This window comes from Paenibacillus sp. 1A_MP2, assembly GCF_052244825.1.
GTDB lineage: Bacteria > Bacillota > Bacilli > Paenibacillales > Paenibacillaceae > Paenibacillus > Paenibacillus vandeheii.
Map to the genome: position 1 here is coordinate 6,918,224 of NZ_JBQQCS010000001.1, position 40,451 is coordinate 6,958,674.

At 46.9% G+C, this 40,451-nt stretch carries 43 protein-coding genes and 4 pseudogenes; 15 read left to right on the forward strand and 32 right to left on the reverse strand.

What is annotated here, in order from left to right; all coding sequences use genetic code 11:
• Positions 1–327 precede the first annotated feature (327 nt).
• From rocF to ACTWJ7_RS34065, 3 genes and pseudogenes are all read right to left on the reverse strand, one after another.
• Entirely contained in the window at positions 328–1,296 is a 969-nt protein-coding gene (gene rocF / locus ACTWJ7_RS34055) for an arginase (protein ID WP_301880914.1), read from the reverse strand.
• Positions 1,297–1,347: 51 nt separating this feature from the next.
• A pseudogene (locus ACTWJ7_RS34060) lies at positions 1,348–2,540 on the reverse strand (ornithine--oxo-acid transaminase).
• 109 nt (positions 2,541–2,649) lie between these two features.
• Positions 2,650–2,895, reverse strand: coding sequence for a hypothetical protein (locus ACTWJ7_RS34065; protein ID WP_079345065.1), 246 nt, complete (start codon positions 2,893–2,895; stop codon positions 2,650–2,652).
• A gap of 199 nt (positions 2,896–3,094) precedes the next feature.
• Here ACTWJ7_RS34065 and ACTWJ7_RS34070 point away from each other — a divergent pair, with 199 nt between their 5' ends.
• Entirely contained in the window at positions 3,095–3,739 is a 645-nt protein-coding gene (locus ACTWJ7_RS34070) for a GntR family transcriptional regulator (RefSeq protein ID WP_079345067.1), read from the forward strand.
• Between the two features lie 172 nt (positions 3,740–3,911).
• Here ACTWJ7_RS34070 and ACTWJ7_RS34075 read toward each other — a convergent pair whose 3' ends face one another.
• Positions 3,912–4,652, reverse strand: coding sequence for a class I SAM-dependent methyltransferase (locus tag ACTWJ7_RS34075; RefSeq protein WP_301880916.1), 741 nt, complete (start codon positions 4,650–4,652; stop codon positions 3,912–3,914).
• A gap of 163 nt (positions 4,653–4,815) precedes the next feature.
• Between ACTWJ7_RS34075 and ACTWJ7_RS34080 the strand changes: the two genes are divergently transcribed.
• The gene (locus ACTWJ7_RS34080) at positions 4,816–5,172 is read left to right on the forward strand and encodes a hypothetical protein (protein WP_079345071.1); all 357 of its coding nucleotides are present in this window, start codon (positions 4,816–4,818) and stop codon (positions 5,170–5,172) included.
• A gap of 308 nt (positions 5,173–5,480) precedes the next feature.
• Entirely contained in the window at positions 5,481–6,689 is a 1,209-nt protein-coding gene (locus ACTWJ7_RS34085) for an MFS transporter (protein ID WP_301880917.1), read from the forward strand.
• 172 nt (positions 6,690–6,861) lie between these two features.
• Here ACTWJ7_RS34085 and ACTWJ7_RS34090 read toward each other — a convergent pair whose 3' ends face one another.
• From ACTWJ7_RS34090 to ACTWJ7_RS34105, 4 genes are all read right to left on the reverse strand, one after another.
• Positions 6,862–7,089: a cold-shock protein gene (locus tag ACTWJ7_RS34090; RefSeq protein ID WP_024633773.1), complete on the reverse strand. Its 228-nt coding sequence runs from the start codon at positions 7,087–7,089 to the stop codon at positions 6,862–6,864.
• Between the two features lie 197 nt (positions 7,090–7,286).
• The gene (locus ACTWJ7_RS34095) at positions 7,287–7,487 is read right to left on the reverse strand and encodes a cold-shock protein (protein ID WP_024633772.1); all 201 of its coding nucleotides are present in this window, start codon (positions 7,485–7,487) and stop codon (positions 7,287–7,289) included.
• Positions 7,488–7,875: 388 nt separating this feature from the next.
• A complete protein-coding gene (locus ACTWJ7_RS34100; protein ID WP_024633771.1) occupies positions 7,876–8,112 on the reverse strand; it encodes a DUF6953 family protein in 237 nt (78 codons plus the stop codon).
• 142 nt (positions 8,113–8,254) lie between these two features.
• A complete protein-coding gene (locus ACTWJ7_RS34105) occupies positions 8,255–9,040 on the reverse strand; it encodes a CPBP family intramembrane glutamic endopeptidase (RefSeq protein WP_079345075.1) in 786 nt (261 codons plus the stop codon).
• Between the two features lie 297 nt (positions 9,041–9,337).
• Between ACTWJ7_RS34105 and ACTWJ7_RS34110 the strand changes: the two genes are divergently transcribed.
• On the forward strand, positions 9,338–10,009 hold the full coding sequence (locus ACTWJ7_RS34110) for a phosphatase PAP2 family protein (RefSeq protein WP_079345077.1): 672 nt from the start codon (positions 9,338–9,340) through the stop codon (positions 10,007–10,009).
• A gap of 143 nt (positions 10,010–10,152) precedes the next feature.
• On the opposite strand, the gene ACTWJ7_RS34115 is transcribed toward ACTWJ7_RS34110, so the two are convergent.
• Positions 10,153–10,932 (reverse strand): helix-turn-helix domain-containing protein, encoded by a 780-nt coding sequence (locus tag ACTWJ7_RS34115; protein ID WP_301880922.1) that lies wholly within the window; start codon positions 10,930–10,932, stop codon positions 10,153–10,155.
• Positions 10,933–11,044: 112 nt separating this feature from the next.
• On the opposite strand from ACTWJ7_RS34115, the gene pyk reads away from it, so the two are divergent.
• Positions 11,045–12,460: a pyruvate kinase gene (pyk, locus tag ACTWJ7_RS34120; protein ID WP_285080808.1), complete on the forward strand. Its 1,416-nt coding sequence runs from the start codon at positions 11,045–11,047 to the stop codon at positions 12,458–12,460.
• A 125-nt stretch (positions 12,461–12,585) separates the two neighbouring features.
• Here pyk and ACTWJ7_RS34125 read toward each other — a convergent pair.
• Positions 12,586–13,033: pseudogene (locus ACTWJ7_RS34125) on the reverse strand (SRPBCC family protein).
• 334 nt (positions 13,034–13,367) lie between these two features.
• Here ACTWJ7_RS34125 and ACTWJ7_RS34130 point away from each other — a divergent pair.
• The 7 genes from ACTWJ7_RS34130 to ACTWJ7_RS34160 all read left to right on the forward strand — a co-directional run bounded on the left by ACTWJ7_RS34130 (position 13,368) and on the right by ACTWJ7_RS34160 (position 17,469).
• Entirely contained in the window at positions 13,368–14,105 is a 738-nt protein-coding gene (locus tag ACTWJ7_RS34130) for a WecB/TagA/CpsF family glycosyltransferase (RefSeq protein ID WP_301880923.1), read from the forward strand.
• 24 nt (positions 14,106–14,129) lie between these two features.
• Entirely contained in the window at positions 14,130–14,672 is a 543-nt protein-coding gene (locus ACTWJ7_RS34135; protein WP_285080812.1) for an AAA family ATPase, read from the forward strand.
• Complete coding sequence (locus tag ACTWJ7_RS34140; RefSeq protein ID WP_443146308.1) at positions 14,672–15,217, forward strand: DUF6597 domain-containing transcriptional factor; 546 nt, start codon at positions 14,672–14,674, stop codon at positions 15,215–15,217. The genes ACTWJ7_RS34135 and ACTWJ7_RS34140 overlap by 1 nt, the downstream gene beginning before the upstream one ends.
• Positions 15,211–15,480, forward strand: a complete 270-nt coding sequence (locus tag ACTWJ7_RS34145) for a helix-turn-helix domain-containing protein (RefSeq protein ID WP_443146309.1) — start codon at positions 15,211–15,213, stop codon at positions 15,478–15,480. Before ACTWJ7_RS34140 ends, ACTWJ7_RS34145 begins: the two co-directional genes overlap by 7 nt.
• A 114-nt stretch (positions 15,481–15,594) precedes the next feature.
• Entirely contained in the window at positions 15,595–15,960 is a 366-nt protein-coding gene (locus ACTWJ7_RS34150) for a DUF1304 domain-containing protein (protein WP_443146310.1), read from the forward strand.
• 118 nt (positions 15,961–16,078) lie between these two features.
• On the forward strand, positions 16,079–16,879 hold the full coding sequence (locus ACTWJ7_RS34155; protein WP_079345091.1) for a DUF4261 domain-containing protein: 801 nt from the start codon (positions 16,079–16,081) through the stop codon (positions 16,877–16,879).
• 230 nt (positions 16,880–17,109) lie between these two features.
• Positions 17,110–17,469 (forward strand): STAS/SEC14 domain-containing protein, encoded by a 360-nt coding sequence (locus ACTWJ7_RS34160; protein ID WP_079345093.1) that lies wholly within the window; start codon positions 17,110–17,112, stop codon positions 17,467–17,469.
• 146 nt (positions 17,470–17,615) lie between these two features.
• Here ACTWJ7_RS34160 and ACTWJ7_RS34165 read toward each other — a convergent pair whose 3' ends face one another.
• The 3 genes from ACTWJ7_RS34165 to ACTWJ7_RS34175 are packed head-to-tail and all read right to left on the reverse strand — an operon-like array spanning position 17,616 to position 18,606.
• On the reverse strand, positions 17,616–17,897 hold the full coding sequence (locus ACTWJ7_RS34165; RefSeq protein WP_443146311.1) for a GNAT family N-acetyltransferase: 282 nt from the start codon (positions 17,895–17,897) through the stop codon (positions 17,616–17,618).
• Entirely contained in the window at positions 17,894–18,109 is a 216-nt protein-coding gene (locus ACTWJ7_RS34170; protein WP_443146312.1) for a hypothetical protein, read from the reverse strand. Before ACTWJ7_RS34170 ends, ACTWJ7_RS34165 begins: the two co-directional genes overlap by 4 nt.
• Complete coding sequence (locus ACTWJ7_RS34175; protein WP_301880927.1) at positions 18,106–18,606, reverse strand: hypothetical protein; 501 nt, start codon at positions 18,604–18,606, stop codon at positions 18,106–18,108. The genes ACTWJ7_RS34170 and ACTWJ7_RS34175 overlap by 4 nt, the downstream gene beginning before the upstream one ends.
• 279 nt (positions 18,607–18,885) lie before the next feature.
• On the opposite strand from ACTWJ7_RS34175, the gene ACTWJ7_RS34180 reads away from it, so the two are divergent.
• Positions 18,886–20,865 (forward strand): methyl-accepting chemotaxis protein, encoded by a 1,980-nt coding sequence (locus tag ACTWJ7_RS34180; protein WP_301880928.1) that lies wholly within the window; start codon positions 18,886–18,888, stop codon positions 20,863–20,865.
• A gap of 146 nt (positions 20,866–21,011) precedes the next feature.
• On the opposite strand, the pseudogene ACTWJ7_RS34185 reads toward ACTWJ7_RS34180, so the two are convergent.
• From ACTWJ7_RS34185 to iolD, 7 genes and pseudogenes are all read right to left on the reverse strand, one after another.
• Positions 21,012–22,021: pseudogene (locus tag ACTWJ7_RS34185) on the reverse strand (LacI family DNA-binding transcriptional regulator).
• 209 nt (positions 22,022–22,230) lie between these two features.
• Positions 22,231–23,040, reverse strand: a complete 810-nt coding sequence (gene iolB, locus ACTWJ7_RS34190; protein ID WP_301880930.1) for a 5-deoxy-glucuronate isomerase — start codon at positions 23,038–23,040, stop codon at positions 22,231–22,233.
• Positions 23,041–23,125: 85 nt separating this feature from the next.
• On the reverse strand, positions 23,126–24,178 hold the full coding sequence (gene iolG / locus ACTWJ7_RS34195) for an inositol 2-dehydrogenase (protein WP_301880931.1): 1,053 nt from the start codon (positions 24,176–24,178) through the stop codon (positions 23,126–23,128).
• Between the two features lie 78 nt (positions 24,179–24,256).
• Positions 24,257–25,731 (reverse strand): annotated as a pseudogene (locus ACTWJ7_RS34200) (CoA-acylating methylmalonate-semialdehyde dehydrogenase).
• 72 nt (positions 25,732–25,803) lie between these two features.
• Positions 25,804–26,814: a 5-dehydro-2-deoxygluconokinase gene (gene iolC, locus ACTWJ7_RS34205; protein WP_301880933.1), complete on the reverse strand. Its 1,011-nt coding sequence runs from the start codon at positions 26,812–26,814 to the stop codon at positions 25,804–25,806.
• Between the two features lie 181 nt (positions 26,815–26,995).
• Complete coding sequence (gene iolE, locus ACTWJ7_RS34210) at positions 26,996–27,898, reverse strand: myo-inosose-2 dehydratase (protein ID WP_301880934.1); 903 nt, start codon at positions 27,896–27,898, stop codon at positions 26,996–26,998.
• A gap of 219 nt (positions 27,899–28,117) precedes the next feature.
• Positions 28,118–29,983: a 3D-(3,5/4)-trihydroxycyclohexane-1,2-dione acylhydrolase (decyclizing) gene (iolD, locus tag ACTWJ7_RS34215; protein WP_301880935.1), complete on the reverse strand. Its 1,866-nt coding sequence runs from the start codon at positions 29,981–29,983 to the stop codon at positions 28,118–28,120.
• Between the two features lie 617 nt (positions 29,984–30,600).
• On the opposite strand from iolD, the gene ACTWJ7_RS34220 reads away from it, so the two are divergent.
• A complete protein-coding gene (locus ACTWJ7_RS34220; RefSeq protein WP_301880936.1) occupies positions 30,601–30,825 on the forward strand; it encodes a type II toxin-antitoxin system HicA family toxin in 225 nt (74 codons plus the stop codon).
• An 84-nt stretch (positions 30,826–30,909) separates the two neighbouring features.
• Positions 30,910–31,236, forward strand: coding sequence for a type II toxin-antitoxin system HicB family antitoxin (locus ACTWJ7_RS34225; protein ID WP_301880937.1), 327 nt, complete (start codon positions 30,910–30,912; stop codon positions 31,234–31,236).
• 81 nt (positions 31,237–31,317) lie between these two features.
• On the opposite strand, the gene ACTWJ7_RS34230 is transcribed toward ACTWJ7_RS34225, so the two are convergent.
• The 12 genes from ACTWJ7_RS34230 to ACTWJ7_RS34285 form a co-directional block, all read right to left on the reverse strand.
• Complete coding sequence (locus ACTWJ7_RS34230; protein WP_443146313.1) at positions 31,318–31,959, reverse strand: N-acetylmuramoyl-L-alanine amidase; 642 nt, start codon at positions 31,957–31,959, stop codon at positions 31,318–31,320.
• Positions 31,960–32,040: 81 nt separating this feature from the next.
• Positions 32,041–32,313: a phage holin family protein gene (locus ACTWJ7_RS34235; protein ID WP_443146314.1), complete on the reverse strand. Its 273-nt coding sequence runs from the start codon at positions 32,311–32,313 to the stop codon at positions 32,041–32,043.
• A gap of 1 nt (position 32,314) precedes the next feature.
• On the reverse strand, positions 32,315–32,710 hold the full coding sequence (locus ACTWJ7_RS34240) for a hypothetical protein (protein WP_301880940.1): 396 nt from the start codon (positions 32,708–32,710) through the stop codon (positions 32,315–32,317).
• A gap of 91 nt (positions 32,711–32,801) precedes the next feature.
• Entirely contained in the window at positions 32,802–32,942 is a 141-nt protein-coding gene (locus ACTWJ7_RS34245) for a hypothetical protein (RefSeq protein ID WP_443146315.1), read from the reverse strand.
• Between the two features lie 61 nt (positions 32,943–33,003).
• The gene (locus ACTWJ7_RS34250; RefSeq protein ID WP_443146316.1) at positions 33,004–33,273 is read right to left on the reverse strand and encodes a hypothetical protein; all 270 of its coding nucleotides are present in this window, start codon (positions 33,271–33,273) and stop codon (positions 33,004–33,006) included.
• Positions 33,274–33,278: 5 nt separating this feature from the next.
• Complete coding sequence (locus ACTWJ7_RS34255) at positions 33,279–35,597, reverse strand: tail fiber protein (RefSeq protein ID WP_443146317.1); 2,319 nt, start codon at positions 35,595–35,597, stop codon at positions 33,279–33,281.
• On the reverse strand, positions 35,551–35,769 hold the full coding sequence (locus tag ACTWJ7_RS34260; protein ID WP_301880045.1) for a hypothetical protein: 219 nt from the start codon (positions 35,767–35,769) through the stop codon (positions 35,551–35,553). The genes ACTWJ7_RS34255 and ACTWJ7_RS34260 overlap by 47 nt, the downstream gene beginning before the upstream one ends.
• The gene (locus tag ACTWJ7_RS34265) at positions 35,759–35,920 is read right to left on the reverse strand and encodes a hypothetical protein (RefSeq protein WP_443146318.1); all 162 of its coding nucleotides are present in this window, start codon (positions 35,918–35,920) and stop codon (positions 35,759–35,761) included. Before ACTWJ7_RS34265 ends, ACTWJ7_RS34260 begins: the two co-directional genes overlap by 11 nt.
• Positions 35,921–35,985: 65 nt before the next feature.
• Positions 35,986–36,558, reverse strand: a complete 573-nt coding sequence (locus ACTWJ7_RS34270) for a stalk domain-containing protein (protein ID WP_443146319.1) — start codon at positions 36,556–36,558, stop codon at positions 35,986–35,988.
• A gap of 41 nt (positions 36,559–36,599) precedes the next feature.
• Positions 36,600–38,642: a hypothetical protein gene (locus tag ACTWJ7_RS34275; RefSeq protein WP_443146320.1), complete on the reverse strand. Its 2,043-nt coding sequence runs from the start codon at positions 38,640–38,642 to the stop codon at positions 36,600–36,602.
• Between the two features lie 4 nt (positions 38,643–38,646).
• On the reverse strand, positions 38,647–39,006 hold the full coding sequence (locus tag ACTWJ7_RS34280) for a DUF6711 family protein (RefSeq protein ID WP_285074761.1): 360 nt from the start codon (positions 39,004–39,006) through the stop codon (positions 38,647–38,649).
• A 12-nt stretch (positions 39,007–39,018) separates the two neighbouring features.
• On the reverse strand, positions 39,019–40,451 hold a 1,433-nt coding region (locus ACTWJ7_RS34285; RefSeq protein WP_443146321.1), incomplete at its 5' end, for a phage tail protein.

Below are 40,451 nucleotides of genomic sequence, written 5' to 3' on the forward strand. Positions count from 1 at the left end.
TCATTTTCGATAGATAACCCATAACTCTTTCTTCTATATATAGAGGCTCATCGTATAAATACCCAACGCTCCTCATGGGAATAGAAAGTCGCACCTAACCAATAGCCAAACATTACTCTATAAAGCCAACTACACCTTCATCTGTTCAATAAATCAGAAGCGCACCTAATAACAATAGCCAGGGAAGTCACCATACCTATCCTCAATCAGATGAAGATTGGTTGGACGAAACTGACCCTGGCTCTTATATATCCTCAACTTGAATATGATTGAACCTTACCTTCTATATATGCATGAATCCATCCTCACACGTAGTAGCTATCGTCCCTATAAGATCCGTTTACCCAGCATTGAAGCAATCAACTCTACTCCGAGGCGGGCCGTATGTCTGTTCTGATCAAACAGCGGGTTAACCTCCACCAGATCCATGGACGTGACTCGTTTAATGGAAGCAAGCAGTTCCAGTGCAAAATGTGCTTCACGGTAATTTAACCCTCCTGGTACCGGAGTACCCACACCCGGAGCCTCACGCGGATCAAGACAATCCATATCAAAGCTAATATGAATACCATCCGTCCCTTCCCCGACTACAGCGAGCGCTTGTTCAACAACCTGTTGTATCCCTATCCGGTCAATATCGTGCATCGTAAAACTTTTAATGCCAAGGGCCCGAATCTGTTCCTTTTCATATACATCCAGATCACGCAAGCCAATATAGACCAAATTGGAAGGATCAACGAACGGCCCCGCACCCGGAATATGAGACAAGTTAAATGCAGAATGCCCCAAAGCCGCAGCTACACTCATCCCGTGCATATTACCAGATAAACTACGCTCTTCTGTGTTCAAATCTGCATGGGCATCAAACCAGATCACACCCAGTTTGGAATAATGTGCTGACAACCCGGCGAGAGAACCTATGGCCACACTGTGATCCCCACCCAGAACAAGTGGAAAAGCACCTCCTGCTATCGCACCAGACACTTCATCGCATACTCTCTCGCTCACCTGGATTACCTCAGATAAATATTTCACACGGTTGCGTTCAATGGGAGTAACCGACTCTGAGGGACAATCTACACGGATCTCTTTTGATACATTCAACCCAAGGCTTGCAATTTCACGTTTCAATCCTGCTGTAATTAGTTCATCCGGACCTAACTCAGCACCGCCTCGTGCCCCACCTAATCCAAAAGGAACCTTTATGATGGCAACGTCATGATGACGCAAAAGTAATTGACTTGTTTCATTAGAAGCATTCAGCGTTCCTGCAGATTCCATATCATTGTTTCCCATGTAGGTCAGCTCCTTCGCCGCTTATATGAAGTAATGAAAGAAAGGTTTGATTCAGTCACCCAGCACCTGAGCAATTCGTTCCAGTGCCCAGTCGATCTCAGCCTCCGTGATGGTTAGTGGTGGCGCAAAGCGGATCGTTGTCTCATGGGTTTCTTTACAGAGCAGTCCAACAGACATTAATTTCTCACAATATGGACGTGCAGGTACATGCAGATCAACACCGATGAACAACCCTCTACCTCGAATCTCACGCACAGCCGAACTACGAATTCCCTTAAGCTGTTTCATAAAATAGTTTCCAAGAAGCTCTGATCGCTCTGCAAGCTTCTCATCTTCCAGAACTTCCAGCGCTGCGACAGCCACGGCACAAGCGAGTGGGTTACCCCCAAATGTGGAGCCATGAGAACCCGGTTCAAATAAATCCAGTATTTCTGCATTAGCAGCAATAGCTGAGATGGGCATTACTCCCCCGCCCAGTGCCTTCCCCATAATCCAGATATCCGGCTCAATCCCCTCCCGATCAGAGGCAAAACGGCGTCCGGTTCTTCCGAATCCAGTCTGAATCTCATCCGCCACGGTTAGCACCTGATGGTGTTTGCATAACGTAAAGGCTTCAGCAAGATATCCTGCAGGCGGAATGACAATGCCAGCTTCCCCTGAATGGGTTCCACAAGAAAAGCAGCCGTGAATGGTGTGATCGCCAGCTTCAGCGCTTCAATGTCGCCGTAAGGAATGATCTTAAATCCGGGTGTAAACGGTCCAAAGTCTTTTTTATACTCTTCTGAAGATGAGAAAGAGGTGACGGTCAGTGTTCTTCCATGAAAGTTCCCTGAGCACACGATGATTTCAGCTTGGTTTTCCGGTACACCTTTGCAGCGATATGCCCATCTTCGTACTGCTTTCACGGCTGTTTCGACCGCTTCAGCACCCGTGTTCATGGCCAGAATTTTGGGTTTACCCGTAAATTGCGAGAGCTTCTGATAAAAAAGTGATGCCGCACTGCTGTGAAATGCCCGTGATGTTAATGTTACCCGATCCGCCTGATCCTTCAGGGCCTGAATGATTGCTGGATGTCTGTGCCCATGATTCAATGCCGAATATGCACTTAACATATCCATATAACGGCGACCTTCCGGGTCTTCGACCCATACTCCCTCCGCCTGCTCAATGACGATAGGGAGCGGATGATAATTAGGTGCAGCGTAACGTTCCGACCAATCCATTAACATTTTTGAATCTGACATATACTCCCAGCACCTCTCTTTGATTATATTGTATACAAAATACAATATCAATGTATGCTTCGCCACGACCATTTACGACTCCTGCTTACTTTTTCCGCTATTGCCTAATTTAATAGTCCTTATTCTCGTTAACGGGATATTGAAAGCCTGTGTTCCAGCCCAGGTAAGCAGGTTGGCCCAATGTAAATGTGATTAAAAAATAGAGGGCAGCAGCAGCAAGGAGCGGGGCAAGCGGTTGAAAGGTAATCCCTTGAACGGCTCTGGCTGTATAGATAATCTCAGCAATTCCGATCATGGAAGCAAGTGAGGAATCTTTAATGATAATAATGAATTCATTGCTTATAGCCGGAAGCATGTTACGAAAGGTCTCGTTTTCCATAAAAAGTAATTTGTGCAACATGGAGATAACACTATTTTAGATCATTAAGTTTGCTTGCCCAACTCCCCCCTCGGTGTTAAGATGATAAAAACTTGAAACTCCCGAACGGCGCACCATTACAGGGCTTACACCCTCACACATTCAATCATCACTATATAAAGAAGGGGGATTCGGTATGGAGGCACCCAAATACCGGTCCTTGAAAGATCACGTTTACGATTACATTGCGCAGAAAATTCAGGATGGGACATTGCTCCCCAATCAGAAGATTAATGAAGCGGAGATTTGCAAAAAGCTCGACATAAGCCGCACGCCTACCCGGGAAGCCTTATTCCAGCTCGCTTCTGACAATCTTCTGCAATATATCCCACGCAGGGGATTTATCGTTACTCCTTTTGATGCTGGCAAAAAACTCGAGTTCTCCCAGGCCATTGGAGCGCTTGAGGCACTTGCTGCTACGCTTGCAGCAGACCACCTCAAACCGTCAGAGCTTCTGGAGATGGAAGCCCTTGTTGCACGAATGGATGAAGATATTACCCAGCTTGATCTGGCTGCATACAGTAAGAATCAATATCAATTCCATAACCTGTACATCCAGCGCTGCGGCAACGCGACTGTCATCGAGATGTTAAACACCTTAAAAAACAGCTTTATTCGTCAGTCGTATGTTAGCGACAACAAGCCGAGGTTATCTGGTGTGCTTAATGAAGTAAATGAAGAACATCGCCAAATCTTAAGCGCTTTTCGAGCCAAGGATAAACCACAACTGGAAGCCCTGCTGAAGCACCACTGGCGCATTATCGACAACGATATGTTGTAATGGGTTGACCCAGGTCTTGAGTGAACGTACCTCCACACTCATTGGATAAATTTAGAGTCCGAGAACAAAAAAAGCAATCCACTTTGGAGTGGGTTGCTTTTTTAGATGCAGATTTGGCACCAACCAACTTTGCTAATCCATCATGGAGTACTCTCTCCGCTAACAGACGATCCTACCCTTTCTGTTTACTTCCGTTATCCATTGGTGTCTTTGCTTCAAAAACCGCATAACCCAGCCTTTTGCCATATCTCGCAAGCAAACGATCATTCGTGCGACCCATACGCTGCACATGCTCATCCTCAAACAAGCTCATATCCATCTCCCGATGAGGATCATGATCCACGCCCCACTTTCCCATCGAACGAGATTGTTCCTTGACCAAGACTTCAGTGAATCCACTCTGTCTGAGACGTTTCTTCCATGTGGTCATGGTTGCCAATGTCCTGATTCCATAAAATTGTTTCAGCCTACGACTCATTACCTCAGTTTTCCTTCCGGATAACACCATCTCCCGGTCAATAAAGAGACCACCTGGTTTCAATACTCTCTTATATTCCGCAAGGGTACTCCGCCACTGAGTGAAAATGGTGACCGATTCTACAAATACCACATCAAAATAATGATCCGGAAAAGGCAATGATTTCACATCCGCCTGAATAAAACGAATATCCAAGCGCTCCCGCCTTGCGCGACGCACCGCTTTCTCCAACATCTGCCGATTAAGATCAACGGCTGTTACCCGATAACCGTTTCGTGCCAAATAACAAGCCGTCCTCCCTGTACCACATCCCACCTCAAGCACCTTGCTATGCGCAGGCAGAGACAGCATATCCAACAGCTGCATCGTTGCTGTAAACCCTCCTGGATGGGCACTCCCTTCTCCAAGCCGGGCCAGCAAATCATGATAATCCATGACATCCCCTCCCTTTCACTCCCTCCAGTGTATGAAAAGAACTAAAAAACGGCTCCTCCCCATCTAATATCCGGGTACTCGTCCATACCAATCGGTCTTCTTTTTACTATGATATACAAACCGTTGATTTCAAGCGGCAACCGCACTAATGAGGAGGATTTACATGTACAGAATTAATCCAGTATGTGAAGAGACGGTTTCTCCGCACGTTGGCCGTTCCGTTTGTCTCGTTATGAAAGACGGTAAGCATATGTATGGTACGCTTAGCCAATGTCGTGATGGCAAAATCTATTTGGACGGATGCTTCGAGGGACCACGGCTGTGTTCAGTCAAATCCAAAGAGCAGCTTGTAAAAAGCAGCAAAAAAAACGCAGTTGCAACAAAGAAAGTTAAATCTTCAGCCTATGGTCCTTATGGCTATGGAAGATACGGTGGGGGTTACGGAGGTTACGGCTATGGAGCAGGGATTGACCTCGCTCTGGTAGCAACACTGTTTCTGCTACCGTTCCTGTTCATCTAAGCTTTTCGCCCGGTTTACGATTTTGTCAGAAATGAATGTACCAAAGACCAAAGAACCTTCTCGCTTTAAGGCGATTAGGTTCTTTTTTTTAAAAGTAAATCTAATCGGCGTAGGGGCTATTCGTATATTTTATCAATAAATTAATTTGATATTTAACATTGAAATGTTAATTTTATTCCATATAATTGTAAAAAAAGAAATATATTGACGAGTTTTAGGTGTTATGAGATATTTCAGGAAACATGAACAGAATCATAATATGCAGGTGTGTAATACATAACTAAAAAAATTTTTATTGGGAGGAAGCTATGATTGAAAGCAAAAAATTTGTATCAGGAATAGCTATTATTACTGCGATTTGTCTTCTTGGAAATGCAATGCTTTATGTTGTACTACCGATATATTGGAGAGACTTTGGACTTAGCAGTTTATGGGAAGCAGGTGTTTTACTTTCAATAAACAGGCTCTTAAGGCTTCCCCTAAATCCATTAGTTAACTGGTTTTATAATCGCTTTGACAAAAAAACAGGGGTTATTGTCGCAATAATACTAGCGTTTATTTCTACACTGTCTTACGGATTTTTAAAGGGATTTATTTGGCTGTTAATTATGAGATGTGTCTGGGGAGCTGCTTGGACTTTATTGCGGATTGGCGGTTTGTTAACCGTCGTAGAGTTGTCGACCGATAAAAACCGGGGTGAATTGATGGGGACATATAATAGTCTATGGGGGCTTGGCCATTTAGGCGGAGCTTTGCTAGGCGGATTATTGACCGAGTTAGTCGGTCTCAAATTTGTCACGATAACATTCGGGATAATAGCTCTTCTTTGCATACCGCTCGCTTACCATATCATTCCACATGGAATATCCCGACCGATTAAAAAGGAAATACCTACTAAATTGATTCATCTGCTTTTCGAGAAAAAAAACAGGCCTTTGTTTCTCAGTGGCTTTCTTATACATATGATTTACTTCGGGATTATTGCATTCACCCTTAGCAGGATTATTGAGTTCCATATACCACATAATATAAGTGTATTAGGGTTACTTATAGGCGCAGCGTCTATATCTGGTATCATTCAAGCCCTGAAGTCGGGTTGGGAACCTTTTGTATCCCCAAAAGTAGGTAAATTAACAGACACAAAAGGAATTAGAAGTCCTTTATTAGCGATGGCATTGATTTCAACCGCTTTTACCTTGGTACTTATATCAATTCCTTCCACTATTTTTTTAGCCATCCTCATACTTCTGGTTATGCAATTCATGTCAACCATAGCCACCACTTTATGTGACACATTAGCAGCAGACAAGACGGCTAAAGAAAACCAGAATAAAACCGAAATTATGACGGGTTATACGATTGTGACTGATCTCGGGGTTGCAATAGGACCTTTATTGGCTTCTCTTTTTGAACAGAGCCTCACACCTCTATATGTCGGAACAGCAGTTCTACTTATCGGTTTAGGGATAAGTGTCTTAAAATCCACCTCAACAGAAGCTACCGATCCGTCTCGATAAAATCATGTTATTTTCCTGGATACCATCCACTCCACCACTAAGTGTACGCGCATATAAAAAAGGCATTCGCCAAAACGAATGCCGGGAACTTCATATTTAATACCCTTACCTTTGTACAAGATGTCAGGTTGAACTTAAAAAAAAACACCTCGTTAGAGGCGGGTAAGCTATGTTAAATCCGATTTCCTTTAGGCATCGTTTTCAGATTGCTATTCGAATTTTCAAGCAATGGCAGCATCCTGGTCGTGCTAACCATCTCAGAAGCACATATCGGACAAGTAGGCACGCTATCAAACGCAAAATTGTCCCGCATCCATCCTTTGCACGTATCACTCGTACATTCCCAGATTGCCGCATCCGCTTGTGGAATCTCTTCCAACGGTTTTTTGCGATTATACATGACTTCTACCCCCTTTGTTATGGAAAAACATCTAATCCGACGTTATTTCACAGAAGCCACTACTTAGCGGAAGTTTCGTCCCGTACGGACTTCTGTCTCGACAACTATTGGGCCGACTTTCATTATAACTACATAACTGCTCATAAAAAAGAAGCTGCCTTTACCATTATAACATGTTAAAGGCAGCTATGCTTTAATTACAGTTTTACAACTTCTTCTGCTTGAGGACCACGGTTTCCTTGTACAATTTTAAATTGCACGCGTTGACCTTCGTCCAGCGTTTTGAAGCCTTCGCCTGTAATAGCGCTGAAGTGTACGAATACATCTTCTCCGCCTTCAACTTCGATGAAACCGAAGCCTTTATCAGCGTTGAACCATTTTACTGTTCCGTTTTGCATGTGAATTACACCTCCAAATAAAGATTAACATGTTCCTTTGTTCTTTGCAGCAAGCAAATAAAAATTCACACATTGAAAAAGGTACCAGTCATAACCTATAAGTGATCGCCCTTTACAATATGTGAATTAGGTTTTCCACTCTCTACAACTTGTTTTTATTATAACTCCGTTTCCACCAAAAAGCAAATCTTTGTATTTTCTTTTCAAACAGCTTTGGAAATACATGTTATTCGCACGCGCTGGAACAGGGTTTGTCGCTTGCCCTACGCTCATTGCGGTCTTATGAAAGGATATGCAGATCCGAAACAACTTATACATTTTCTTTAAAATATTTTGACATGCATATCCAATACAGCCATGAAACATGAACGAATCACAGGATAACACACTAGGTCCATGCCCACATAAAGGCATCACGATCCCATGCAATCTGCCCACCATGTAGCTTGCGGAACGCTTTCTTCACTTCTTTTGATAAAGAGGCATTTCCATTCTCATTCACAAATACAAATTCTTCTCCAAAATTGGACTTTACATATTGAATTGCAGCTTCCTGATGAAGCGTACCGGTAAACTTAATCTCCTGCACCATCCATTCAGCCACTGCCTGTGCTGTCTTTTCCACAATATCACCTATTTATCTATCCATTGTACGGATACGGGCTTCCGATTATGAACAAGCCTGTCATACCGCCAGACTGAAGTATACCACGGATCCCAGGGCTGGCGGTAATCAGAGTTATGCAGCAGATGATGCCAGGCCCTTTTTAATGAACCACCGAACTCCCCGATGTATTACTCTCTGAAGAAGAGGACTTCGTTCGAACGCTAAATGTTAACCATACGCAATAAGCAACCAACACAACCAATATGAAGAGATCATAGGAAAGTGTTCCGCTATCTTGCCGGTCATTGCCTAGAAATTGAATCAAATTATGTATGAAATGAAACAGGATAAGCGGTACGATATTACCGTTTTTCAACATTAACAGTGCGAGCGCTGCTCCAAGCAGTAATGCATAGATCAGCTGCAGAATGGTATCTGCCATACTCTGGCCGGATAATGCATTCATGATATGAGTGATGGAAAATAAAACACTTGAAGTGACAACTGCCGCAATCGCACTCTTACGAAGTAATGTTTTGAAAATAAGTCCACGATAAATAGTTTCCTCTACAAAGGCGACAAGCAAGGTGAAAAAGATAAAAAACGCGACCTTGGACAGGGTTAATTCCGTAAATCCTTTCAACGCAAGTGTACCCAGTACAAGGAGTAGCGGAATATAATACTTTGCATGACTGGCCGGAATGGTCCTTAAAGAGCGAAATCCGGTGTCTCCCCACTTGCGTCGCAAAGTGAGATAAATAACGAGCACGAAAGCAATGGGAGTAAACGACATCAGTACTGGTGATGTATAGTCCAGCTGCTTCAAGGTTGCAATCGCTCCTGCTGTGAAAACCGCCAGTAAAAGGAGCAGTTCAATGATCACTACCGTCAGCACAGGTCTACGCACGGAAAAGGATTTGTTTTGCCTGGATTGCGAGTTTTTCATAGATTGTACCCGCCTCGTTTCGTTTTTATTGGTTGTCATATGAACTCATAGCGCAAGTTAGTTGTATCATATCTATTGTATAATCGGGTAGCCTTTTCTGGATAAAACTATAAAAGTAACAAAAAGAGAATTCCTCTTACAGCTTTTACCTTACAATCAGGTATGGCTCAAGTACTAATCTGTCCATTATAGTAGTAATGGAATGAATCGTTGCAGGGGTACGTCACATTTGCAACGTCATATATATGGAGCGTAAGATGCACGCTGCGAAAAGAAGAACGAAATCAGGGGGATACTATGAAGGCTTTATTTATGCGCTGGGGACATTTGCTGGCAATTTTATGTATACCGCTTCAAGGCTCCATTTATGTTTTGTTGGGCAGCAACACCGGAAGTGATGTCTTCTACAACTATGCCTGGATTGATACACAGATTCCTTTTATCAAAGAATTTATTTATCCCTATGTCAGTTGGATGCCGATTCTGTATCTTGGATTTCTCTATTTGGGTCTGACGAACAAATCGCTATTCTGGCGTGTGCTAATAACCTATAACGTAGGAGTGATCGCAGCCAACGTCGTTTTTGCGGTCTTCCCTACTTACGTACCACGACCGGAAGTTATCGGAACAGGTCTGAGCAGTGCACTTGTAAAATTTATTTATACCAATGATGCTCCATTCAACTGTTTTCCGAGCATCCACTGTCTCACAAGTTATCTGCTCTTCATTATCATTAATCGTCACTTGAACTTCAAACCACTGGCGCGAATCTCCTGGTCGGTATGGTTGTGGCTAATTATTGCTTCGACGGTATTTGTGAAACAGCATTCACTGCTGGATGTTGCAGGTGGAATTCTCTTTGCGGAAGCAGCGTACTGGGCTGTGCATGTATTTGCGGTTCGCACAGGTTTGGCAAGCAAAAAAACAAAGCAGCCGCTCACGGCTACAAATACAAGCAGCAACGCTTAGTATACGATTTGTATTGCAAAGGCAGGAGTCATTCAACTGTCATGAAACCAAAAAGAGGGCCTCGGCCCTCTTTTTTTTGCGTGAATTATGTTGATGCTTATAATGGAAGAACTTTTCAAGTAGCGACCGTGGCCCCCTGTCTTTCATATGATGGGTGGCCGTTCATGGAGCAAATCAGATGGAGGGCTTCCCATTAAACGCTTGAATATTCGGTAAAAATAAGACAGATCACGGTAACCGAGAAATTCTGCAATTTCCTGAATGGAGAGCTGTGACTCGGTAAGCAAATATACGGCTCTTTTCATCCGTTGATCATGAACATATTGGCTGATCGTCTGATTCGTCATGCTTTTAAATAACCCGGCTGCGTAATTCGGGGTTTTACCAATCTCGTCCCCCAGCTCTTCTTTCGTAACTTTCTCCCGGTAATGCCGCTCAATGTACCGCTTCATCCGCTCCGCATGAACATGCCTCTCCGGTGGAATAACCCCGCGGTCCAGTTCCCTGTTTATATAAATAAGCACTTCCATCAATAAGGCTTGGCTCATCATGACATAATAAGACGGACGCTCCTGCCATTGTTGTTGGATGGCTTTCATGCGTTCATGAATCAGTTCATAACATCCGGGCTTATGTCGCAAGGCCTCCCTCCGTTCCAGCGCGGGCAAACCTTGTGCATGATCCCCCTGTAATTGAACAACAATTTGCGTATGGGTTACGGTTGGAATGCTTTTGCCGTAATACGGAATGCCAGCGGGAATGAGCAATAGCTCACCCTTCTCCATGATCTGCTTTTCTCCGTTCACCCAATATACACATTTCCCATAAGTAACCAAGCTTAACCGCCAAGTCGCCTGTGACTGCACCGCTTCTTCGTACCAACCGACACCATTAATGTGTCGTACTTCTAATGGAGTGACCATAACACACCTCATTATTGGACTATATTCTAATCATTGTACTATAGTTCATACCCTGATTCGACAGAAAACGCTACAATACACATATAAGCAAACATATGAGGAGGAAAATAGCATGTTGAAAACAAAAATTATTTGTACTATGGGACCTGCTTGTGACTCAATCGAATTGTTAAAAGTAATGATTCAGGAAGGGATGACTGTTGCCCGTCTGAACATGGCTCACGGTGAGCTGGAAGATCACGTTGCACGGATTAACAATATCCGCAAAGCGGCTTCCGAATTGAATACGTACGTACCGATCATGATGGATATCAAAGGACCGGAAGTTCGTATTGGCAAACTGAAAGAAGCATCCTGTCATCTTCAAGCGGGTAAAGAGCTTATCCTCACTACCGAAGAAATTCTTGGTGACGCTGAGCGTATCTCGGTAAACTATCCGGAATTGAACCTCGTTGTAAAACCTGGAGATCGCATTCTCATCGATGATGGTTTGGTGGATCTGACTGTACTGTCCGTGGAAGGTTCGGATATTCACTGTAAAATCATCAGCGGCGGCATTCTGAAACCACGCAAAGGGGTTAACTTGCCAGGAATTAAAACGACTTTGCCAGGTGTAACGGAACGTGACGTTATGCACATCGGATTCGGGATCGAAAACGATATCGAAATTATCGCAGCTTCCTTTGTTCGTAAAGGCGATGACATTCGTGAAATTCGCAGCATTCTGAAAGAACGCGGTGTAGAACACGTACAAATCATCTCCAAAATCGAAAACCAGGAAGGTATGACCAACCTGAACGATATCATTGAAGCATCTGACGGTATCATGGTAGCACGTGGAGATCTCGGGGTCGAAGTACCGATCGAAGACGTACCGATGATGCAAAAAGAAATGATTGATAAATGTAACCGTGCGGGTAAACCGGTAATCGTAGCCACACACATGCTGGAATCCATGCAAGTAAATCCGCGTCCAACCCGGTCCGAAGTTAGTGACGTAGCTAACGCTGTCCTTCAAGGTGCAGACGTCGTTATGTTGTCCGGTGAATCCGCAGCTGGTAAATATCCGGTACAATCCGTACGCACGATGGCTGCAGTTGCCCGCCGTGCTGAAACGATGATTGATTATAAAGAACAATTCAACCAGAAGTCTGCTCAACAAGTAGCTGATATTACCGAAGTTATCAGTCAGGGAGCGGTTAGCTCTTCCCTCGTCCTGAATGCCAAAGCGATCATCACTTCTACCGAGAGTGGATTTACCGCTCGTATGATCTCCAAATATCGTCCAAAAGCACCGATCATCGCGGTAACACAGCATCAAGAAGTACTGGCGAAAATCTGCCTGCTTTCCGGTGTCATTCCGGTTATGGGCGACAAAGTAACAACAACCGATGAAATGTTCGAGTCCGCTACACGTAATGCCATCAAAACCGGTTATATTGAAAAAGGGGACATCATCGTATTGTCCGCTGGTGTACCGATTGGTCAATCCGGTAACACCAACTTGATCAAAGTTCAACAAGTATAATTCAACGGATACAAATACTTGTATAGTTCTAAATACAAAAATCCACCGAGAGCAGAAATGCGTCTCGGTGGATTTTTTGGTTCCAGAGTGCCATACCCAATTGTAATGTACCCGATGCCTAACCCTTACCAGCCAAAATTCAGCGTTTTACCCGTCTCTACCCATGTCTTAATACTGCTCAATATCATCCACCAGCTACTCTGTGCGTTCGCAAAGGATGGATGGTTGTCCGTAAATTGATCATTGATCAATGTTAACTTCGTACATTCCCCAACCGTTTCCAGTTGGAACACTACTCTGGATTGAAGATCCGCGTGATTGGCGTGGTAGGAAGGTCCGGGATGTTCAAGGTAGCTTAGTACGGATAAAGGTTCGAACTCCAGAATATCCCCGTACACATGCACCGTCTCTGCACCGTCATTTCCAGGCCCTACATAGGCAAATGGCTGACCCGGTTGAAAATTGGAACGAAGTTCACTCCAAAAAGCTGCTCCGTGTACCGTCCGGCGAGATCAGAGCATTCCACACATCTTCCTGTCCGGCATTAATATAGAACTCATATTTCAATTCCATGAACTCACTCCCTTTATGTGTTAATTATTGAAGATACAAATGACATTTGCTTGCAACACTATCCTACGTTATACCCCAAACCATGTATTGTAAAAACGCGACATCAGCAAAAATAAAAGATAAAGAAAACCAAATTCGACATTCACACCGTCCAATTTATGTACTGCAACCACAAGGAGAGACTAGGGAAGGTTTTCTTGTGCAATTGCCCTATCCTGAAATCCAACCAATATAGTGCTTTGTTAGGAGATCAGATATACTAAGCTGGAATGAAATAACAGGAAATGTATACAAGTTACGAACGGAAAGTTAGCATCCAGAAAGGAACGGAGATATGAACCAAACAACAAATATTATGGGAATCCCTTTTCCCAATCTAACTATGGATCAGACGGTTACAATTCTTGGTGATGTAGTCGATCAGAGACCATCCGAACTGTTCCATGTCATTACAGGAAATCCGGAAATCGTCATGTCTTGTCAGAAAGATCAGGCACTTCGTTCTGTCGTGGATCAGGCAGGCATTGTTACCGCTGACGGTGCGGGCATTGTGATGGTATCCCGCATTCGGGGCGGACAATTGGCCGAACGTGTAACGGGTTGTGATCTGCTTTTTCGTTTATTGGAGGAAGGAAGCCAGAAGAATTGGTCCTTTTATATGCTTGGGGCAGAAGAAAGTGTCAGTAAGCGGGCTGTGGAGGCTATAGCGCAAAACTATCCAGGAGTCGTTGTTCGTGGTAGGCAGCATGGATTTTTCACAACGGACGAGGAGAAAAGCATTGTAAAAGAGATTCACGAGGCACAACCTGATTTTCTTATCGTGGCCCTAGGAGCACCCAATGCTGAACACTGGATCAACAAATATCGCCATCAACTAAATGCTCGTGTAGCCATCGGAGTTGGTGGAAGCCTGGATATCCTCGCCGGCAAAACCAAACGTGCACCTGCGATATGGCAGAAGCTTAACTTGGAATGGCTTTATCGACTGCTCAGCCAGCCTTCCAGATGGCGCAGACAACTCATTTTGCCACGTTTCGCTGTTCGGGCACTGCTGTTCAGGGAGCAAAGGTAAATAACAAAGGAGACTGGTTAAGGAATGATCGGAGATAAATCCATGATCAAACTCAGGCCAAACAAAATACATATTATCGGCTCAGTCGGCAGTGGTAAATCTACACTGGCTCGCCATTTATCCGCAAGTCTAGACCTTCCTTATCATGAGCTTGATAATATGGTCTGGCACCGTGTACCTCAAGGACAAGATATTCGCAATAGCCCGGAGACACGGGACACCCTCTTGCAAAAAGCAGTGCATTCCAATCAGTGGATTATCGAAGGAGTACACTATAAATGGGTGGCAAGAAGCTTCGAGCAGGCTGATCTTATCGTCTATTTGAATACACCCGTGTGGAAAAGGAATGTACGCATTCTCAAACGTTTCACAGTACAGAAGCTTGGACTGGAACAAGGAAATTACCGACAGACTTTCACCATGCTTTGGCGGATGTATAAATGGAGCTATCAGCATGACCGCAAGGAAAAAGCGCTAATCATGACGTTTTTGCAGCCTCACCAATATAAATTGTGCATTGTTCGCGACGAAGCAGAATTAATGAGATACCTGGAGGAATTGACCTAATGAAACGTGCGGATCATATTGCCAGACCCAGCATGGGTCTTCTGAACCTGGATGAAGGTGACAAAAGTTATCGACTGACACGCTACGCGACTTCTGATGCGCTGAGTTCATTGGTGAAGCATTTCTGGATCGTCTCCTGGGATCTTACCGGGCATGATCCTTATCCTCAGCAAGTGGTTCCAAATCCCTGTGTCAATCTGGTGGTAGAGCGGGGAAATACCTTTTTCTTCGGTCCATCTGGTCAGAAATTCTCTTATCTCGTCCGTGGAAAAGGAAGTGTGTTTGGGGTGAAGTTTAAACCGGGCGGCTTCTATCCATTCATTCGCACTCCCGTTTCCACACTGTATGGAACCCCCTTGATGTCTCTGGTGTGCTTGATGTGGATGCTCCAGAGCTCGAACAATGTCTGCTCGGGGACGGAAGTGATGCGGACAAAGTCAGTTATATGGATCAGCTTCTCTGTAAACACCTCCCTCCTCCTGATGATCAAGCCGTGCTGGTCAGCCAGATTGTACTGCAGATTGAGCAACAACGGGATATGTTGAGAGTCGATGATTTATCTGCCTCCTGGAATGTGCACACAAGAAAGCTCCAGCGCCTGTTCAATCAGTATGTAGGCATTAGCCCCAAAATGGTGATCAAGCTCTACCGCCTGCAAAATGCTGCCGAGCTGATGGAGCGGGGTGTGGATTGTGATCTGGTTAAGCTGTCCCAAGACCTTGGATATCATGATCAGTCGCACTTTATTAAAGATTTCAAGTCCATTATCGGCAGCACACCTGAGGATTACGTCCATTCCAGAAAATGATTTATTACTGTTTAGCACAATTAATTTGTGTAAAATTAAATTTCCACTATCCGTTCAGATTACAAACATTTATACTGAGTAAGACTAGTAAACAAATGACATATAGGAAGCAAGGTGTTTCGTTTGATTAGTATTATTTTTGTTGCTCTTGTAGCCATCGAACATTTGTACATCATGGTAATGGAGATGTTTCTGTGGACTCGTCCACGCACAATGAAAACGTTCGGCCTTACCCCTGAACTAGCGGAATCTACCAAATCCTTGGCAGCCAATCAAGGTCTTTACAATGGATTTTTAGCCGCAGGCTTGATCTGGGGACTCGTTTATCCGGATGGAACCGTCGGACAGCACATCCAGATCTTCTTCCTGGCATGTGTCATCATCGCCGCCATATACGGAGCCGTGACCGCTACGCGATCCATCATCATCAAACAAGGGCTACCTGCGATTATTGCAATGCTTCTGGTTCTTTTCCTCTGATCCTCTGCTGACCATACCATGCTGGGATTCATTACAAGCTCCAATGTGGTAAGGTAAGGATATATAGGCATTGGATTATGCCTGATCACTGTGATTGGCTTGGAAAGGAGAACGTTGCATGGGACTGTTTGACAAGCTTCGGCGTCGCAAAAAGGAACATGTGCCCGCAGGCGGACCAGTAAATACTGCGCCCTATAGCGAAACCATCGTTGGATTTGTTTTGCTGGAGCACGAAGAATGTAATTTCGATCACTTCATTAACACGATGAAAAGCGAGTGGAATATTGAGATTGATGAGCGTCCGGAGGAAGGCAACCTTTTTTTCGAAGTGGATGGAATGCAAGTGGTGTGCGCATATATCAACGCTCCTATTCCTGACCGCGAAGTAGAGGAAAATGCCAAATTAAATGTGTTGTGGCGGGAAGCGGTACAAGTCACTTCACGACATCAATCCCAGATTATTGTCTCTGTTCTGAATGCAACCGACGCAATTCAGGCACATATTCTGTTCACCCAAACGGCGAACGCCTTACTTCAGCTTGATCACGCGCTGGCTATATATATGGCACCACTTGTGGTGGAAGCAGGTCAGTACGTGGAAATCAGTCGTGGACTTAAGGAGCATGAGCTGCCCGTCTCCCTCTGGATTTTCATCGGATTATTTCAGAGCCCTGAAGGTGCATCGGCCTATACTTATGGGTTACGCAACTTTGGGAAAGAGGAGATGGAAATCACTCAATCCGCAAAACCGTTAAGTGAAGTATTTGAAATGATGTACATGACAGCGACTTATGTTGTTGAAAACGATGTAACCCTGCATAGCGGCGAGACGCTTGGCTTCTCTGCAGAACAAAAGCTGCCCATCCACCGTTCGGAAGGAATAGCTACAGAAGGCAGCAGCTTGAAGATTGGTTTTTAAACATCGTTAAAAGCCGTCCAGATCTCTTGTGACTGGGCGGCTTTCTTATGCTTGATGTCCGTTTATAACTCATCAACACACGGTTCCCTGAAATTGTAACTGCTAGGAGTACATAGTTCATAAGTATTAGAATATATTGAATTTTGTTTTCATATCTGCAAATTCCGGGTATAATTAATAGGCCAATAGACTTATACACTACATAATATATATCGCAAAGGAGTTGCCAAATGTCTGTAAAACGATTGGATTCATCTAAACCTATTATTGAAATAGTTTGGGAAGGGATGGTCTCTCCTGAACAGGTGGAAGAAACAAATAACGAGATAAAAAAAATAGCAGATCAATTGGGTAACTCGTTTGATCTGCTGGTGGACATGCGCAATATGAAGGCATTTCCTCAGGATACAAAAGAGAAAATGGTGGAGCACCAGAAACTGCTGGCACAGTGGGGCATGAAGCGTGCGAGTGTAGCAGTAGGCGGGGCGATTGCCAAAATGCAACTGAACCGGATTTCCAAAGAATCGCAGCATCAGACCGAATTCCAGTGGGAAACGATTGATGAAGCTTTGGCATTTTTATTGAACTAATTAAAAAGGGCTGTTATGTGAGCACAAAGGAACTATGGTGCGAGGAACATGAAGTCATATCTTAAGGCGCTTCCCAGATAATGAGGGAACGCCTTTTTGTATTTTTAAACTCTTCATATGAATACTTCATCATGTTTGCGAAAAGGTCATGGATTCATCGCACATACCATCGTTACAGACGTGCCACTCATGCCTTGTTCGACGAATCCGAAACGCCGATAAAGCCGAATGGCTTCATTATCCGGGTCAACACTGAGCGAAACGGCGTCAATTCCCCGCTTCCGAGCCTCTTCTAATGCTGCCTGAATAAGACGGGTGCCTATTCCTTTACCACGCGCAGTCTCAATCACAGCCATTCCCATCTCGGGTGTAGCCGCATTTACATAACCGTACCCCGCATTCTGCTCCGTAAAAAATCGCAACGTCACCGAGCCCATACGCTTTCCCTGAGAATCCAAGGCGATAAAGCCGAAATCCCCCTCTCTCCCCAGCCTTCAACGTACTTGGACATGCCGGGGCTATGTATGATCTCAGGTTTAAAAGGCTCTTCGCCCTCCCGCTTGAACATCGATGCATACAACATCTCCCATAGAAAAGGGATATCCTGCTCCTCAATGGGACGCAATTGATACTCTGTCATTCCTTCCCCTCCTTCAAATTGGTAAAGAGGCGTTCCATTTCATTCAGATTAAATTCATTGGTAATTTCATAATTTTCAAGCTTGTCTCTCGTTTTGTATCCGCTATAGATAGAGACAGCATGTTCGTTATAAAACGTAATTCCAAAGTTTTCAGTAAATCGATCTTCTTTCTTAGTCAGAAGCTGCCAGTCATAGTAATATGGGGATCGCTCGGTGATATCTATTTCCTTTACTCTTCTTAATTCGATATCCTTCGCAAGCTTCAACATATTTCTAATCTCTTGGGGATCTTTAATAGTCATTTCTTCTTCATTGTATGGATCGGTGGTCGGTATTTTTTTAATAACTAGAATCTCCAGTGTATCCAGCATACTCATATGATCCGTGACCTCTGCACGAAAAGTGGTGTACTGCCTCGACATGTACATCGGTATCGCAATAGCTGCAATCACAATGACAATGACTGCACCAAGAATGGTTATGGTTCTTTTTTTCATTGAAATCCCCTCTCGTTGTTGGGTATATCAGGAAATTAGCAATTGCATTTCAAGTATACCATCTCATCATCCAAATATTGTTCTTCACCATTAAAATAATCCATTAAATACATGCATTTTATATAGAAAATACCTCTTTATAACCAGTCATTTTAAATTTTATGAGATGCTAACTAAAGTGATAAATATCGATATTATGATTTTGAAAAAAATGTCGATATACTACATAAGCTTTCAGCTTTGCCTATACTGGCAGGGGACATCAAAGGGGGAGATTGGATGAAACTTAAACCGAAATTAATGATGATGTTTCTGGCTGCTGTACTGATTACAGCGATTCCACTGGCAACACTAGGCTTATACCAAACAGAGAAACAAGCCACTCGCAATGTCGATTCCAAATTAACTGGATTAATGTCCTCGGCGGCCAACCAATTGGATGGATGGATCAGCAGCAATGCCAAAGTTGTGGAAACACTGGAGTTTGTAATTCAGGAAGCGATTCCGGCTGGACAACTGAACGAAGATTATTTTGATATCATGAAGCTGGGCAGTAACAAAGAAAGTCTGTCGGATCTTTACTATGGCTCAGAACAAGACGGTCATTTTATGAATGGCTCGGACTGGACACCTGATGCGGGGTATGATCCACGTGAGCGTCCCTGGTACCAACAAGCGAAGCAGGCCGATCAACTGGTTTTCTCGGATCCCTATCTGGATATGATGTCGAAGCAATACGCGGTGTCCATGACGATGCCGGTCCTGAATAAAGACGAACAGCTACAAGGTGTCGTGGCAGGAGATTTACTGCTCTCTACCCTTACGGATACGGTGGGAAAAATTAATCTGGACGGGCTGGGATATACATTTCTAATCGATAAAACGGGGATGCTTCTGGCTCACCCTGACGATAAACTGGTAAGTACCTCTGCCTCTGAAAATGCGGAATTAAAACCACTGCTGGCCGACATGCAGGCGTCCACCTCAGGGGAGAAGAAGTTTAACTACAATGGTGAAAATTATCTGTTGTACTTTAACCAAGTCCCCAGCACAGGCTGGGTGGTAGGCTCAGTCATTTCTGAAAAATTAGCTTATTCCGAATACTATGAATTACGAAACATCTACATTCTGATTATCGCTGTTACCCTAATCGTAGTTATGGCGGCAGCATACTGGATTGCATCACTATTCATCAAACCGCTAAAAACCTTGGGCGCAACCTCCCAACGGATGTCGGATGGTGACTTTACGGGTCGGGTACAGATCAGAGGTAAAGATGAGTTTGCGGAGTTAGGTACAGCATTCAATCAGATGTCCGCTCAACTCAGTCTGCTGCTGGAGCAGGTCACCTCCTCTGCTAACCGGGTGCAAAGCATCTCGGGTGAGATGGAAGAGCATACCGACAATACCAAACGCATTGCCGAGCAGATCTCCATCGCCACAGATGAGCTCGCTCAAGGGTCCAGCAAACAGGCGGAATCGGTCTATGACGGTTCAAGTCGATTGTCAGAGATGAGTAATAGTGTTGGCGGTATTAACCGCAGTGTGGAGCAATCGGTAACGATGATGCGAGAAGCAGGGGAAGCCATGCTTGCCGGAATGCAAGCTGTGGATCATCAGGTGGAACTTGCGGACGGCAATCGGAGTTCCATTGACCGCGTAGGTGAGTCGATCACGCTTTTGGCGGAGAAGTCGCAGAAAATCGAGGACATTGTCGGCATGATTCGGGGCATCGCTTCCCAGACTAATCTGCTCGCCCTGAATGCTTCTATTGAAGCGGCCAGAGCGGGTGAACATGGACGCGGATTCGCCGTCGTAGCCGAAGAAGTACGGAAACTGGCTGAGCAGTCTTCCGACTCGGCACAGGATATCATTGTTCTGCTGGATGAGATTCAGGCGGCAAGTCGTCAAAGCGTGAGTGAAGTTACTTCGGCTGAACAAGGTATTGAGCAGCAGGTAGCTGCTGTTCATGAGATGCGCGAGTCGTTTACCCGTATCAAACAATCCATTGACGGCATCGACAGCCAACTCCAGCTGGTATCCTCTGCTACAACCGAGCTGGATGACAGCTCTGGCAGGATTGCCGAAGTAATTTCCAGTGTTGCAGCCATGTCGGAGCAGAGCGCAGCTTCCACGGAAGAGGTTGCTTCTTCTACGCAGGAACAGTTCAATTACATTACAAGTATCTCGGAACGTTCCAATGAGCTGGCTCAGCATGCCAATGCACTGTATGAGGAAGTGAAGAAGTTCAAGATCTAACTCAAACAAGCCGTGTTCACCCACAGAGGTGAGCGGCTTGTTTTTTATGACGCATATGTTTGTTTTATGGTCAGTTGTATGCTTATTTTTTGTAGTGTTTTTTCCTGAAAGTCGAAGGAATTCCTATTACGATCCTGTTGTTCTCATCATTGATCTGATGCATTCCCTGTCGAGTCTCTAACGACCAATTCAGGCTTCAGGACAATTTTCTGTGGTGATTTACCTTCATCTTTTAGCTCATCAATTAATAAATCAACGGCACGATGCCCCAGATCCTCAATAGGTTGGGCAACCGTCGTCAGAGGTGGACTGGTTACTGAAGCCAGAATCGTATTATCAAATCCGATGATTGATACATCTTCAGGCACACGCAGACCTAGCTCTTTGGCAGCCTGAAGCGCACCAATTGCCTGCATGTCGTTGCAGCAGAAAATGCCTGTGGCTCTATTCTTTTCCGTGAGCAGCACGAGCGCCTCTTTTTGGCTGAACCCAAATCGGCAGAAGACTCTCTCACCTGATCGGCTTCAAGAGAATGACCCGCCTTCTCCAATACTTCACGAAATCCGCGTACGCGTTCCTGACTGCTGCTGACTTTGAACGGTTCGGACAGCACCGCTACGTGAGTATGACCCAATTCAAGCAGATGCTGCGCTGCCAAAGCACCGCCAAGCCTATCATCGATGGCAACGGTATGCACCGATAACGACGGCATATGACGGGCAATCAGAGCAACAGGTATGGACTGTTGCAGAAGCGGGGACAGAATTTCGGCGTTATCAATACCCGTTCCGATCATCATGCCGTCGACCCTTTTTTGCTGAAGCAGATTCAGATACCGCTCTACCCGCTCGTCCTTATTGTCTGTGCTGCAAATCACGACGCTATAACCCAACTGCCGACTGCGATCCTCTACCGCTCTGGCCAGCTCGGCAAAATACGGATTGGAGATATCGGGCACGAGCAGTCCGAGCGTGTATGTCTGCTTACCTGTAAGTGCCGCGGCGATCGCGCTCGGCTGATAGTGAAGGCGCTCCATGATCTCCATAATCTCGGTGCGCCGCTTCTCGCTAATTTTCCCTTTGCCGTTAATAACCTGTGAGACGGTTGCAATGGATACACCCGCCTCGCGTGCTATATCATATATCGTTGCTTTCATTGTTATTTCCCCATTTGTGCTATATATAAATTTTCTTATATATAGGTAATCGTTTTCTTCTCATTATGCAGGGGGAAGTCCGCATACGCAACTTGAAGCCAAAGCAAATTATGAACCAAGCCTGGATTACTTCCTGGATAACGAATAATGGAATCGGATAGTCTGGCTCACTTGAAGGATAAAATATAGGAGTATGCCATCCACCTGCATTACTTTTTATTCATTAGCCAATCATGGTCCGGGTCGTTGTGAAACTTCCAGGTCCGGGTTGGTCCTGCCATCACATTCAGATAGTAGACCTCGTATCCCGGAGGAGCACCTACCGGATGGTATCCACACGGGACAAGCACAACTTCCCCGTTTTTCACTGCAAGCGTCTCATCCACAGCGCGATCATCTGTGTAGATACGTTGAATGGCAAACCCCTGCTCTGGCTGTACTCGGAAATAATACGTCTCTTCCAGCAAGGATTCATCAGGTAGGGCGTCCCGATCATGTTTATGCGGAGGATAGCTCGACCAATGTCCATCTGGCGTGAACACCTCAACGACGAGCAGGCTGTCTGCTTCTTTTTGTTCAGGCAAAATGTTGTGAATCTGTCGTTCCAGGTTTCCATAACCACGTGTCTCAACACCTACATCTTCGGGAGCAATCAGACGAGCTGGATACGTGCCTTTACCTGGTGCCGCACATATCGCAATCTCCAATGCGGTACGAGCTGTTAACTCCACTCGATCTGAACTGGATACGTAAATCGAATACGGAGGAATTTTCTCGAAGACGCTCATTCTTTTGCCGATATTCTCCCACGTGTATTCACGAGTACTTACATTCGCCAAGCCGCTGAGAAGCACAATACAGAGTTCCTGATCCCCGCTCTCACGAGTTATAGTCTGTCCTTCCACAAGCTGTACGACCTGAAACCCAACATATTCCCAGCCCGCAGACTCTGGTGTGACCGTCAATAACGTTCCGTCTGCTTTCGGATTCAACACAGGTTTTACTACACGTTCTGACATGCTTTCTTTCACTCCTTCCGGTATTTATCCTTAATTTTTATGGCTGTCTATTAGATGAAATGCCTTGTTATGAAAATGGTCCTTCCTACGGAGCAACCGTCTGCGATTCCACCGACATTCCCGGGACTTCCCGCAGCTTCACAGGTCTGCCTTGCTCCATGGACATGCGTGCCGCGAGCGCGATACGTTCTGCCTGAACTGCATCATTCCCATTCACGATGACAGGTGTATCGTTCCGGATCGCGTCGATGAAAAGAGCTGTCTCCTGTACATACGCTTCATTGTATCGTTCCAGGAAAAAGTGCAGCGGCTTGTCGCGCATCAGTCCGGTCGCTGTACTAATTTCTGCCGTATTCGGATGATCGTTCGCAGCTGCGGCGCTGCCCAATGAGCCAAACACCTCAACACGCTGATCATATCCATATACCGCCTGGCGGCTGTTATCAATAACGCCAATCGCTCCATTTTCAAAACTCATTGTCACAATGGCCGTATCCACATCACCGTATTCTGCAAAAACAGGATTGATCAGCACATTGCCCTGGGCATAGACTTCCTCCACTTCACTCCCGGACAGATACCGGGCCATATCGAAATCATGAATCATCATATCCATGAAAATCCCGCCAGACACCCGAATGTACTCCGCTGGCGGCGGACTCGGGTCACGAGAAGTAATTTTGATAATATGCGGTTCCCCAATTGTTCCGTCCTGCACATGTGAACGTACCCGTTTGAAGTTATGGTCGAAGCGACGATTGAATCCGATTTGCAGCTTTACCCCGGCCTTTTGCACGGCTGCAACAGCTGCCTGAGTTTGATGAAGGTCCATACTAACCGGCTTCTCGCAAAAAATATGTTTACCCGCCTGTGCTGCCTGTTCAATCAGTGGCACATGCGTATCTGTTGAGGAACAGATCAGCACTGCATCCACATTTGGCATGGCGATCAGCTGGCTGCTATCTGTCGTTACCACCGGAATGCTGCGGCTGGAAGCCCACGCCTCCAGCTCAGGTCCTGCAAACAAATCACTGATCCCCACAATCTCGGCATGTGGGTTGCGCAGGAGATTATCTGCATGAATTTTGCCAATGCGCCCAGCGCCGATGATGCCAATTCTCACTTTATCCTTGCCCATTCCGTTATCCTCCCTGTATGTGTCCATGTGGACTCAACGTTCTTCCCTTGGCCCGGGTATGCCCTATGCCCTGAGTGACTACCAGCGGGCAGTGACCATCTTTTTGCGAGTATAAAATTCAACGCCATCCGTGCCATTGGCATGCAAATCACCGTAGAACGATTTCTTCCAGCCGGAAAAAGGGAAAAATGCCATGGGCGCAGGTACGCCCAAGTTAATGCCCAACATGCCCGCATCAATGGTTTCCCGGAATTGACGCATGCTCCCTCCGCTGCGGGTGAACAGACACGCCCCGTTGGCAAAGTCGGAACGGTTCGCCAGTTCCACAGCTTCCTCCAGCGTAGCTACCCTCGCCACCGAGAGCACTGGTGCAAATATCTCGTCCTTCCAGATCTTCATGGTGCTCTGCACCTCATCGAATACCGTCGGACCAACGAAATAACCGGACTTGCCTGTCGCCTCATCTTTACGACCATCCCGGATCAGAGCCGCACCTTCCTGTTCTCCGGATTCAATGTAGCTGAGTGTACGTTCCTTATGTGGACCGCGAATCACAGGGCCCAGGAATACCCCTTCATCCATACCGTTACCAATCGTGATGCGATCTGCCGCTTCCACCAGCTTTTGTACCAGCGTGTCAGCAACATCACCCACGGCGACAACAACGGAGCAAGCCATACAACGTTCTCCGGCTGAGCCGAAGGCTGCGCTGGTGATTTCCTTCACTGTCAGGTCGAGATCGGCGTCTGGCATAACGATCGAGTGGTTTTTGGCACCGGCGAGTGCCTGCACCCGTTTGCCATGTGCGGAAGCGGTGGTGTAGACGTATTCGGCGACAGGCTGTGAGCCGACAAAGAGATCGCTTGAACATGCTTGTGTTCAAGCAGCCCGTTCACGACGTCATGCGCACCGTGAACGATATTGAGCACTCCGTCCGGAAGCCCTGCTTCCTTGAACAGCTCAGCCAGGCGGCCTGCCAGCAGCGGTGTGCGCTCGGACGGCTTCAGGACAAAGGTGTTACCGCACGCAATCGCCAGCGGGAACATCCAGCACGGTACCATCATCGGGAAGTTGAAGGGGGTAATTCCCCCAATAACACCGATTGGGTACCGGTACATGCCTGACTCCAGCCCGGTGGCGATGTCGGGCAGCTGTTTGCCCATCATCAGGTTCGGAGCGCCTGCCGCAAATTCGACGCATTCAATGCCGCGCTGTACTTCGCCGTAGGCTTCCGCGTAGCTTTTACCATTCTCCAGCGTGACCAGCCGAGCGAGTTCTTCCCAGTGCTCTACCAGCAGCTGCTGGTATCGGAACAGAATCCGCGCACGGCGAGGAACCGGTGTACCGCTCCAGGACGGGAAAGCCTCCCGTGCCGTCTGGACGGCCAAATCCACGTCCGCCTGTTCAGACAGCGGCACGTGTGCAATGACCTCTTCGGTGGCCGGATTTACGACCGGCTCCGTACGGGTTGCCGCCGGGGTCACCCAGGCACCCCCGATCCAGTTTTGAACCATTGTCGCTATTGCTGACGCTTCAGAAATCCCTTTTCCCATAGCCCTGTCTCCCTTCGCTTATATGTGCGTTGCATCAAATTTCTCCATGTACTCCAAGTACTTCAACACGCTTCAGGACACCGTAATTTCGCCCCGATTGCATCGTTCAATATAGTCATTCACTTGTTCCACCGTTGGCATTGCATCCGAGCAGCTATGGCTGGAAATCACGATACTTGCTGCCGCACTGCCAAACGCCATGCTGCGTTCAATCGTCCACCCCTGCATCAACCCATACAGGAAGCCCGCCGCGTAGGAATCACCTGCACCAAACGTTTTCACCACACGCGCAGGGTAGCTGTCCGCTTGATGAGATAGCCCTTCACCTGTATAGGCAATGGAGCCTTCCTTGCCATGTTTGATGACCACAATTTTAGCTGAAAAGTCGAACCATTTTTGCGCGGTCACCTGATCGCTATGGTCTGGATTATGGTCAAACGTCTCCATCATGTCGAACTCTTCACGTGTGCCCAGGATGATATCGCATTTCTCGGCTGCGAGGTTATAATAGACCGCCGTTTCTTCTGCTGATGTCCATGTGTATGGACGATAGTCCAGATCAAACACAATGACTGTGCCATGCTTTTTCGCATACGTCAGCGCCAGGAATACCGCTTCACGCGATGGACTTTGGGCGAGGGCTGTACCCGAGATCAGCAGCACTTTGGAGTCGGCAATCAGCTGTTCCTGCACCTCTCTCGATTGCAATAGCAGATCAGCTACATTGTCGCGATACATCAGAATGCTGCAGTCAGTTGGGCTTTTGATCTCGGTAAAAGCAAGCCCTGTCACCGCTCCGGTATCATCTGTTACCACATTTGACGTATCGATCCCGTTCCACTCCAGATAGCTGTGGATGAATCGGCCCATCTGGTCATTTGCAATTTTGCCGATAAACGCCGTTTCCATGCCGAGTCTGGACATGCCAATCGTAATATTGGCCGGAGAGCCGCCCACATATTTTGTAAAGGTCATTGTCTCTTCCATCGGGCGATTGATCTCGTTGGCATTCAAGTCTATGCACAGACGGCCAATCGCGGTGAAATCCATCTTCCTGGAACCAGGAAAGGATACGTAGGTCATTGCATTTGAACCCCTTTCTATGATGGGATTTTGCATGTATATATGGATAGAATATTTAGAATTGTGAAGTTTAAAGTTTTAAGTTTTGTCTCTGTAATGTTGTTAGAAAAATCATCAAACTTACATACTCATCATCCGGTTTACCTCATGGTATGGCTCTCTCCCGATTGCCATGACTTTATCAGCTGTGTTGGTATAAGGACTCCATATATTGCAAAGATCTCCGCGCATACTCATATGGATTATGAATTGCAGGGTCCTGTTCCCCTTCAAGCATCGCCCAGCCATCGTACCCTCGGGTGATCAATTCCTGCAGAATAGGCGCAAAATCAATACAACCATCTCCGGGAACCGTGAATACCCCTTTACGGATGCAACCCACAAAATCAGACTGTTCTGCCCTTGCTTCGTCCAGCACTTGATGACGGATATCCTTCAGGTGGATATAGGCAATCCGGTCATAATGCTTGCGCAAGAGCGTTAGGGGATCTGCTCCACCGTAGTAGGCATGGCCTGTGTCATAGAGCAAATAAACAAGAGATGGGTCGGTCAGCTGCATCAGTTTATCGATTTCTTCTGGCTGCTCCACAACAGTGCCTCCATGGTGATGATACGTCAGTTTCAACCCGTGCTCACGGGCGATGGTCCCCGCTTTGTTTAGCCCCTCAGCAAGGATGTGCCATTCCGATTCACTGAGTCTCAGCACTTCTTTTTCATGTGGTGTCCGCCTTGGATCAAAATGCAGCGAACCGCCTACCTCCGCCGTGCTAATCACCGTGCTGCCCATCGATTGCAGAAATTCTGCGTGTCTTCGGTAGCTCTCCAGCTCAGACTGACGATATGCCGCGTCGGAGAACAAAACCGATTTCCACTGGGAAACGAGGCGTATGCTGCGCTTGTTTAACTCCCCCCGCAATATGACTGGATCCGTGGGATATTTCCGCCCCATCTCCGTACCCGTCAGTCCGAGCCGCTGAATATCATCCAGTATCTGTTCACATGTTGTTGCATCACCATGCTCCTTCACATCCTCTCCGACCCAGTTGATCGGATGAATCCCGAGCTGAAATGGCAGCTTGTTCATGGCTCCACGTCTCCTTTTATAATTCAACATTTCTCGCATTATTCAGTGCAGAGTGCTGAACGATGCATTTTGCATAATTTCGAATTAACTCACTCCTGGGTGCAAGATATTTAGAGGAAAAAGCAACCTGATCCATACAACGGATTCACGAGTGAAGCATTTCTATCTATATCATGCTGGTTAGAAGATACTCTTGGATTAATGCACATGCATGCACAATTAAATGAGTTTAGCCTTGGCACGGTTTGCCTGCATCGTGTGGTGAGCATGAACCACTTTTTCTTCCGTAGATACTTCTGGCACACCCACATTCCACCACGACTCATATCCGCCTGCATTGGTTCCGGGAACGACCGGAATTTCAATCAATGTAGTTTCGGTCTCATTCCGTGCATCTCTTAGCGCCTGCTCTAATTGTTCTGTCGTCTCTGCCTTATAGGCTTTGGCTCCAAGGCTGCGGGCATGAGCTGCAAAATCGATAGGCATGTAATCCCCAGTCAGTCGTCCGCTCTCCGATTCCCGATAGCGGAACTCATTGCCGAACCCGTCACTTCCGTGCTCTCGCTGCAAATTGTGAATACACTGGAATCCGTTATTATTAAATAGCAAAATGGTCATCTTCTTCTGTTCCTGCAAGCTCGTCACCAGTTCAGAATGCAGCATTAGGTAACTGCCGTCACCCACCATGGCATACACATCCCGCTCAGGCTCGGCAAGAGCTGCTCCGAATGCCCCGCTTACCTCATAGCCCATACAGGAGAAGCCATACTCCATGTGGTATGTTTTTGGTGCAGATGCACGCCACAGACGGTGCAAATCTCCGGGTAAACTTCCCGCAGCACACACGATGACAGAAGAAGGGTCAATGGTCCGGTTAATGACACCGACCGCAGTGGTCTGGGCCAGCCCAGCCTCGTGTTGCAGTCCATAAAGCCGATCCACCTCGCTGTTCCATTCATCCCGCAGTTCGGCGATCTCGGATGTTCCGTAACCGCTGCGGTAATGATGTTTCTGTAAAGCCGTTTGCAACGCTTGCAGACCTTCCCGTGCATCAGCCAAAATCGCTTCCCCACCCAGTTTGGCAGCATCCATGCCGTTCAGGTTAATGTTAATGAAAGCCGCTTCAGGATGTTGAAAAGCAGACCGGGACGCCGTCGTAAAATCCGAGAAACGTGTACCGACGCCGATTACCACATCTGCTTCCCTGGCTAGCCTATTGGCAGCCAGCGAGCCGGTTACGCCGATGGCTCCCACATTAAGTGGGTGGTCCCACGGCAAGGCACTCTTGCCAGCCTGCGTCTCGGCAACCGGAATGCCATATGCCTCGGCGAATTCAGCCAGCTGCGCGGACGCCTCGGCATACAACACGCCGCCGCCAGCAATGATCAGCGGCCTCCTGCCACGGGCAATCTGCTGCGCTGCCCGTTCAATAGCCGCCTGGACCGGAGGACGACGGTCCAGGTAATGCACCTTGCGGGCGAAGAACGATTCAGGGTAATCGTATGCCTCTGCCTGCACATCCTGCGGCAGCGCCAGCGTTACCGCGCCCGTCTCCGCCGGGTCCGTCAGCACGCGCATCGCCTGCGTGGCAGCAATCATTAGCTGTTCAGGACGCACGATACGATCCCAGTATTTGCTGACCGCTTTGAACGGATCAGTAGCTGAAATGGTATAATCGCCACTGACCTCCAGCTGTTGCAGCACAGGATCTGGTTCACGCGTGGCAAAGTTATCCCCCGGAAGCAATAAAACAGGAATCCGATTGACCGTTGCGGTTGCAGCTGCGGTAATCATGTTCAGTGCACCTGGTCCGATGGATGTCGTGCAGGCATAAATCTGTCTACGGTTCTTCTGCTTGGCATAGGCCGCCGCCGTATGTACCATGCCTTGTTCATTTTTCCCCTGCATATACGTCAGACTTCCTGAACTACGCTCCAGTGCCTCTCCAATCCCCGTTACGTTGCCATGTCCAAAAATGCCAATGACACCCTTCACAAACTTCGTTTCCACCCCATCAACCGAAATATATTGCTGATCCAGGTATCGGAGCAGTGCCTGAGCCATCGTCAGTCTAATTGTTGTCATGGATTGACATCTCCCTTCCCTTTACGGGTTAAGCGCTTAATCTACGTTAAGTTTAAGCACTTTACCCCTAAAGGTTAAGCGCTTAATTGATATAGTATTACAGGCTGAAGGATTAGGCAAGATATTTTTGTAAGCGGTTTACAAAATAAAGATTAAAAAAACGACCTTATGCATGTGTCGCTGTATACGATCCATCGTTATTAATAAGGAGATCCGATGTGCTTATTAGCAGTGGAATGAGTGTTCAGGTACAGATGGAAACGTAAAAAAAAACAAAAAAGAGATGGCAAGAACCATCTCTCTTTTGGTTTTACTATAAAGCGGGTGATGGGAATCGAACCCACGCTATTAGCTTGGAAGGCTGATTCTCACCCTATTCCGCGGTAGTCTTACACAGTCAAAAGACAGATGAACTCTCGTTTTTAAACCTTATGGGCAGTCATGACCAGCATGTACAAACATTGAATACACAATCAACTGCCCCATGACTGCCCCTTTATAATAGAAGGAACACATCTGCCGAAAAAATAAAATAGAGCTGAATTGTTCCAAATCAAGAGCATAAACCTCTTGTATAATGGTACTGTATGTGGTACTATATAAACAGGAGGTGAGATATGGCTAGGATAGAAAAATTGGTCCGAAAAATGAAAGACCGCCCCAGTGGTATTCAATATGATGAAGTTGCCAAGGTACTCCGGCATCACGGTTATGGATTAGTGAGAAGCAACGGCTCGCACTTCCATTTCCGGAACCAAGCAGGAGACTTGATAACCATCAAAAAGGAACAACCACTAAAGGCGGCATACGTCAAAGACGTACTGGACCGGATCGGGGAGTAGCACCTCCCCTTTCCTTAATTCTCATCATATCCTAGCCGAATATTAATGGCAAATCATAGCCAAAAGAAGGATTTAGCGTACTACATGGCCCTCCCGTATACAATACAAATCAGACCCGTTAAGGACGAGAGCGGTGATTATTTCTTCGCAACTGTTGCGGAATTAGATGGGTGCCAGAGCAATGGGGATACCTCTGCTGAAGCCTACGAAAGTGTTCGGGAAGCAATGGAGGGTTACCTGGCTGTAAAGCTGGAATACGGTGACGACATTCCTGAACCTATCGGAGATGATAAGTTCAGCGGGAAGTTTAATCTTCGGGTACCTCGGAGCTTGCACCGGCAATTGGTGGAGCGGGCCGCTGCGGAAGATGTGTCGTTAAATCAGTACTGCCTGTACAAATTGAGTAGATAAACAAAGAGCCCTGCTGACCATTGAAGGTTAACAGGGCTCTTTTGTACCGATGCTTTCGGATTTAATTGTATATTACCTTAATTATCCTTTTTGGTCAACATACTTCAATACCCTACCAACCACGATCGCCATTTCTTCGCGCGTGATCGGTGCGCCAGGTCTTGTGCCATCGAAGAAGCCTTTCTTCGTCAATTCCTGCCACGTTTCTTTAGCCCAACCACTAGGCACATTAATATCGCGTTCTTGTGTTACTGGCTTGTCCTCCTTCCCCTTACTCTTCAGCCCCAGGTATGTAGCAATCCCTTGGACATGACCTTCGATAATCGCATCAATTACACTCGCTTGCTTCAACCGATCCGCGTCAGCTGCCACATCGACAAACAGGTTCTCGGTCAGGACTGCCGGCATTTTGGATTCGCGGACCATGTGAAGGTTCTGCGCCTTCTGTCCTCGATCGATTCCGCCCAACTTAGCCATGATTGCCTTGTGTAATGCATCCTGAAGTTTGATACTCTCTTTAGATGCCGAAGTATACCGAAAGGACTCAAACCCGCCCTTGCCGCCACCAGCGTTGCAATGGATGGATACCAGGATGTCAGCACCAGCAGCATTGGCTTTATTTGTCCGCTCCTTCAGTTCCAAGAATACATCCGTGGATCTGGTCAACAGCACCTGTACATTCTCGTAATCAGCTTCCAGGCGTTCCTTGATGCCGAGTGACACCTTTAGAGCAATATCTTTTCCAACACACCGTTTCCCGAACCGCCTGGGTCCTTACCTCCGTGGCCCGCGTCGACCTCTACTTTAAACATCTGTACCAGCTCCCTTTTTCGTCTGCTTCACCAACTGATTCCCGTAAACAGCCACAGCGCCCACTAGAACGCCCTGTACCACGCTCTCCACACTCAGACCAAGTATCAGGATAGAAAATACAATAGCTACACCAGAAACGATATAAATGATAGTCCAATCCTGCACCTTCGGCGTTGACTTCAATACATACCCGATCACCCAGCAGGCTGCCAATACGATCAGCAGCCTACCATCAATCAACCCTTGAATAATGTCCCATTCCACATTACATTCCCCCTAACTTAATTCCGGCCCATACAGCTGCAATAAGTAATCCAGTCAATCCAGTTAATGCCGCACCATACACGGTACGCTTCAGCCACTTTTGATCCTCGTCATGCTTATTTAAACGTGTCAGCGCATCGGCCGCATTGCGCTTGGCTTCATGGGCTACATCGGTTGTCTTCTTCAATTCCGCTTCAAGCTCGATAATACGAAGAGTCATTTGCTGGGCCGCCTGTAGGGCTTCTTTGGAAATTTCTCTAACCTCGGCCAAACCTGGAGCCAATGCCGCCAGCGGCTTCAGCGCTTCCTCGATCCGTGCCAGTTGAACCTTCAAATCCACAATCGTATTTACATCCTGCACCTGCATGTCCTGTACACCTCCTGGTATGGCTTCCATACGCCAATCCCCCGTCTCTATCTGAATATATTGAAAAGCCCTCTGACCACTCCAGAGGGCATAATAAAAGCGCACCACTTGGGTACGCTAGTTAAGCTACTGTTCCATTAACGACTTCGGTCACGACAGTTTTCAAGTTAAACAATGTCGGCACTTGGTTAAGCTCATAAGATCCAGTCATCACAAGACTGACCCACACTTTAACCAAGCCGCTGTCCTTCGTAAATGTCATAGTTACTCACCTCCTCCCATGATCGCTGCCAGAACTAAACTCAATTCCGAAACAGCCTGTCTCAGTTCGGCATTCTCTGGGCAAACTGGCCTTGAGCTGCCGTAAGCCGTTGTTCCAGTTCTACGTAATCGACTGGGCGGCTTGCCTTGTCCACTTCATCTTTGAGAGCCTGATCCAGAACCGGCACGCCATCCTGCAAACGGTAGTAGCCTGCGTTGATGCCAGCAGGCAAGTACGTTGTATCCAGTTCAACTTCCGTGTAACCCTCATACGGATATGTGATCGCATCACGGATAATATCTCCATCCAACTGAAAATAGAATTTACTCATAATTTTCATTCCCTCCATAGCGTTATGATATCTTTGGTTTCCCCTGTAGCTCCGCTTTCTAATGCATACCCAGCAGCAGTTGCTAATTTTAAATCCGCTAGAAGATTACCACTCTTCCTAGCTTTTTGTGCCGTTCTATAGATCATCAAAAAGTTACTTGCCGCATATCCAAAAGCTAAATACTTGCCATCTGGACTATATCTAATTCCGTCACCGTTGCCCGAAGGTAATACAGCAGGATCAGGCAACTTATAGCTGGATTTGTCTGATATCTTGTAGCTCATAATATTAGCTCCACCGCTATAAGCGATAGATAATATTTTTCCATCTGGTGAAAAATCTGAGCCGCTCACTGGACCCGATGGCATCACATCTGGATTCGGTAATTTAACAAGCAAATCAGACGACGACATTTCGTAGAGTGCTAGTGACGAGGATGTTCCAGCGAAAACCAAAATAGAGCCATTCGGTTGCCAAGCCACTGTGAGTGGATTTGGACTAGGTAGTATCTGCGGATCTCCTAGTTTGGTGAATGTGTCCCCAGATCTTTTGTACGTTATGGCAAATGGAGTTGTCCCGCATGCAACGGCAAGATAAACTCCATCTGGACTCCACGCAAGTCCGTAACTAGTACCAGGGGGTGTATTGAATGAAAGTGGGTTCCTGGTAAATACATCACCCGACCTTTTATAAATGGTTAAAAACGGTGAGCTGGAAGTGCCGACTGCAACATACAAGCCATCTGGACTCCAGGCAAGCGACCATGCTGTGCCCCCAGGTGATATAGATGGATTCGCGAGTTTAGTAAACACATCTCCTGAACGCTTATAGAATGTCACATATGGTGCTTCGGCATGGCTAACTGCAAGGTAATTGCCGTCTGAACTAAATTCTGCATCCGTTGCCGTGTTAGGCGGTAGTACGGCTGGATTCGCTAGCTTTATAAATTCACCCTCAACACTCTTGTAAATTGCCAAGAAAGGTGCAACGTTATGAGCCACAGCTAGGTACATGCCGTCTGGAGTCCAAGATGCCGCTCTTCCAGTCCCGGTGGGATAGCCGTTGATGGATGTGTTGTTAATTAAAAAATCTTGCGTAGTGACTGGATCATTAGCCTGCAGTGCCTCACCATAAATGACGGATTGTTTTTGCTGGCCGTTAATCACCGTTGACGTTTCAATAGATTCGATATTTTGAACGAACGTTACTTTGTTGTCGGTTGCAGATGTTGGAACACCCTTGGCAGTGATCGCATCTGCAATATCACCCTTAAACTCACTGCCAGATTGAAAAACCTCGTTGAGTGCATCGACCAGGTTGTCCTTGTCCGTTGTCTGTAGTTCGGATAGATTACCAATCTTTGCATCCGCCTGCTTTCGGACAGTGTTCACAGCTTTAGGAGTGGCCGCTTCGAACTCGCTGTCCGATCCGGTAGCGCTGGAGAGCTGCGTAATCCCCTTTTGCGTTAGGGATGCATCATCAATGACGATTTCCCCAACCTTCTGATCCGTGTACTCATTGGCTGCCTGTTCGGCTGCATCTGCCTTCGCCTGCGCCCCTGTCTTGCTCTCTCCATCCTGCCGGACAAACTTGGCATCGGCTCCGCTCATCAGGCCACTGGAGCCGCCAATTACAGCATCAGGGATAACATCTGTACCACCAGTGATATGGGACGATGCATGGGCACCCGGCGTTGCTTCCCCGGTTGCCGTCAGGACAATCCGCTTGCCTTCGGGATCTGTTGTAACCGTGATGCCCGTGCCGCCTTCAAACGTCACCGTATCGGACTTGCTGGAAGCTTCCACATCATTAATAACTGCAAATGCATTTTGGTTGACCTCAGCTCCTGCAGCAATCCCGTTTAGCTTTGTGTGGTCCGCTGCTGTTACATGGATATTCGTATCCGATGCATGGCTGTCCAAATTGGCTTGTACGGCGTCTGTCTCTGCCTTCCGGGCAATGTCATCCGTTGCGATTGGAGCCGTCACCTTGGCGCGGCCTGCTTCGTCACGTTGCATGAGAGTGTCAGGGGTTGAAGCGCTAGTGCTGGCATCTGATTTGAGCTTGTCAGCCGCACTCATGAATCCCGCCGCATTCCCTTTTGCTGTCGGGTGCTCATCTGCCCCGCGGGCCTTGTGGGCCGTCAGATCAGCAGCAGCAGCGGCAATGGCTGCCGTCTTAGCTGCATCGGCTTTAGCTTGGGCATCTGCTGGCGTACCTTTGGTGTCCATTTCAGCCTGCACACGATCAAAGCCGATATTAATATTTGGGAAATCCTCACTTATCTTTTTGCTGCCCTCCAGATTCGCGTACCGGTTCGCCATTCGTAACAACTCCTTTCAATAATGTTTCAACGTCCTGGTGAATAGCCCGAAGGAACGCAACTTGTGAATCCAACGTGGGCAATGTATCCACCATGGCCCGGATCACCAAAGGACTCTCACGGAAAATGTCAGTCACGTCTACGGACAGTTCAAGCACTTTCTTAACTTTCACCTGGTGCACCCCACTTCATATTTTTGATGACTCCAAGCATAGTTGCTTTCATCTGATCATTGACCCGGATCGTAATCGTTTCCCCTTTGACCCGTTCGTCATGGGCAATCAATTCCTCACGGATAATCTCGCGTAATCGCTGTTCCTCCATGCTGTTCACACCTTTCTGGGCAACAAAAAAGAGCCCACGCATATGGACTCTCTGTAATGTTGGTATTATTTAATTGCTGCGAGTGCTTCATTGACCAGTTTTAGGTCCGCTTCATATTTGGAAATTTCTGCATCATATTCAGCGAGTTTATTTTCTGCTAGTTTAATAATTGCGGCGTCCCCAGTCTTTTTAGCTTCTTCAAGCCCTTGCACCGCTTGTTCTCTCCCCACTCTAGTTGGTGTCAAAATTCTATCTTCAATGACTTTTTTCTGTTCTTCTAGACTTGATTTAGATTGACCAATATATTTATTTGTCTCGGTAGATGGAGAAGAAGGTGTGCTATCTACGATCGTGTTTCCATCCGATGTTGATGTAATACTAATTGTTTTCCCGCTCACAGATACATCAGCTCCTAACGCTTCTGACAAGGCACGGGCTGGGACGTTTGCCCGCGAATCAATTACCGCCCCTTTGTCAGACAACTTCTTTCCATCTACAACAATTGTGTATTCACCAGTAACCTTTTTGCCAACCATGCTTTTAACGGTATCAGCAAAAGCCCCTGCTGATGTCGAAAAAACTACGCCGATAATGATACCTCCAGCAATATATGCAACTTTGTGTGCAAACTTCTTCATACTATACCTCCGTATTGGTGCTATTTTCCTATTATGATACCCTACGGTGTTGAAGTTGGGTAGGTTCCGCCCCAATTTGTAGCATTAGCAAGCCCGTGGTTGTGCGTAGGCAAAGTAACAGAGTGAGTATGAACGTTTGAAGCCTTACCGTTTAGCGCTGCCCATATTGCATTAATCTCAGACTGTAACCCAACTATGTCGGAGATATTAATACCAAAGATCGAACCTGATCGCAAATAGGTAGCCCCGGCAAAGGTGACTGCCCCTTGCATCCGTATAGGGTTAGATGTGTTGTTCGAACCAATTATGATGCTATTTCCATACATCGTCAGGACGCCGCTATTCGAATAGGAATTAATCTCGCCCACCGATGTTCCGTTTGCATCCCTAAAGATCATAGCAGCGGCCAAAGAATCCTCTGTAGTCGCCATCTGTATCCGGTTGCGTCCACTGGAATCATAGGACCGGAACCCAGCCGTATCAATCTCAATGCGCCTACCACTGTTGGCTGTTTTCAGAACCGAACCAATGATGGTTGAACCATTGATGGTACCACCATTAATTTGGCCCCCTGTGATGACCGCCGCCGTGATCGTGCCACTAAATTCCCCGCCAACCGCAACCATATGGCCTGACTCGTTGACGGAAAATGAGTTGCCTATCTGTATGCTTCCACCCACAATGCGCCCCCCGGAAACTGTTCCGCTGAACACACCATCTGAAGCTTCCAACGTGCCTATGAATTTGTACTTGCCTGCAACCGGATCAAAGTACAATTTGTCTTGACCATCAGCCTGGAATGAAAGCTTATCACTGTTCAGTATGACCTTGCTCTTATGATCTTCCCGCTCAATGATTAACCCCTCAGTACGGGTGATGGTAGCCCCGTAGTAGGACTTACCTTCCTTGATCGCATCTTTATTCAGCTTGTTCACTTGTTGCGTTAGACTGCCTTCTACGACAAATTCACTGCGCTGCTCTGAAACAGATGTGGCTTCCAGACTCATCTTCAAGCCACCAGCAAAGCTGAATACCTGGTGTAAGATGATTGACTTGTACTCTACAAGCCCATTCCATGGGATCTGGGTATCTTCCCATGTTGACACGGTATCAATCCAGGTACTGCCTTCCTGCTGTACAAACCCGATGACATCCCCTTGTTCCAACTGAGGATACCCCCGCGCTTCCATCGTCAAAGGCAGATACGAGAAGCCGTTCAGCGCAGCCTGCAAGTTGTTTACTTGCGATTGGGTCATGAACGGGTTTTCCAGGTAGAGGGTATGGTTCTCATCCCCGGTACCCGCTTCATACTGCAAGCCATCCTCGGTGTTGTACGTCACCACTACACGGCTATATGACTTAACGGGATTGGTCATTTTGGCAACCACATAATCCGCTGTCGTCATTTCAAATACAGGTTCTTCAGCAGCCGTAAACCGCTTGAATTTCAATGTGCCAGCCTTATCAATAAAAATACTCGCGCTATTCGCAGAAGCGATATAGGCAAGTACTTGGCGCATGGTGTACCCTGCTGGCCCTGCCTGCACCTGATAGGCCGGATTAATCACCACGCTGCTGTCATACGTCCAGCCAAGCCGGTTGCAAATTTCGTTGAAGACCGCTCTTTGTGTGGTCGGATACGTCAATGATGATATGTACGCCACGTCAGCCATAACCAGCTTGTCGTAACAGGTGTACGTCCAGACATCATTGATCTTCTCCCGATCATCGACAAAGAACTCTCCCAGCGGCAACCAGTCCGTCCCTGAGCCCGTCCAAGTGATATTCATGTCTTGCCATGGGTACTGCGCTTCTAGCCACGTCAGGCCAGCCAGAGACAGGGACAGGTACGGCACGATACGTGCATTCGCTGGGATGATCTCATTTGTTCGGAGTTTGATTGTCAGTTTGGAGGGAATGGCCGTCCCGATCTGGAAGCCATCGGTCAGACTCAAACTGTTCTCAATACTGAAATCCACGATTCTACTGCTATCGTATTCCTCACTGCCCACCAGAGCCTTGACAATGAATTCCCGGTCTGGCCGTCTTAAATAATCCGTGTAGAGCGGCGATATTGGATACATCTCATCACCTCTCTGTCAGCGTCAATTTGAGACCATTCCAGTACATGACGCCGCCACTCATCACACTGAACGGTGCAGGCCGATTGCCGACATACATCCGTTTAGTTTCATGCTTCCCTGTCATCGGATCTGGATAAGTGCAGTCAAAAAACACATTGGACATGGATTGAAGGATGGAGGACATTTCTGCCCAGGTCAGCATCCCCCAAGTCATGTCTATCTGCCGTTTGACCGCTATCCTGTCCCGGTTCAAGGTTCCGTTTGCAGTACGTACCGATGAATTAGCGTCATCCAAGTCAAGTACCGTCACCTGGTACGTGGAGGGATAAGCGGCAATCTCTTGACCATTAATTTTGATTTCCAATCTGCATCCCTCCTATGTCGTTAATGGCGAACGGCCTGTACGCCTTGTAATATCGTTTATTGCACTCACAGTAGCACGCCCCAACTCCGTACCGTTGAGCTGGATGACGGTCTGTTTGTCTCCGTTTCGGATCGCGTCCAAAATCAGGAGCAATATTTCCACCATCGGCTGATTGTTCCCACCTATCATGTCTTGAAGCTTGGACAACGGTGACACGACTTCGGGGTCAACGGAAGCCCCTCGGTTATCCCCGACCATAGCAAGTGTAGGCCCGTAGGCCAAACCGCCTTTTGCCAGCTTCGGAATTTTCGGGATCTGTGGTACCCCAATGTTACCCCCGCCCACCTTCTGACCAAAGACCTCAAACTCAGGAATGCTTACACTCAAGCTATTGAATCCTTCGATGACCTTGTTAATGCCATCTATGATCAGGTTCAATGGAGCTTTGACAAGACTATACAAGGAATCGAATATCCCACCAAAGATGTCTTTTACGCCTGTCCATGCCTTCTTCCAGTCACCTGTGAAAGCACCCGCTACAAAATCAATGACGCCGCCAAGTGTTTTCAGCAACCCCTTGATGATGCCGCCTACGCTTTCGATGACCGTTGTGACGATGTTCAGTATGATGTTAAAGCCCTTGGTGAAGCCTGGAGCCAGTTTGTCTATGACATAACTGATCAACGGAACAATGAACTTGTTATAGATGTCCAATGCGGCGTTAACCAGTTTCATGACCACCTCGCCCACTTGCTTGATGATTCCCTTGAGCGTGCCGTCCCAAATTTCATTCAGCTTTTTGAGGAACGGCTCTATGATCGGTTTCAGGATGTCGTCCCAAAGTTTCTGGAACAGCTTGCGCGTGTTCTCCATAAACTCCGTCAGCTTCGCAAGTAGCTCGGCCCCGTATTTGTTCCACAGGCCCTTGATCGTCTCCAGCGTATCCAAGACAATTTTTTTAATCAGATCAAAGACGGGTTTCAACACCGTGTTGTAAATGTCATTGATCAGCTTGACGGCCCATTCAAACGTGTTGGCTGCTTCCTTGAAAGCCCAAACCAACGTGTCTGCAAACACAGGTACCAGCGTATCAACAATCTTCGCGGCAATCGGGATGATGAAGTCATTCAAGGCATAATCCACAAAAGGTTTAAGCGTACCATTCAGCAAGTCAGAAAATGATTTCCCGATCTGCGGAATGATATCCAAGAACAAATCCCTGAACTGCTCCAGTGCCGGATTCAGTGTGCTGTCCCATAGATCGTTGATGTGGTTGACTGCATTCGTGAAAGTCTTAGTGAACGTGTCAATGGCCCAGACCAGTGTATCTGTGAAAATGGGTACCAGCGTCTCAGCAAGCACCGTAGATACTGGGATTGCAAAGTCGTTCATCATGAAATCCGTGAACGGGTTCAATGTCCCATCCAGTAGGCTTTGCAAGGCTG

Coding starts and splice junctions, on each gene's coding strand:
- iolB (WP_301880930.1), bottom strand. CDS start 23,040: ATGTCAGAACGTGTAGTAAAACCTGTGTTGAATCCGAAAGCAGACGGA.
- ACTWJ7_RS34255 (WP_443146317.1), bottom strand. CDS start 35,597: ATGGCGAACCGGTACGCGAATCTGGAGGGCAGCAAAAAGATAAGTGAG.
- ACTWJ7_RS34070 (WP_079345067.1), top strand. CDS start 3,095: ATGGAGGCACCCAAATACCGGTCCTTGAAAGATCACGTTTACGATTAC.
- ACTWJ7_RS34180 (WP_301880928.1), top strand. CDS start 18,886: ATGAAACTTAAACCGAAATTAATGATGATGTTTCTGGCTGCTGTACTG.
- ACTWJ7_RS34275 (WP_443146320.1), bottom strand. CDS start 38,642: ATGTATCCAATATCGCCGCTCTACACGGATTATTTAAGACGGCCAGAC.
- iolE (WP_301880934.1), bottom strand. CDS start 27,898: ATGAACAAGCTGCCATTTCAGCTCGGGATTCATCCGATCAACTGGGTC.
- ACTWJ7_RS34115 (WP_301880922.1), bottom strand. CDS start 10,932: ATGGTCACTCCATTAGAAGTACGACACATTAATGGTGTCGGTTGGTAC.
- ACTWJ7_RS34090 (WP_024633773.1), bottom strand. CDS start 7,089: ATGTATAATCGCAAAAAACCGTTGGAAGAGATTCCACAAGCGGATGCG.
- iolG (WP_301880931.1), bottom strand. CDS start 24,178: ATGGGCAAGGATAAAGTGAGAATTGGCATCATCGGCGCTGGGCGCATT.
- ACTWJ7_RS34110 (WP_079345077.1), top strand. CDS start 9,338: ATGAAGGCTTTATTTATGCGCTGGGGACATTTGCTGGCAATTTTATGT.
- ACTWJ7_RS34085 (WP_301880917.1), top strand. CDS start 5,481: ATGATTGAAAGCAAAAAATTTGTATCAGGAATAGCTATTATTACTGCG.
- iolC (WP_301880933.1), bottom strand. CDS start 26,814: ATGACCTACGTATCCTTTCCTGGTTCCAGGAAGATGGATTTCACCGCG.
- ACTWJ7_RS34095 (WP_024633772.1), bottom strand. CDS start 7,487: ATGCAAAACGGAACAGTAAAATGGTTCAACGCTGATAAAGGCTTCGGT.
- ACTWJ7_RS34240 (WP_301880940.1), bottom strand. CDS start 32,710: ATGGAAGCCATACCAGGAGGTGTACAGGACATGCAGGTGCAGGATGTA.
- ACTWJ7_RS34130 (WP_301880923.1), top strand. CDS start 13,368: ATGAACCAAACAACAAATATTATGGGAATCCCTTTTCCCAATCTAACT.
- ACTWJ7_RS34175 (WP_301880927.1), bottom strand. CDS start 18,606: ATGAAAAAAAGAACCATAACCATTCTTGGTGCAGTCATTGTCATTGTG.
- pyk (WP_285080808.1), top strand. CDS start 11,045: ATGTTGAAAACAAAAATTATTTGTACTATGGGACCTGCTTGTGACTCA.
- ACTWJ7_RS34075 (WP_301880916.1), bottom strand. CDS start 4,652: ATGGATTATCATGATTTGCTGGCCCGGCTTGGAGAAGGGAGTGCCCAT.
- ACTWJ7_RS34270 (WP_443146319.1), bottom strand. CDS start 36,558: ATGAAGAAGTTTGCACACAAAGTTGCATATATTGCTGGAGGTATCATT.
- ACTWJ7_RS34135 (WP_285080812.1), top strand. CDS start 14,130: ATGATCGGAGATAAATCCATGATCAAACTCAGGCCAAACAAAATACAT.
- ACTWJ7_RS34250 (WP_443146316.1), bottom strand. CDS start 33,273: ATGAGTAAATTCTATTTTCAGTTGGATGGAGATATTATCCGTGATGCG.
- ACTWJ7_RS34065 (WP_079345065.1), bottom strand. CDS start 2,895: ATGCTTCCGGCTATAAGCAATGAATTCATTATTATCATTAAAGATTCC.
- ACTWJ7_RS34170 (WP_443146312.1), bottom strand. CDS start 18,109: ATGACAGAGTATCAATTGCGTCCCATTGAGGAGCAGGATATCCCTTTT.
- ACTWJ7_RS34145 (WP_443146309.1), top strand. CDS start 15,211: ATGTTGAGAGTCGATGATTTATCTGCCTCCTGGAATGTGCACACAAGA.
- ACTWJ7_RS34225 (WP_301880937.1), top strand. CDS start 30,910: ATGGCCCTCCCGTATACAATACAAATCAGACCCGTTAAGGACGAGAGC.
- ACTWJ7_RS34220 (WP_301880936.1), top strand. CDS start 30,601: ATGGCTAGGATAGAAAAATTGGTCCGAAAAATGAAAGACCGCCCCAGT.
- ACTWJ7_RS34245 (WP_443146315.1), bottom strand. CDS start 32,942: ATGACATTTACGAAGGACAGCGGCTTGGTTAAAGTGTGGGTCAGTCTT.
- ACTWJ7_RS34080 (WP_079345071.1), top strand. CDS start 4,816: ATGTACAGAATTAATCCAGTATGTGAAGAGACGGTTTCTCCGCACGTT.
- ACTWJ7_RS34155 (WP_079345091.1), top strand. CDS start 16,079: ATGGGACTGTTTGACAAGCTTCGGCGTCGCAAAAAGGAACATGTGCCC.
- ACTWJ7_RS34105 (WP_079345075.1), bottom strand. CDS start 9,040: ATGAAAAACTCGCAATCCAGGCAAAACAAATCCTTTTCCGTGCGTAGA.
- rocF (WP_301880914.1), bottom strand. CDS start 1,296: ATGGGAAACAATGATATGGAATCTGCAGGAACGCTGAATGCTTCTAAT.
- iolD (WP_301880935.1), bottom strand. CDS start 29,983: ATGACAACAATTAGACTGACGATGGCTCAGGCACTGCTCCGATACCTG.
- ACTWJ7_RS34140 (WP_443146308.1), top strand. CDS start 14,672: ATGAAACGTGCGGATCATATTGCCAGACCCAGCATGGGTCTTCTGAAC.
- ACTWJ7_RS34160 (WP_079345093.1), top strand. CDS start 17,110: ATGTCTGTAAAACGATTGGATTCATCTAAACCTATTATTGAAATAGTT.
- ACTWJ7_RS34265 (WP_443146318.1), bottom strand. CDS start 35,920: ATGGAGGAACAGCGATTACGCGAGATTATCCGTGAGGAATTGATTGCC.